At 74.3% G+C, this 56249-nt stretch carries 55 protein-coding genes and 1 riboswitch (1 of these 56 running past the window's edge); of the genes, 33 read left to right on the top strand and 22 right to left on the bottom strand.

The features are described 5' to 3' along the window. Positions 1 to 483 carry the 3' portion of a CDP-alcohol phosphatidyltransferase family protein gene (locus ACIO9K_RS30290; RefSeq protein ID WP_030059975.1) on the top strand. Its footprint begins 396 nt before the window's first position, so 483 of the gene's 879 nt are visible here — the last part of the coding sequence; its start codon lies beyond the left edge, outside the window; its stop codon occupies positions 481 to 483. A 102-nt stretch (positions 484 to 585) separates the two neighbouring features. Here the strand turns inward: ACIO9K_RS30290 and ACIO9K_RS30285 are convergent, their stop codons facing one another. Further along, complete coding sequence (locus ACIO9K_RS30285) at positions 586 to 2019, bottom strand: hypothetical protein (RefSeq protein ID WP_363580581.1); 1434 nt, start codon at positions 2017 to 2019, stop codon at positions 586 to 588. A gap of 347 nt (positions 2020 to 2366) precedes the next feature. Further along, a complete protein-coding gene (locus ACIO9K_RS30280; protein ID WP_400334726.1) occupies positions 2367 to 3479 on the bottom strand; it encodes an alpha/beta hydrolase family protein in 1113 nt (370 codons plus the stop codon). 263 nt (positions 3480 to 3742) lie between these two features. Next, positions 3743 to 3875, top strand: a riboswitch (cobalamin riboswitch). A 107-nt stretch (positions 3876 to 3982) separates the two neighbouring features. Here ACIO9K_RS30280 and ACIO9K_RS30275 point away from each other — a divergent pair. Genes ACIO9K_RS30275 through ACIO9K_RS30255 form a run of 5 tightly spaced genes read left to right on the top strand, consistent with a single transcriptional unit; the run spans position 3983 to position 10647 of the window. Next, complete coding sequence (locus tag ACIO9K_RS30275) at positions 3983 to 4951, top strand: cobalamin biosynthesis protein (protein ID WP_363618585.1); 969 nt, start codon at positions 3983 to 3985, stop codon at positions 4949 to 4951. Next, the gene (locus ACIO9K_RS30270) at positions 4948 to 6486 is read left to right on the top strand and encodes a cobyric acid synthase (RefSeq protein ID WP_400334724.1); all 1539 of its coding nucleotides are present in this window, start codon (positions 4948 to 4950) and stop codon (positions 6484 to 6486) included. Before ACIO9K_RS30275 ends, ACIO9K_RS30270 begins: the two co-directional genes overlap by 4 nt. After that, entirely contained in the window at positions 6483 to 8621 is a 2139-nt protein-coding gene (locus ACIO9K_RS30265; RefSeq protein WP_400334722.1) for a putative cobaltochelatase, read from the top strand. The genes ACIO9K_RS30270 and ACIO9K_RS30265 overlap by 4 nt, the downstream gene beginning before the upstream one ends. 6 nt (positions 8622 to 8627) lie before the next feature. After that, on the top strand, positions 8628 to 9233 hold the full coding sequence (gene cobO / locus ACIO9K_RS30260; protein WP_363580571.1) for a cob(I)yrinic acid a,c-diamide adenosyltransferase: 606 nt from the start codon (positions 8628 to 8630) through the stop codon (positions 9231 to 9233). A gap of 4 nt (positions 9234 to 9237) precedes the next feature. Continuing rightward, a complete protein-coding gene (locus tag ACIO9K_RS30255) occupies positions 9238 to 10647 on the top strand; it encodes a cobyrinate a,c-diamide synthase (protein WP_400334720.1) in 1410 nt (469 codons plus the stop codon). 22 nt (positions 10648 to 10669) lie between these two features. On the opposite strand, the gene ACIO9K_RS30250 is transcribed toward ACIO9K_RS30255, so the two are convergent. The 5 genes from ACIO9K_RS30250 to ACIO9K_RS30230 all read right to left on the bottom strand — a co-directional run bounded on the left by ACIO9K_RS30250 (position 10670) and on the right by ACIO9K_RS30230 (position 15527). Next, positions 10670 to 11143, bottom strand: a complete 474-nt coding sequence (locus ACIO9K_RS30250) for a hypothetical protein (RefSeq protein WP_363618593.1) — start codon at positions 11141 to 11143, stop codon at positions 10670 to 10672. Between the two features lie 204 nt (positions 11144 to 11347). Further along, positions 11348 to 12160: a hypothetical protein gene (locus ACIO9K_RS30245; protein WP_400334718.1), complete on the bottom strand. Its 813-nt coding sequence runs from the start codon at positions 12158 to 12160 to the stop codon at positions 11348 to 11350. A gap of 66 nt (positions 12161 to 12226) precedes the next feature. Next, the gene (locus tag ACIO9K_RS30240) at positions 12227 to 13261 is read right to left on the bottom strand and encodes a TolB family protein (RefSeq protein WP_400334716.1); all 1035 of its coding nucleotides are present in this window, start codon (positions 13259 to 13261) and stop codon (positions 12227 to 12229) included. Beyond that, positions 13258 to 14586, bottom strand: a complete 1329-nt coding sequence (locus ACIO9K_RS30235; protein ID WP_400334714.1) for an MFS transporter — start codon at positions 14584 to 14586, stop codon at positions 13258 to 13260. Before ACIO9K_RS30235 ends, ACIO9K_RS30240 begins: the two co-directional genes overlap by 4 nt. A gap of 5 nt (positions 14587 to 14591) precedes the next feature. Further along, complete coding sequence (locus ACIO9K_RS30230) at positions 14592 to 15527, bottom strand: alkaline phosphatase family protein (protein WP_400334712.1); 936 nt, start codon at positions 15525 to 15527, stop codon at positions 14592 to 14594. Positions 15528 to 15770: 243 nt separating this feature from the next. Here ACIO9K_RS30230 and ACIO9K_RS30225 point away from each other — a divergent pair, with 243 nt between their 5' ends. After that, positions 15771 to 17147 carry a cobalamin biosynthesis protein gene (locus ACIO9K_RS30225; protein ID WP_400334710.1) on the top strand — a complete coding sequence of 459 codons (1377 nt, stop codon included), beginning with the start codon at positions 15771 to 15773 and terminating at the stop codon, positions 17145 to 17147. Beyond that, positions 17144 to 18190: an Rv2231c family pyridoxal phosphate-dependent protein CobC gene (gene cobC / locus ACIO9K_RS30220; protein WP_400334708.1), complete on the top strand. Its 1047-nt coding sequence runs from the start codon at positions 17144 to 17146 to the stop codon at positions 18188 to 18190. Before ACIO9K_RS30225 ends, cobC begins: the two co-directional genes overlap by 4 nt. Positions 18191 to 18243: 53 nt before the next feature. Here cobC and ACIO9K_RS30215 read toward each other — a convergent pair whose 3' ends face one another. The 7 genes from ACIO9K_RS30215 to ACIO9K_RS30185 all read right to left on the bottom strand — a co-directional run bounded on the left by ACIO9K_RS30215 (position 18244) and on the right by ACIO9K_RS30185 (position 25265). Next, positions 18244 to 19035 (bottom strand): MOSC domain-containing protein, encoded by a 792-nt coding sequence (locus tag ACIO9K_RS30215; RefSeq protein WP_363618607.1) that lies wholly within the window; start codon positions 19033 to 19035, stop codon positions 18244 to 18246. Beyond that, positions 19032 to 19562 carry a hypothetical protein gene (locus ACIO9K_RS30210; RefSeq protein WP_363618609.1) on the bottom strand — a complete coding sequence of 177 codons (531 nt, stop codon included), beginning with the start codon at positions 19560 to 19562 and terminating at the stop codon, positions 19032 to 19034. The genes ACIO9K_RS30215 and ACIO9K_RS30210 overlap by 4 nt, the downstream gene beginning before the upstream one ends. 49 nt (positions 19563 to 19611) lie before the next feature. Further along, positions 19612 to 20709: an LLM class flavin-dependent oxidoreductase gene (locus ACIO9K_RS30205; protein ID WP_400334705.1), complete on the bottom strand. Its 1098-nt coding sequence runs from the start codon at positions 20707 to 20709 to the stop codon at positions 19612 to 19614. Positions 20710 to 20926: 217 nt separating this feature from the next. Beyond that, positions 20927 to 21949 (bottom strand): glutamine synthetase, encoded by a 1023-nt coding sequence (glnII, locus tag ACIO9K_RS30200; RefSeq protein WP_363618613.1) that lies wholly within the window; start codon positions 21947 to 21949, stop codon positions 20927 to 20929. A gap of 220 nt (positions 21950 to 22169) precedes the next feature. After that, positions 22170 to 23207: an SCO1860 family LAETG-anchored protein gene (locus ACIO9K_RS30195; protein WP_400334703.1), complete on the bottom strand. Its 1038-nt coding sequence runs from the start codon at positions 23205 to 23207 to the stop codon at positions 22170 to 22172. A gap of 184 nt (positions 23208 to 23391) precedes the next feature. Beyond that, positions 23392 to 24069 (bottom strand): uracil-DNA glycosylase, encoded by a 678-nt coding sequence (locus tag ACIO9K_RS30190; RefSeq protein WP_363580545.1) that lies wholly within the window; start codon positions 24067 to 24069, stop codon positions 23392 to 23394. A gap of 104 nt (positions 24070 to 24173) precedes the next feature. After that, the gene (locus ACIO9K_RS30185) at positions 24174 to 25265 is read right to left on the bottom strand and encodes an amidohydrolase family protein (RefSeq protein ID WP_063349565.1); all 1092 of its coding nucleotides are present in this window, start codon (positions 25263 to 25265) and stop codon (positions 24174 to 24176) included. A gap of 97 nt (positions 25266 to 25362) precedes the next feature. On the opposite strand from ACIO9K_RS30185, the gene ACIO9K_RS30180 reads away from it, so the two are divergent. Together ACIO9K_RS30180 and ACIO9K_RS30175 are read left to right on the top strand one after the other, a co-directional pair. Next, positions 25363 to 26448, top strand: coding sequence for a pyridoxal-phosphate-dependent aminotransferase family protein (locus ACIO9K_RS30180; protein WP_400334700.1), 1086 nt, complete (start codon positions 25363 to 25365; stop codon positions 26446 to 26448). Between the two features lie 253 nt (positions 26449 to 26701). Next, positions 26702 to 28282, top strand: coding sequence for a phosphonate degradation HD-domain oxygenase (locus tag ACIO9K_RS30175; RefSeq protein WP_400334698.1), 1581 nt, complete (start codon positions 26702 to 26704; stop codon positions 28280 to 28282). Between the two features lie 28 nt (positions 28283 to 28310). Here ACIO9K_RS30175 and ACIO9K_RS30170 read toward each other — a convergent pair whose 3' ends face one another. Further along, a complete protein-coding gene (locus ACIO9K_RS30170; protein WP_363580537.1) occupies positions 28311 to 29090 on the bottom strand; it encodes a GntR family transcriptional regulator in 780 nt (259 codons plus the stop codon). A gap of 369 nt (positions 29091 to 29459) precedes the next feature. Between ACIO9K_RS30170 and ACIO9K_RS30165 the strand changes: the two genes are divergently transcribed. The 15 genes from ACIO9K_RS30165 (at position 29460) to ACIO9K_RS30095 (ending at position 42205) form a co-directional block, all read left to right on the top strand. Next, on the top strand, positions 29460 to 30626 hold the full coding sequence (locus ACIO9K_RS30165) for an ABC transporter substrate-binding protein (protein WP_363618622.1): 1167 nt from the start codon (positions 29460 to 29462) through the stop codon (positions 30624 to 30626). A 7-nt stretch (positions 30627 to 30633) separates the two neighbouring features. Further along, on the top strand, positions 30634 to 31671 hold the full coding sequence (locus tag ACIO9K_RS30160) for an ABC transporter permease (RefSeq protein WP_400334696.1): 1038 nt from the start codon (positions 30634 to 30636) through the stop codon (positions 31669 to 31671). Next, positions 31671 to 32480 (top strand): ABC transporter permease, encoded by an 810-nt coding sequence (locus ACIO9K_RS30155; RefSeq protein WP_387818562.1) that lies wholly within the window; start codon positions 31671 to 31673, stop codon positions 32478 to 32480. The genes ACIO9K_RS30160 and ACIO9K_RS30155 overlap by 1 nt, the downstream gene beginning before the upstream one ends. Before the next feature lie 78 nt (positions 32481 to 32558). Beyond that, complete coding sequence (locus ACIO9K_RS30150; protein ID WP_363580531.1) at positions 32559 to 33644, top strand: ABC transporter ATP-binding protein; 1086 nt, start codon at positions 32559 to 32561, stop codon at positions 33642 to 33644. A 55-nt stretch (positions 33645 to 33699) separates the two neighbouring features. Next, complete coding sequence (locus ACIO9K_RS30145) at positions 33700 to 34434, top strand: HAD family hydrolase (protein ID WP_400334694.1); 735 nt, start codon at positions 33700 to 33702, stop codon at positions 34432 to 34434. Between the two features lie 5 nt (positions 34435 to 34439). Further along, a complete protein-coding gene (locus ACIO9K_RS30140; protein ID WP_363618628.1) occupies positions 34440 to 34760 on the top strand; it encodes a multidrug efflux SMR transporter in 321 nt (106 codons plus the stop codon). A gap of 100 nt (positions 34761 to 34860) precedes the next feature. Further along, positions 34861 to 35349, top strand: coding sequence for a hypothetical protein (locus ACIO9K_RS30135; RefSeq protein WP_363618630.1), 489 nt, complete (start codon positions 34861 to 34863; stop codon positions 35347 to 35349). Between the two features lie 134 nt (positions 35350 to 35483). Further along, a complete protein-coding gene (locus ACIO9K_RS30130; protein WP_363580523.1) occupies positions 35484 to 35780 on the top strand; it encodes a hypothetical protein in 297 nt (98 codons plus the stop codon). Beyond that, on the top strand, positions 35777 to 37090 hold the full coding sequence (locus tag ACIO9K_RS30125) for a putative T7SS-secreted protein (protein WP_400334691.1): 1314 nt from the start codon (positions 35777 to 35779) through the stop codon (positions 37088 to 37090). The genes ACIO9K_RS30130 and ACIO9K_RS30125 overlap by 4 nt, the downstream gene beginning before the upstream one ends. Beyond that, the gene (locus ACIO9K_RS30120; protein ID WP_363618634.1) at positions 37083 to 37754 is read left to right on the top strand and encodes a hypothetical protein; all 672 of its coding nucleotides are present in this window, start codon (positions 37083 to 37085) and stop codon (positions 37752 to 37754) included. Before ACIO9K_RS30125 ends, ACIO9K_RS30120 begins: the two co-directional genes overlap by 8 nt. Continuing rightward, positions 37751 to 38644, top strand: a complete 894-nt coding sequence (locus tag ACIO9K_RS30115; protein ID WP_363618636.1) for a hypothetical protein — start codon at positions 37751 to 37753, stop codon at positions 38642 to 38644. Before ACIO9K_RS30120 ends, ACIO9K_RS30115 begins: the two co-directional genes overlap by 4 nt. Positions 38645 to 38951: 307 nt before the next feature. Further along, positions 38952 to 39284: a WXG100 family type VII secretion target gene (locus ACIO9K_RS30110; protein WP_400334689.1), complete on the top strand. Its 333-nt coding sequence runs from the start codon at positions 38952 to 38954 to the stop codon at positions 39282 to 39284. 30 nt (positions 39285 to 39314) lie between these two features. Next, on the top strand, positions 39315 to 40853 hold the full coding sequence (locus ACIO9K_RS30105) for a hypothetical protein (protein WP_400334687.1): 1539 nt from the start codon (positions 39315 to 39317) through the stop codon (positions 40851 to 40853). 20 nt (positions 40854 to 40873) lie between these two features. Continuing rightward, positions 40874 to 41371 carry a hypothetical protein gene (locus tag ACIO9K_RS30100; protein WP_400334685.1) on the top strand — a complete coding sequence of 166 codons (498 nt, stop codon included), beginning with the start codon at positions 40874 to 40876 and terminating at the stop codon, positions 41369 to 41371. A gap of 219 nt (positions 41372 to 41590) precedes the next feature. After that, positions 41591 to 42205, top strand: coding sequence for a hypothetical protein (locus ACIO9K_RS30095; protein WP_363627934.1), 615 nt, complete (start codon positions 41591 to 41593; stop codon positions 42203 to 42205). 60 nt (positions 42206 to 42265) lie between these two features. On the opposite strand, the gene ACIO9K_RS30090 is transcribed toward ACIO9K_RS30095, so the two are convergent. The 5 genes from ACIO9K_RS30090 to ACIO9K_RS30070 all read right to left on the bottom strand — a co-directional run bounded on the left by ACIO9K_RS30090 (position 42266) and on the right by ACIO9K_RS30070 (position 46251). Further along, positions 42266 to 42940, bottom strand: coding sequence for a phosphonatase-like hydrolase (locus tag ACIO9K_RS30090; RefSeq protein WP_400334682.1), 675 nt, complete (start codon positions 42938 to 42940; stop codon positions 42266 to 42268). 11 nt (positions 42941 to 42951) lie between these two features. Continuing rightward, complete coding sequence (locus ACIO9K_RS30085; protein WP_400334680.1) at positions 42952 to 44073, bottom strand: TIGR03364 family FAD-dependent oxidoreductase; 1122 nt, start codon at positions 44071 to 44073, stop codon at positions 42952 to 42954. Positions 44074 to 44177: 104 nt separating this feature from the next. After that, positions 44178 to 44693: a pyridoxamine 5'-phosphate oxidase family protein gene (locus tag ACIO9K_RS30080; protein ID WP_350880400.1), complete on the bottom strand. Its 516-nt coding sequence runs from the start codon at positions 44691 to 44693 to the stop codon at positions 44178 to 44180. A 221-nt stretch (positions 44694 to 44914) separates the two neighbouring features. Further along, positions 44915 to 45586 (bottom strand): phosphatase PAP2 family protein, encoded by a 672-nt coding sequence (locus ACIO9K_RS30075; RefSeq protein WP_371519329.1) that lies wholly within the window; start codon positions 45584 to 45586, stop codon positions 44915 to 44917. After that, positions 45583 to 46251: a DedA family protein gene (locus ACIO9K_RS30070; RefSeq protein WP_363618652.1), complete on the bottom strand. Its 669-nt coding sequence runs from the start codon at positions 46249 to 46251 to the stop codon at positions 45583 to 45585. The genes ACIO9K_RS30075 and ACIO9K_RS30070 overlap by 4 nt, the downstream gene beginning before the upstream one ends. Before the next feature lie 115 nt (positions 46252 to 46366). On the opposite strand from ACIO9K_RS30070, the gene ACIO9K_RS30065 reads away from it, so the two are divergent. The 3 genes from ACIO9K_RS30065 (at position 46367) to ACIO9K_RS30055 (ending at position 49748) form a co-directional block, all read left to right on the top strand. After that, positions 46367 to 46822, top strand: coding sequence for a BlaI/MecI/CopY family transcriptional regulator (locus ACIO9K_RS30065; RefSeq protein WP_363580501.1), 456 nt, complete (start codon positions 46367 to 46369; stop codon positions 46820 to 46822). Then, positions 46822 to 47931: a M56 family metallopeptidase gene (locus tag ACIO9K_RS30060; protein ID WP_400334676.1), complete on the top strand. Its 1110-nt coding sequence runs from the start codon at positions 46822 to 46824 to the stop codon at positions 47929 to 47931. Before ACIO9K_RS30065 ends, ACIO9K_RS30060 begins: the two co-directional genes overlap by 1 nt. Before the next feature lie 293 nt (positions 47932 to 48224). Continuing rightward, positions 48225 to 49748: a GAF domain-containing protein gene (locus tag ACIO9K_RS30055; protein WP_363618656.1), complete on the top strand. Its 1524-nt coding sequence runs from the start codon at positions 48225 to 48227 to the stop codon at positions 49746 to 49748. On the opposite strand, the gene ACIO9K_RS30050 is transcribed toward ACIO9K_RS30055, so the two are convergent. Next, positions 49667 to 50167, bottom strand: a complete 501-nt coding sequence (locus ACIO9K_RS30050; RefSeq protein WP_363618658.1) for an SsgA family sporulation/cell division regulator — start codon at positions 50165 to 50167, stop codon at positions 49667 to 49669. The two genes, ACIO9K_RS30055 and ACIO9K_RS30050, sit on opposite strands and share 82 nt — an antisense overlap. A 466-nt stretch (positions 50168 to 50633) precedes the next feature. On the opposite strand from ACIO9K_RS30050, the gene ACIO9K_RS30045 reads away from it, so the two are divergent. The 4 genes from ACIO9K_RS30045 (at position 50634) to ACIO9K_RS30030 (ending at position 55132) form a co-directional block, all read left to right on the top strand. Continuing rightward, complete coding sequence (locus ACIO9K_RS30045; RefSeq protein WP_400334674.1) at positions 50634 to 51887, top strand: hypothetical protein; 1254 nt, start codon at positions 50634 to 50636, stop codon at positions 51885 to 51887. Positions 51888 to 52123: 236 nt separating this feature from the next. Beyond that, the gene (locus ACIO9K_RS30040) at positions 52124 to 53377 is read left to right on the top strand and encodes a TerD family protein (protein WP_363618839.1); all 1254 of its coding nucleotides are present in this window, start codon (positions 52124 to 52126) and stop codon (positions 53375 to 53377) included. A 175-nt stretch (positions 53378 to 53552) separates the two neighbouring features. Continuing rightward, positions 53553 to 54515: an SGNH/GDSL hydrolase family protein gene (locus ACIO9K_RS30035; RefSeq protein ID WP_400334672.1), complete on the top strand. Its 963-nt coding sequence runs from the start codon at positions 53553 to 53555 to the stop codon at positions 54513 to 54515. A 128-nt stretch (positions 54516 to 54643) separates the two neighbouring features. Further along, positions 54644 to 55132, top strand: coding sequence for a GNAT family N-acetyltransferase (locus ACIO9K_RS30030; RefSeq protein WP_363618664.1), 489 nt, complete (start codon positions 54644 to 54646; stop codon positions 55130 to 55132). 9 nt (positions 55133 to 55141) lie between these two features. On the opposite strand, the gene ACIO9K_RS30025 is transcribed toward ACIO9K_RS30030, so the two are convergent. Further along, the gene (locus ACIO9K_RS30025) at positions 55142 to 55834 is read right to left on the bottom strand and encodes an RraA family protein (protein ID WP_363618666.1); all 693 of its coding nucleotides are present in this window, start codon (positions 55832 to 55834) and stop codon (positions 55142 to 55144) included. 98 nt (positions 55835 to 55932) lie between these two features. Here ACIO9K_RS30025 and ACIO9K_RS30020 point away from each other — a divergent pair, with 98 nt between their 5' ends. Next, the gene (locus ACIO9K_RS30020) at positions 55933 to 56118 is read left to right on the top strand and encodes a hypothetical protein (RefSeq protein ID WP_400334670.1); all 186 of its coding nucleotides are present in this window, start codon (positions 55933 to 55935) and stop codon (positions 56116 to 56118) included. The last annotated feature ends 131 nt before the right edge of the window (positions 56119 to 56249 follow it).

Here is a 56249-nt window from a genome sequence, read left to right as displayed (position 1 = left end):
GTCTGGGGCATGGTCTCGCAGGGCTCCAACAGCAAGCTCTCGGCGCTCATCGCGATCACCGTCCTGCTCGCGGTCGTCCTGCGGCTCGCCCGCTTCTCCGCCGTCAAGATGCGGCCCGGGGTGTTCCAGGGCATGCCCTGCCCGATGGGCGCGATGACGGTCATCGCCATCGTGCTGCTCGACCCGCCGTTCCTGCCCGGTCTGCTCGCCATCTTCGGCGCCGCGTACCTCATGGTCAGCCGGATCGAGTACCCCAAGCCCCAGGGGCTGCTGGCCACCGCCACGCTGTGCTGGATCGTCGTCTCGATCGGCTGCCTCGCGGCCTGGGCGACCGGCCTGCCCGGCGGCGACGCCCTGATGCACGTCGGCGCCTTCGCCCAGATCACGCTCGCCGCGATGGCCCCGCTGCTGGTCATCCGGCGCAAGGTCGGACAGAAGGTCGGCGACGTCCGCGCCAGGCGGGCGGAGTCCCGCCTCGGCTGAGTCGTTCCCGTACGCGAGAGGGGCCCGGATCCAGTCGGATCCGGGCCCCTCTTCGTCGTGCCCGCTCTTCTCCTCGTCGCGCTCGTTCTTCGACGGGCGCTGCTACGCGCCGCCGGTGTGCACGCTGAACGCCGAGCGGCGGGCCGCCCGTGCCACGCCCGGATCCGGGTGCACGCCCGAGACCGCCGTCAGCACCGAGGCCGCCCGCGGGTGCCCCGACTGCCGGGCCCGGGCGAACAACCGCACCGGGTCGCCCGCCGCGGCGCCCTCGACGTGGCCCACCAGCAGCTCCGTCTCGCCGTGGTCCAGCACCGCCGCAGCCGTGTCCACCCACAGCCAGGCCGCGTCCTCCGCCCCCAGCACGTCCGCCGGCGAAACGCCCTCGTCCGAGCGTTCCGCCAGCCACAACAGCGCGTACGGGCGCAGCACCGGCTCGTCCACCGAGGCCCGCACCGCCTGCTCGGCCGGGCCGCCGGCCACCCGCAGCGCCTCGAAGGCCAGCCCGCGCACCAGCGCGTCGTCCCCCTGCGCCGCGTCCAGCAGCTCCGCCACCGCCCGATCGGCCGGACGGGCCGCCACCCAGGCGCGGAACTCGGCCCGCGCCGGGCCCGGCGAGTAGTCCGCGCAGGCGTTCAGCAGCTCGAAGGCGCTCTGCTCGATGTGCCCGGCCGCGGTCTGCGCGACCGTGCAGATCTCCTCCAGCTTCGCCCGCACCGCCCAGTGGCCCAGCGGCGACAGCTCGGCGGCCTCGTCCCTGCGGACCACGGCCCCGACGGCCGCCAGGCCGTCCAGCATCCAGTCCAGGACCGCGGCCACGTCCGCCGGCGACGGCGGGGTGTCGATCTGCGGCTCCCGGCACGTGCCGCGGACCGCCGAGACCGCCGAGGCGGCGTGCGGCACGGGCGACAGGCCCGAACCGTCCGTGCCACCCACCCGGCGCTCGTCCAGCCCCCGGCGCAGCAGCTCCAGCAGTTCGCCGTCCGACACCGGACCGGCCACCAGGTGCAGGAACGACAGCAGCTGCGGCGCCTGGTCCACCGCCTGGCCGGCCAGCACCGCGAACACGCCCCGCAGGGCGGCGGGCGGCACCGGGGCGAGCAGCGTCCAGGCGTCGAACAGCGCCGACCAGCCGCGGACGACCGCCTCGTCGTCGTGCTCCCAGGCGTGCAGGCGCCAACCCGGGACCGCACCGCCGTCCCTGGCCTCCACCAGGCCGACCAGCAGCGCCTGCCCCCACGCCTTGGCGGCGGCGCCGACCGTCATGGCCAGCGCCCGACCCGCCGCACGGGCGTCATCGGGCAGCAGCTCGCCCCGCTTGTCGACCTCTTCCAGGTCCCCCGCCCAGCGGGCGATCCGGACGGCGTCCACCAGCATCCGGCGGGCCAGCGGCGCCAGCTCGGCCGGCGCGGGGAAGCCCTCCGGTACGGGAACCCTCCCCCGACCGGGCGCCGCAGCGGGCCCTCGTCGGCGGGGTACCCCGGCCCCGCCCGGCTTGCCGGCGGCGGGCCGGTGGGCCGTACCGGGGAGACGGGTCACCGTCGCACCAGTACCGATCGTCGGAGGGAGCGGGGCATCACGGTCGCGCGGATTCCGAGACGTCACGTCGAGCAGTCTTCCCCTTGTACCGGCCTTCTGTCACATCCGGTTGGCTGTACGGACGGGCGGCCGTCGACGGCACCTCCCCAAGATCGGGCAACAATCGGGCAACAGACGCAAACCGCCTGGCCGGAAACAGATGGCGGGGTCATGCCATCACGGCTCGACCCTTGCGGCGGCGGTCGCGCTACCCGCCCGGCCGGTCACACTCCGTGGCCGACAGGTGAGGTCCGGGTTCCGTACGGAGGCCCCGCGGGTGTGACTTCTCGCGCGGGGGGGGGCTGGGTTCAGAGAAGGGGGGTGAGCCAGCGGCGGAGGAGTTCGGTGTAGTGGGTGGGGGCGGAGTTCCAGAGGGTGGCGTGGTCGGCGCCCGGGAAAGGGCGGAGGCTGACCACACCGGGGCGGGCGGCGGCGAGGCGCTCGGCGGCGCGGAAGGGGGCGACCTGGTCGTCGGGGCTGTGCAGGACGAGGGTGGGGACGCGCAGGTCGGCGCCCTCGGCGATGCGGCTGAAGTCGGCGAGGTCGACGCCGGTGCGGCCCTCGGCGGCGAGTGCGCCGAGCTCGGCGGCGGCGCCGGTGTAGCCGGCCCGGGCGGCGCCGCGGCGGGCGGTGGCGGGCAGGTCGAGGACCGGCGAGTCCAGGACGAGGCCGCTGATGGCATGGGCCCAGGCGGAGCGGGAGGCCGTCTGGAGGGCCATGGTGGCTCCGAGGGACCAGCCGTACAGGATGACCCGGCCGGCGCCGCTGTCGAGGGCGAGCCGTACCGCCGACTCGACGTCGCGCCACTCGGTCTCGCCGAAGTGGCCGAGCCCGTCCGGCGAGGCCGGGGCGCCCTGGTCACCGCGGTAGGTGACGGCGAGGGCGGGCAGGGCCAGGCGGTCGAGGACGGGGAGGACCGGGAGGGTCTGCTGCCGGTCGGCGCCGGGGCCGTGGACGAGGATCACCCAGGTGCCGCGTTTGCCGTCGAGGCGCCAGGCGGGGAGGGCGCCGAGTTCGCCGTCGGCGGCGGTGTCGGTGAAGGGGAGGCCGAGCGCCTCGGTGGGGTCGCCGAGGTGGACGCGGGGGGTGAAGCGGACCTCGGTGCCGGGGGTGAGGGTGCCCCGGTCCGCGCGGACGAGGCGGCGGGTGACGCCGTTCTCGTCGCTGTGCAGGACGTCCTCGACGACGGCGTGGCCGTGGTCGTCCCATTCCACGGCCCAGCGGCCGGGGCGCAGGCTCTCGGGGCGGCGGTTGAAGGTGATCCGGCCCGCGGCGAGGCTCCGCACCAGGACGGGGCCGGACTCCCGGGCGGCGCTCGCCGGGTGGACCAGCCGTTCGGAGGCCCGGCGGCCGATCACCAGGACGGCGGCCCCGGCGCCGACGACGGCGGCCGCCACGACGGCCGCGGTTCCCCAACGCATATCGCTCCCCGCTCTGCTGGTCTTGGACCGGACGGTGTCCGGGCGGTGTCCGGGCACCAGTTCACCGGGGGGCCGCGCGGGCGGCCACCGGGCTGGGCCGTCCGGGGCACGGCGGGGCCTCGGGCTGGGCGGGCGTCAGGCAGGGCGGGGCGGGCGGATCGGAGGTGGCGACGGGGCTCCGAGGTGTGACCAACCCCTCCGTGACCTCGGTTGACTCCCGGTTCGGCCGCGTGATGGGATCCTGGGGCCAAACGGAGGCATGCAGAGGAAGCCGGTGCGAGTCCGGCGCGGTCCCGCCACTGTCACCGGGGAGCACGCTCGGAACATTGCCACGGCGGACCGTCAGAAGCCGCTGGAAGGCCCGGGGGTGCGTCCGACCCGGAAGCCAGGAGACTCTCGCCCCCGGTACGTCGATCCAGGGCGCGGACCCTGAGTGAGGACACGCACGCGATGCAGGCTGCCCCGCCCCGCCGGACCCCACGCGGCCTTCCGCCGAACCCGCCGTGCGCCCGCTGACCCGCGCCGCCGCGTTCGCGCTCGGCGCCGCCGCGGGCTTCGCCGCGGACGCCCGCTTCGCCGACCCCCGGCGCGGCCACCCGGTGGCCGTCTTCGGCGGTGCGGCGACCCGGCTGGAGCGGCGGGTGTGGCAGGACGACCGGGTGGCCGGCGCCGGGTACACGGCGCTGTGCGTGGGCGCGGTCGCGGCCGGCGCGGTGGCCCTGGAGCGTACGGTGGGCCGGCGTCCGCTGGGCCGGGCCGCGCTGGCGGCCGCCGCGACCTGGACGGTGCTGGGCGGCACCTCGCTGACCCGGGAGGCGCGCACCATCGGCCGGTCGCTGGCCACGGGCGACCTGGCGGCCGCGCGGGAGCGGCTGCCGCACCTGTGCGGGCGGGACCCGAGCGCGCTGGACGGGCCTCAGATCGCCCGCGCGGTGGTCGAGTCGGTGGCCGAGAACACGGCGGACGCCGTGGTGAACGCGCTGGTCTGGGGCACGCTGGCGGGCACCCCGGGACTGCTGGCGTTCCGCGCGGTGAACACGCTGGACGCGATGGTCGGCCACCGCTCGCCGCGGTACGCCCGGTTCGGCTGGGCCTCGGCGCGGCTGGACGACGTGGCGGGCTGGCCGGGCGCCCGGCTGACGGCTCTGCTCACGGTGGCCGCCGCGCCGCAGCCGAAAACGGCCTGGCGGGTCTGGCGGCGGGACGGTTCGGCGCACCCGAGCCCGAACGCGGGCCAGGCGGAGGCGGCCTTCGCGGGCGCGGTGGGCGTCCGGCTGGGCGGGACCCTCCAGTACGGGGAGCGGGTGGAACACCGGCCGGTGCTGGGCGCGGAGTTGCGGCCGGTGACGGTGGACGACATCGAGCGGGCCTGCGTGCTCTCCCGGCGGGTGGGCGCGCTGGCCCTGGGTACGACGGTCGCGGGGCACGTCGCGCTGCGCTTGCTGACGACACGGTGGAGGGGAAGGGCATGAGCAACGCACTGCTGGTCGCCGGGACGACCTCGGACGCGGGCAAGAGCGTGGTGACCGCGGGCATCTGCCGCTGGCTGGCCCGGCAGGGGGTGCGGGTCGCGCCGTTCAAGGCGCAGAACATGTCGCTGAACTCCTTCGTCACCGCCGACGGCGCCGAGATCGGCCGGGCGCAGGCGATGCAGGCGCAGGCGGCCAGGGTGGAGCCGGAGGCGGCGATGAACCCGGTGCTGCTGAAGCCGGGGGCGGACGGCCGCAGCCAGGTGGTGCTGCTGGGCCGGCCGGTCGCCGAGGTGGGCGCGCTGGACTACCGCGAACGCAAGCCCGTCCTGCTGGAACGGTCGCTGGAGTGCCTGGCGGATCTGCGCCGCCGCTACGAGGTGGTGGTCTGCGAGGGCGCCGGTTCGCCCGCCGAGATCAACCTGCGGGACCGGGACATCGCCAACATGGGCCTGGCGACGGCCGCCGGGCTGCCGGTGGTGGTGGTCGGGGACATCGACCGCGGCGGCGTCTTCGCGGCGATGTACGGCACGCTGGCACTGCTGTCGGCGGAGGACCAGCGGCACGTGGCGGGCTGGTTCGTCAACAAGTTCCGCGGCGACGCGCGGCTGCTGGCGCCCGGCCTGGACATGCTGCACGGGCTGACCGGCCGTCCGGTGCTGGGCACCCTGCCGATGCTGCCGGGCCTGTGGCTGGACGCCGAGGACTCGCTGGACCTGTCCACGGTGGTGGACCGGGTGGACGGCCGCGGCCCGCTCGGGGCGGACGTGCTGCGGGTGGCCGTGGTGCGCTTCCCCCGGCTGTCGAACTTCACCGACCTGGACGCGCTGGCGCAGGAGCCCGGCGTGCTGGTGCGCTGGGTGACCCGGCCGGAGGAACTGGCCGACGCCGACCTGGTGGTGCTGCCCGGCACCCGGGCCACCGTGGCCGACCTGGCCTGGCTGCGCGAACGCGGCCTGGAGCCGGCGCTGAAGGCGCGGGCGGCGGCCGGGCTGCCGGTCCTCGGGGTGTGCGGCGGCTACCAGATGCTGGCGCGCGGGATCGAGGACGAGGTGGAGTCCGGGGCCGGCTCGGTCGAGGGCCTGGGCCTGCTGCCGGCGCACGTGCGGTTCGGCGCCGAGAAGGTGCTGGCGCGGCCGGTCGGCACGGCGTACGGGAAGCGGGTCGAGGGGTACGAGATCCACCACGGAGTGGTGGCCGTGGAGGGGGGCGAGCCGTTCTTCTCCGATGACGACGGGCACGGCCTGGACGGCTGCCGGGTCGGCCCGGTGTGGGGCACCACCTGGCACGGCGCGCTGGAGAACGACGGCTTCCGCCGTGAACTCCTGCGCGAGGTCGCCGCGCTGGCGGGCCGGGCGTTCGTGCCGGCGCCGGACACCTCGTTCGCCGAGGCGCGCGAGGCCCGGCTGGACCGGCTGGGCGACCTGATCGAGGAGCACGCGGACACCGACGCGCTGTGGAAGCTGATCGAGGGCGGGGTGCCGGCGGCCGGATCGCTGCCGTTCCTGGCGCCCGGGGCACCTGGGGAGTATGCATGAGTGACGTCCGCTATCCGTTCACCGCGATCGTCGGCATGCCCGACCTGCGGCTCGGACTACTGCTCAACGCGGTCTCGCCGGCCGTGGGCGGCGTGCTGGTGCGCGGCGAGAAGGGCACCGCGAAGTCGACCATGGTGCGCGCGCTGGCCGGCCTGCTGCCGACCCTCGCGGCCGTCGACGGCTGCCGGTTCGCCTGCGACCCGGCCGCTCCGGACCCGCAGTGCCCGGACGGGCCGCACGACCGCCCTTCGGCGTCCGAACGCCCCGCCCAGCTGGTCGAGTTGCCGGTCGGCGTGGCCGAGGACCGGATCGTCGGCTCGCTCGACCTGGAACGGGCGCTCGCCGAGGGCGTCAAGGCGTACGAGCCGGGGCTGCTCGCCAAGGCGCACCGCGGCGTGCTCTACATCGACGAGGTGAACCTGCTCCAGGACCACGTCGTGGACCTGCTGCTGGACGCCGCCGCGATGGGCCGCTCGTACGTCGAGCGCGAGGGCGTGTCGGTGCGGCACGCCGCCCGCTTCCTGCTGGTCGGCACGATGAACCCGGAGGAGGGCGAGCTCCGGCCGCAGCTGCTCGACCGGTTCGGCCTGACCGTCGAGATCGCCGCCACCCGGGACCCGGCCGAGCGCGCCGAGGTGGTCCGCCGCCGGCTCGGCTACGACGCCGACCCGGCCGGCTTCGCCGCGCGGTTCGCCGCGGACGAGCAGGCGCTCGCCGAACGCATCACCGCCGCGCGGGAGTTGCTGCCCAAGGTGGAGCTGACGGATGTGGCACTGCGTCAGATCACCGCCGTGTGCGCCGCGTTCGAGGTGGACGGGCTGCGCGCCGACATCGTGATGGCCCGCACCGCCGTCGCGCTCGCCGCCTGGGACGGGCGGACCGAGGTGCTGGAGGAGGACGTCCGCAAGGCCGCCCAGCTGGCGCTGCCGCACCGGCGCCGCCGCAACCCCTTCGACGCGCCGGGGCTGGACGAGGAACAGCTCGACCGGACGCTGGAGGAGCACGCGCAGCCGCAGGAGACCTCGGAGTCGTCGGAGCCATCGGAGCCCGAGGAGCCCGGGGGCTCGGGAGAGGCTGAGGGCGACGGCGAGGGCGACGGCCCCGAGGACGACGGTCCGGGCCCGGACGGCGGCCCCGGCGGCGGCCCGGACGGCGGCGGGGCCCCCGAGCCCGCCTCTGGTCCGGAGGCATCGGCCGCCGAGCCGGACGAGCCGCTCCAGCAGCCCGTACCGGCCCAACACCCCGCCCCCGCACGGGAGTCGGCGCCGGCCGCAGCCGGCGACCCGTACCGGACCAAGCTGTTCACCGTGCAGGGCACCGGCCACGGCGCCCAGGGCCGCCGCTCCCCCGCCGAGACCACCGGCGGGCACACCGTGCGCGCCCGGCGCCCCCGGGGTGCGCTCAGCCGGCTGCACCTGACCGCCACCTTGCAGGCCGCCGCACCGCACCAGGCGGCACGCGGGCGGACCGGCCGGGCGCTGGTGCTGCGCAAGGACGACTTCCGCGAACAGGTCCGCCAGGGGCGGGAGTCCAACCTGGTGCTGTTCGTCGTCGACGCCTCCGGCTCGATGGCCGCCCGGCAGCGGATGACCGCCGTCAAGGGCGCCGTGCTGTCCCTGCTGATGGACGCCTACCAGCGGCGCGACAAGATCGGCATGATCACCTTCCGAGGCGCGGACGCCGAACTGGCGCTGCCGCCGACGTCGTCCGTGGAGGTCGGCGCGGCCCGGCTGGAGTCGCTGCCCACCGGCGGTCGCACCCCGCTGGCCGCCGGCCTGCTGCGCGCGCACGAGGTGCTGCGGGTGGAGCGGCTGCGCGACCCGAGCCGCCGCCCGCTGCTGGTCGTGGTGACCGACGGCCGGGCCACCGGCGGGCGGGACGCGCTCGCCCGGTCGCAGCGCGCGGCCGCGCTGTTCGCCGCGCAGGGCACCGCCAGCGTGGTGCTGGACTGCGAGTCCGGCCCCGTCCGACTCGGCCTCGCCCGCACCCTGGCCGGGCTGCTCGGCGGCACCGCCGTCAGCCTGGACGAGCTGCGCCCCGAGGGCGTCGCCTCGCTCGTCCGCGAGAACCGGCAGGACAGCCGGCGCGAGAACCGTCGCGAGAACCGTGCCACCACCATGCGAAAGGCGGCCTGAGCCGACATGCCCAAGGGTGTCCCCGAGAGCGTCCCCGACGACGGCCTGACGACCCGTCAGCGTCGCACGCAGCCGATCACCGCCGTGCACACCGGCCCCGGCAAGGGCAAGTCCACGGCCGCGTTCGGCATGGCGCTGCGGGCCTGGAACCAGGGCTGGCCCGTCGGGGTGTTCCAGTTCGTGAAGTCCGCCAAGTGGAAGGTCGGCGAGGAGAACGCGCTGCGCGTGCTAGGCGCCTCCGGCGAGGGCGGGACGGTCGACTGGCACAAGATGGGCTCCGGCTGGTCGTGGATCCAGCGCTCCAGCGAGATGGAGATGGACAGCGAGGCCGCCGCCAAGGAGGGCTGGGAACAGGTCAAGCGCGACCTGGCGGCCGAGACCTACCGCTTCTACGTGCTGGACGAGTTCACCTACCCGATGCACTGGGGCTGGGTCGACCCGGAGGAGGTCGTGTCGGTGCTCAAGGACCGCCCCGGCAGCCAGCACGTCGTCGTCACCGGCCGGTACGCGCCCGAGCCGCTGACCGAATTCGCCGACCTGGTCACCGAGATGACCAAGGTCAAGCACCCCATGGACGCCGGCCGCAAGGGCCAGCGCGGTATCGAGTGGTAGACCGTTGAGCACTGCCGGCAGGCCGTTGGCCGCCATCCCCCGCCTCGTCATCGCCGCGCCCTCCTCGGGCGCCGGCAAGACCACCGTCGCCACCGGCCTGATCGCGGCGCTCACCGCGCGCGGGCTGGCGGTGTCCCCGCACAAGGTCGGCCCCGACTACATCGACCCGGGCTACCACGCGCTCGCCGCCGGGCGCCCGGGCCGCAACCTGGACGCCTTCCTGTGCGGCCCGGAGCGGATCGCCCCGCTCTTCCTGCACGGCGCGACGGGGGCGGACGTCGCGGTGGTCGAGGGGGTCATGGGCCTGTTCGACGGGGCCTCCGGGCGGGGGGAGCTGGCCTCCACCGCGCACGTCGCCAAGCTGCTGCGGGCGCCCGTGGTCCTGGTGGTGGACGGCTCCTCGCAGTCCCGGTCGGTGGCCGCGCTGGTGCACGGCTTCGCCTCCTGGGACCCGGAGGTGCGCCTCGCCGGGGTGATCCTCAACCGGGTCGCCTCCGACCGGCACGAGCACCTCCTGCGCGAGGCCCTGGAGGAGGGCTCGGGCGTGCCCGTGCTGGGCGCGCTGCGCCGCTCCACGGCGGTCGCCACGCCGTCCCGCCACCTCGGGCTGATCCCGGCCGTGGAGCGCTCGGCGGAGGCCCTGCGCGCCGTCGCCGACATGGGTGAACTCGTCGCCGCCTCGGTCGGCTTGGACGCCCTGCTCGAACTCGCCCGGACAGCCCCGGAGTTGACCGCCGAACCGTGGAACCCGTCGGCCGAGGTCGACCCGGTGGCCGGCACACCGCGGATCGCGGTGGCGGGCGGCGCCGCGTTCTCCTTCTCGTACGCCGAGAACGCCGAACTCCTCACCGCCGCGGGCGCCGAGGTCGTCCCCTTCGACCCGCTGCACGCCTCGGCGCTGCCCGACGGCACGGCCGGCCTGGTGATCGGCGGCGGCTTCCCCGAACTGTACGTCCGGGAGCTGAGCGGCAACACGGCGCTGCGCGGGGCCATCGCGGCGTTCGCCGCCGGCGGCGGCCCGATCGCCGCCGAATGCGCCGGACTCCTCTACCTGGGGCGCGAGTTGGACGGCCTGCCGATGTGCGGCGTGCTGGACACCGGCGCCCGGATGACCGAACGGCTCACCCTCGGCTACCGGGAGGCCGTCGCCCTGCACGACTCCCCGCTCGCCCGGACCGGCACCCGGGTGCGCGGCCACGAGTTCCACCGGACGGTCTGCGAACCGGGCGCGGGCGAACACCCCGCCTGGGGCTGGCGCCTGCCCACCGGCCCCCGCACCGAGGGCTTCGCGGGCAGCCACGTCCACGCCTCCTACCTGCACCTGCACTGGGCCGGAGCCCCGTCCCTGGCCACCTCCCTCACCTCCGCCGCAGCCACCTACCAGGCGACCCCGGGGAACCCCGCGTCACCGTGACCCCCCTCGGGCCCTGCCCGTCTCAGGACGGGCCGTTGCCGAAGGTGCCGGTCAGGGGGTCGGGGCGGTCGGGGCGGTCGGCGCGGTGGCAGGTGGCGCAGCGGAGGCGGGTGTAGATCGCCACCGGGCCCATGAAGACGTCCTCGCGGCCGTCCGCCGGGGAGGCGGAGGCGGCCGGCCCGCCGCAGTCCAGGCAGGCGCGGCGGGGGCGGGCGGCGATGGAGCAGGCGCGGCAGACCAGGTGGGTCGGGTGCTCGGCGTGGACGACCACGGGCTGGGGGCCGCCGTTGAGCAGGTGGACGCACCACGTGCAGGACTCGTCCGCCTGCGCCGCCAGCATCCGGGCCCTGGTCTCCTGCTGCCACCTGGCGGCCTTCTGCACCGGGACCGTCACCGGCGGCCCCCACCCGGCGGCACTGAGCCACTGGGCGCCCTCCGCCCCTGCCGCCCGCAGCTGGTCGTCGACGGCGATGTCCCTGGGGGTCTTGTCCTTCATGGGCTCCTCCTCCGGTGCGGTTCCCGCCGGGTTAACGCCACCGGGGAGGCCACGGACACGCGAACTGCCCGACCACTACGGCCGTCTGCCGCTGCCGCCCGCGCACGTCCGTACCGACCGTCACCGCGGGGCCGCCCCGGCCCCCCAACGTACGCCGAAGCGCCGGACCGCGCGGCGGTTCAGGCGCAGACGCCGGGCGCGCGCTCAGCCGGTGGCGCGGATGTAGATGTCGGCGGCGCCGGGGGCGGCGCCGGGGATGGTGGCGACGTAGATGCGGCGGGTGGTCTGGGGGTGGCCGGGGGGCGGGGTGGGGGTGAGGGAGGGGGTCGGGGTCGGGGTCGGGGGGAGGGTGACGGAGGGGGTCGGGGTCGGGGTCGGGGGGAGGGTGACGGAGGGGGTGGGCTCGGGGGTTTCGTCGTCGAGGTCCGGGGTGGGGTCGGCGTCGGCGTCCGGTTCGGCGTCGGGGTCGGCGGCCTGGAGGCCAGGGGGTGCCGCGGGTGCCGGGGGCGCCGGGTCCGCGGTGGTGGCGTCGGGGGTGGGTGACGGGGTGGAGGTGGGCTCAGGGTCCGGGAGGAGTTCGGGGGCCTCGGCCGGGCCGTCGCCGCCGAGGGCGGCGGTGAGGTCGGCCGGGAGGGGTGCGGTGGGGCCGGGGGCCGGGAGGTCGTAGGCGCGGAGGAAGTCGCCGAGGCCGACGTCCTTGCCCGCGACGCGGTAGTGCAGGTAGGCGATGGGGGCGCCGTCGGGGGTGTGGGTGTAGACGGCGCCGACGGGGACGTAGGAGCGGCCGACGCCGGGGTGCTGGGAGGGGTGGAGGCCGGCGAGGAGTTCGGCGCGGTCGCGGTCGGTCTCGCGGCCGACGCGGCCGGCGGTGAGCGAGTTGACGCCGCGCACCACGAGGGCGGCCGCGACGGACACGCAGAGGACCAGTCCGACGGCGACGGTGCGCCGCAGGACGGGTCGGCCGTGCAGGGCCGGCCAGGAGTCGGTGACCGCGCGCTCGGGCGGGATGCCGTCCACGATTGTCGTTCCCCCGTTCGATCAGGACGTCATTGTGCTCGACGAGGGACCGTAGCCGAGAGTTCCTCAGCCCAGGTAGGCGGGGGCGACCGCGGCCTGGGTGACCCGCCGGGGGGCGCCGCCGCCGTCGGCGGGGACGGTCCACAGGTCGGCGCCGTAGTCGCCGGGCAGAGCGTAGAGGAGGGTACCGCTGTCCGACCAGACGGCCTGGTCGTCGATGTTGCGCTGTTCGGCGGTGGCCGTCTCGGTCATGGTGGCGAGGTCGAGGACGTACAGGCGCCAGGGGGCGTCGGGGGACAGGCCCGGGACGCGCTTCTTGTACGCGATGCGGGTGCCGTCCGGGGAGAGCGAGGGGCACTCGACGTTCTCGTGCAGGGTGGTGAGGGTGTGGGCGGCGAGGTCGCCGCGGACGAGGTGGGTGTGGCCGCCGGTGGCGAGGGTCGCGTAGAAGGTGTTGTCGTCGGCGAAGGTCACGCCCCAGATGTTGATGTCGTGGGCCTGGTAGGGGTGGCCGTCCTTGATCACGTCGAAGGTCTCCAGGTTGTCCCGGAGGTTCCAGTCGCGGACGTCGACGATGGAGGTGCGGGTGGAGAAGTCGGTGCCCGCGTAGGAGTCGCCGCTGACGAAGACCGTCCAGGCGGCGAGGTGCCCGGACGGGGAGACCCGGGAGCGGGTGGGGATGCCGGCCGCCGGGTAGGAGCGCCGTTCGCGCAGGTGGTCGTCGAGGACGACGGCGCGGTAGGTGTCCTCCAGGGCGCCGTGCTGGGCCTGGAGGCAGATGCCGGTGCCGGCGGCGGCGTAGAAGCGCAGGCACTGGACGCCGGAGGCGGTGCGCGGACCGTCCGGGCGGTCGGCGGGGACGGCGGTGAGTTCGTCGCGGTGCGGGCCCCAGGCCATGTTGCGGAAGACCAGTTTCCGCCCCTCGGAGGGCTTCTGCAGGGTGACGGCGCCCTCGGTGACGGCGGGGCCGCCGGGCTGGGCCTGGTCGCGCCGGGCGGTGCGGTCGGCGGCGTGGAGGACGGCCCCGGTGCCGACGGCGCCGAGCAGCAGGACGGCGACCAGGAGGATGATCACCCTGGTCCGGTTCTGGAGTCGGTTCACGGGCTCTCCTCGACGGTGGTGGTGGCGGGTTCACGCAGGACGGCGGCCGCGCCGAGCACGCAGAGCGCGAGCGCCCCCGCCGACCAGCCCAGCGCGCCGGTGCCGCCGACCGCGCTCCACAGCGCGCCGAACAGCAGCGAGCAGGCGAACCGGGCGAGCGCCTGCCCGGTGCCGACCAGGGCCAGCCCGGCGCCGCGCTGCCCGGCCGGGACGGCGTCGGCCGCGGCGGCGGCGAGCACGCCGTCGGTGGCCGCGTAGAAGGCGCCGTGCAGCACGAGGACGCAGACGGCCACCGCCGGGCCGCCGGCCGGCGAGAGCAGCAGCCCGTACGCGAGCAGCAGCAGCACGTGCCCGCCGAGGAAGAGCCGGCGGCGGCCGATCCGGTCGGCGAGGGCGCCGAGCGGGACGGCGAGCAGCAGGAAGGCGGCGGCGGTGCCCAGCGGCAGCAGCGGGAACAGGTCGACGGAGAGGCCGAGCCGGCGCTGGACGAGGAGGTAGAGGAAGGAGTCGCTGACGGTGGTGAGTCCGAGCAGGACGGCGCAGAGCGTGAGCCGTCGCAGCCCGGGCAGCCGCAGCAGGGTGAGGCTTTCGCGCAGCGTGGGAGCAGTAGTTGACGGTTCGTCAGTCGACGGCCGGTTCGGCACGAACAGCAGCAGGACCAGCACGCCGAGGGCGGCGACGCACGCGCTGACCGTGAACACCGCGTTGTAGCCGTGCCGTTCTCCCCCGTCGGCGAGCATCGGCCCGCCCGCCAGGCGCAGCACGAGGAAGGCGGTGAGCGGGCCGAGCAGGGCCCCGGCGGTGTCCATCGCCCGGTGCACGCCGAACGCCCGTCCGCGGTGGGCGGGTTCGGTGGAGAGCGAGATCATCGCGTCCCGGGGCGCGGTGCGCAGGCCCTTGCCGGTGCGGTCGACGGCGATCACGGCGCCGATCAGCGGCACGGTGTGGACGAGCAGCAGCAGCGGTTTGCAGAGCGCGGACAGGCCGTAGCCGACGGCCGCGACGGCCTTGTGGCGGGCGGCGCCGTCACGGCCGCGGCGGTCGGCGAGGTGGCCCCCGGCGAGGCGCACGAGCGCGCTGAACCCGTTCTGGATGCCGTCCAGCAGTCCGAACCCGAGCGGGGAGAGGCCGAGGCCGGTGAGCAGGTAGAGCGGCAGGACGGCGGTGACCATCTCGGAGGAGATGTCGGTGACCAGGCTGACGGCGCCGAGGGCGAGCACCGTCCCGGGTACGGCGCGCAGGGCGGCGCCCCGCCGCCCCGGCGGCTCCGTTGCGGAGGCCGGGGCGGCGGGGGCCTTGGAGCTGCGGGAGTCCGCGACGTACACGGGCGTCAGTTCCAGATGCCGGTGATGTCGGTGGCGTTGGCGGCGTTGCCCGCGTGGGTGGTCAGCCCGGCGAGGTCCTCCAGGGTGCGCAGCACGTTGTAGTGGTTGTAGGTGGTGCCGGTGCTGCTGCCGGGGGTGACGTGGGCGCCGTAGACGACGGTCGGGATGCGGTTGCCGGCGAGGCGGTTGTCCTCGTCGAAGGTGACCACGAGCAGGCTGTTGTGGCTCTTGGCCCAGTCCGCGTAGGCGGCGAGGTTGGTCTGCAGCCAGGTGTCACCGGTGCCGACGGAACAGTCGTGCATGTCGTTGCACAGGTCCGGGATGACGAAGGAGACCTTGGGCAGGGTGGTGTAGTCGGTCGGGAAGGCGTCCATGCCGTAGGCGCTGGAGGCGGGCACGTTGCCGAAGCCGAACCACGGGTTGTGCTTCTGCGCGTAGTTGTCGACGCGGCAGTCGGTGGCGCCCTGGGCGGGCAGGCCCTCGTTGTAGCTGGCCCAGGTCCGGCCGGCGGCGAGCAGTTCGGAGCCCAGGTTGGGCTGCTGGAGGGCGCCGACGTCGACGCAGCTGTCGTCGGTGACGCCCTGCGCGCTGCCGGAGAACAGCATGTAGTAGTTGGGCTGGCTGGGGTGGGTGAGCGCGAAGGACTGGGTGAGCACGGCACCGCCGGCGACCAGCGTGTTGTTGATGTACGGCGCGCTGGAGCTGCTGCCGATGACCTGCGAGTAGGCGTGGTTCTCCATCATCACGACGATCACGTGGTCGGGCGAGGGCAGCCCGCCCGTGGTGTCGGCGGCCGCGCTGCCGCCGGCGGCCCACAGGCCGAGCGAGCCGCCGACGAGGCCGAGCCCGGCGGCGAGGGTGGTGAGGGGTCGGCGGAGCGGGCGGCGGGAGGGGCGGCGGGGGGACGTGGTTCCGGGGGTGCGGAGTCGTGCGAAGGCCATCGGGTCCTCCGTGCGTCGGGGCTGCCTGGTTGGAGCGCCGAGAACAGTAGGATCGCGCCGTGTCGTGTACCGCACAAGACAAGTGAAGAACAGACGAACAGCTGCCACCCGTCGGCGGTCCACGTCACAGCCGCCCCGATTGACCCGTTCCGACCGGGCGTGGTGGGATCACGGGGGCCCTTGTGGCGGGATCGCGGATGCTCGTGCGCGGGGATCGCGGGGCTTTGGGTGAAGGAGCGGGACGTGATCGGACTGGTCGCCCTCAACGGGACGGGCCGCCTGCTGGCCGACGAGATCCACGCCGCCTGGCCCGAGACCACCCGCGTCCACACCGCGGTGGTCAGTGCCTGCTTCGGTCCGGCCGAGGCCCTGGACTACGCCCTCGGCTGGGACGACCTGGTGGTCTGCCTCGCGCCGGTCGCGGCCACCGTGCGGCTGTTGATCGACGGCTCGCACCTGCGCCCCGGCGGGCCCGGCCTGGTCAGCCTGGACCTGAACCTGCGCTACGCCGTCCCGCTGACCGGGCGCGACAGCGGCGCCGACGAGCTGGCCGAGGAACTCGCCGCCCTGCTCGGTGTCCGGGCCGTCCTGTCCAGCGGCCCTCCCCCGGCCACCGCCCCGCCCTTCGCGCACCTGGCCGGGCACGCGTCGACGTCCACCCGCGGGCCGCGCGGCTCGGCGGCCGCGCAGGCGCTCGCCGAGGGCCGACCGGTCCGGCTGGAGAGCGACCTGGCGTACCCGCTGCCCGCCCTGCCGTCCTCCGCCCGTCCCGACGCGCCCGCCGACGCCCCCGTCCTGAGGGTCACCGACCGCACCCACCCCGAGGAGGACGTGCTCCTCGTGCACCCGCGAACCCTGGTCGTCGGGGTCGGCGCGGGCGGCGGCGCCACGGACTCCGAGCTGATGCGGCTGATCACGGACACCCTGGCCGAACACGGCCTGGCCCGGGCCTCGATCGCCCGGCTGGCGACGGTGGCCGGCAAGGCGGACCACCCGGAGGTGCGCTGGGCCGCGTTCTGCCTCGGCGGGGTGCCGGTGGACGAGCACCCGGCGGCGGCCCTGGCCGCGGTGGCGGTGCCGAACCCGTCGGACCTGGTCGGCGCCGCCGTCGGCACCGCGAGCGTCGCCGAGGCGGCCGCCCTGGCGAGCGCCCCGGGCGGCGAACTCGTCGCCACCAAACGGAAGTCCGCCGCGGCGACGGTCGCGATCGCCCGGGCGGCGGTCCGCGGACGCCTCACCGTCGTCGGGCTCGGGCCCGGCGCGCACGACCTGCTGGTACCGCGCGCGCTGGCGGAACTGCGGCGCGCGTCGGCGGTCGTGGGCGCGCCGGGCGCGGTCGAGGCGGTCGCCGAGCTGCTGCGGCCCGGGACCAGGCGGATCGCGACGGACGACGGCGCCGGGGCGGCCGTTGACCCGGCTGTTGACCTGGCCGCCGACGCGGCCGTTGACCTGGCCGCCGACCTGGCCGCGCACGGGCACGCCGTCGCACTGGTCGCCCTCGGCGACGGCGCGGCGCTGAGCGTGCCGCCGGGCCCGTACGACATCCACCGCGTCCCGGGGCTGCCCCTGCATCCGCTCGCCCCCGATGTGCCCGCCCACCCGCAAGGAGACCCCGCGTGACCGCCCCCGAACCCGACCTGCGCCACCACGGCGACGCCGAGGTGCGCGCCGACGGGTCCGGCCTGGTCGACCTCGCCGTCAACGTCCGCACCGGCACACCCCCGGCCTGGCTGCGCGACCGGCTCGCGGCCACCCTCGGTGACCTCGCCGCCTACCCCGACCAGGGCGCCGCCCGCGCCGCGGTGGCCGCCCGGCACCGGCGGCCGGCCGACGAGGTGCTGCTCACCTCGGGGGCGGCGGAGGCCTTCGTCCTGCTGGCCCGTGTCCTGACGGCACGTCACATCGTCGTCGTGCACCCACAGTTCACCGAACCGGAGGCGGCCCTGCGGGACGCCGGACACCAGGTGCACCGGGTGCTGCTGTCCCCCGAGGACGGGTTCCGGCTGGGGGCCGTCCCGGAGGAGGCCGACCTGGTCGTCCTCGGCAACCCCACCAACCCGACCTCCGTCCTGCACCCCGCCGACGCCGTCGCCGCACTCGCCCGCCCCGGACGCACCCTGGTGGTCGACGAGGCGTTCATGGACACCGTGCCCGGCGAACGCGAGTCCCTCGCCCCGGTCCGGGACCTGCCCGGCCAGGTCGTCGTCCTGCGCAGCCTCACCAAGACCTGGGGCCTGGCCGGGCTGCGGATCGGCTACGTCCTCGGGCCCGCGCCACTGATCGCCGCACTCGGCGCCGCCCAGCCGCTCTGGCCGGTCTCCACCCCCGCGCTGGCCGCCGCCGAGGCGTGCAGCGGCCCGGCCGCGCTGGCCGAGGCGGAGGCAGCCGCCGCCGAACTGGCCTTGTGGCGGACGTACTTGCTGAAGGGCCTGGCCGCCTTCCCGACTCTTCGGGTGTACGGCGAGCCGGCCGCGTCCTTCGTCCTGGTACGGCTGCCGGAGGCGGCGGCCGTCCGGGAGCGGCTGCGCGGGCGCGGCTTCGCCGTCCGGCGCGGGGACACCTTCCCGGGGCTGGGCGAGGAGTGGCTGCGGATCGCCGTCCGGGACGAGGCCACCACCGACCGCTTCCTGGACGCCCTCGCCGCCGTCCTCGGCCCAGCCTGACCCCCGCCACCGTCCCCGCCCCGACCCCGCCTGACCGCCGCCCCGACCCCGCCTCAGTCCAGCCTGATCGCATCCCCCACCGCGACCCGGCCGGGCACCAGCACCTGCGCGTACACCCCCGCGCAGGGCAGCGCGGGCATGCCCTCCAACGGGACCAGGCGGTTCCGCTCGGCCGGGACGCGCAGGGCGGACGTGCTCCGGGGCAGCGGGCCGTGCCGCAGGGTCGGGACGGCGCAGCGCGGCGTGGGCACCACGACGCGCAGCCGCAGCACCGGCCCGATCGCCAACTCCCGCCCCACCCAGGCGTTCTCGACGTATCCCTCGCCCTCGGTGCGGATCACCAGGTTCGGCCGGTAGCGCTCCGCCTCGGCGCCGGTCGCGGCCAGCGTCGAGGTGGTGACCAGGTGCAGCGGGGCGAAGTCGAAGAAGCCGCCGTCCGGCGCGGCCCGGCCCAACTCGTTGACGGTGACGTCGACTTCGGCCTCGATTCCGTGCGCCAGCACCTCCTCCGGCACGGCCCGCTCGATCGTCGCCCCGGGCGGGCGCTCGGCGATCAGGGCGACCTTGCGGCCGAGCGCCGCCGACAGCTCCTCCTCGTCCACGCACCGCCCGTCCGGTCCGGTGATCACCACGCCGCCCGCCGTGGTCGCCGCCGTGTAACCGAGCAGGCCCGCCCACAGCCGCGGGTTCTTGGCGCTGGCGACCTTCCCGGTGTCGAGGTCGAGCAGCGCGCGGCCGCGGTCCCGCTCCAGGCCGCGCCCGTCCACCCCGACCGCCGCCAGCTCCTCCCCCAGCAGCGACTTCACCGGGTAGCGCCGCAGCCGTTCGACCGTCCCGATCCTCATGCCGCGACCGCCCATTCGCGCAGGGCCGCGAAGTCGGCGGCCAGCAGGCCGATTCGGGGGTTGACGTGGAACGTGAGTGCCGGGGCGGGGTGGTGGGCGGCTATCCAGGCGGTGTCCTGCGGGCCCAGTTCGTCGTCCACCCAGGCGAACGGGCGGCCGTCCGCCCAGGCGACCACGTCCCGGGTCTTCCAGTGCAGGCCGTCCGGGTCCTCCCCGAACAGGTCCGTCCACTGGATGTAGGGGAGTTCGGGCAGTCCGAGGTTCGGGCCGATGTGGGTGTTCGCCTCGCCCATCCAGCCGGTGGCCCACACCAGTTCGTACGGCAGGCCGAGCAGTTCCGGCCCGTGCGCCGGGTTCAGCCACACCCGCAGCGGCTTCGCCCGCGCGTGGGAGTAGTGCGCCTGCCGGTCCGCCCACCAGGTCGGGAGCAGGCGGTGGGTGTCGTACCCCTCCGGCCGCCGGGTCGTCGGCGCGGCGTAGGGGTTGAGCGGTCCGTCCACGTCGAGGAGGAGCAGGGGCAGCGTCATGCCGTGAATTCTCCGGCCGCCCCGGCGGATTGACCAGCGGTTTGCGGGTTCACGGCCGGTGCCACAGGTTGCGGGCGGCCAGCAGCGGCAGCACGCCCTCGCCGAACCAGTACGCCTCCTCCAGGTGCGGCATGCCCGACAGCACGAACTCGTCGATCCCCAGCTCGTGGTACTCGGTGATCAGGTCCGCGACCTCCCGGTGGCTGCCCACCAGGGCCGTCCCGGCGCCGCCGCGCAGCAGGCCGATCCCGGCCCACAGCCCCGGGTACACCTCCAGCCGCTCGGCCGATCCGCCGTGCAGCGCGAGCATCCGCCGCTGGCCCTCCGACTCGCTCTCGGCGAGCGCCCGCTGGGTCCGGCGCACGTGCCCCGGATCCATTCCGGCGAGCAGCCGCTCGGTCTCCGCCCAGGCCTGCGCGGCGGTGTCCCGGGTGATCACGTGCAGCCGGATCCCGAACCGCACCACCCGCCCGCGGGCGGCGGCGAGTTCGCGGATCCAGCGGACCTTCTCCCGCACCTGGGCGGGCGGTTCGCCCCAGGTCAGGTAGACGTCCGCGGACTGCGCCGCGACCTCGCCGGCCGCCGGGGACGAGCCGCCGAAGTACACCGTCGGCACCGGCTCCGGCAGCCGGTTCAGCCGGGCCCGCTCGACCCGCAGATGGGGCCCGTGGTGGTCGACCGTCCCGCCCGCCCACAGCCGCCGGACGATGTCCAGGAACTCCCCGGTCCGCGCGTACCGGGCCTCCTTGTCCAGGAAGTCCCCGTAGGCGCGCTGCTCGGCGGACTCCCCGCCGGTCACCACGTTCAGCAGCAGCCTTCCGCCGGACTGCCGTTGGTACGTCGCGGCCATCTGCGCGGCCAGCGTCGGGCTGATCTGCCCGGGCCGGAACGCCACCAGGTACTTCAGCCGCTCCGTCACCTGCGTCAGCATCGCCGTCGTCAGCCAGGCGTCCTCGCACCACGCCCCGGTCGGCGTCAGCACCCCCTCGAACCCCAACTGCTCCGCGCTGCGGGCGACCTGCCCCAGGTACCCCAGGCTCGGCGGCCGGTCCGCCCCCGCCACCCCCGGCGTGGACCCGTGACCACCCCCGACGATCTGCCGGCTGTCACCGTTGGTGGGAAGGAACCAGTGGAACACGAGCGACATGAACGGACACACTCCTACGCCGGGTTGCCTGCGGGATGAGGACGGAGACACTCACCGGCAACACGCGGCCGCGCACACCCGCACCAGGTCCACGTGCAGACGTCGCACGAGGACACGGCGGGCGGAAGCGGTCATGCGAGCGATTATGCCCGACGACGACGGCCGCCGGCCCTCCCTCGTACGGGAGGACCGGCGGCCGGTGCGGAGCGGGGGCGGATCAGACCTGGCCGGCCTTCTCCAGGGCCTCGCAGCAGGTGTTGATCATGAGGCGGGTGACGACGTACGGGTCGATGTTGGCGTTCGGGCGACGGTCCTCGATGTAGCCCTTCTGCTCCACCTCGACCTGCCACGGGATGCGGACCGAGGCGCCGCGGTTGGAGACGCCGTAGCTGTAGACGTTCCACGGGGCGGTCTCGTGCTTGCCGGTCAGGCGGGACTGGATGTCGTCGCCGTACTGGCTGACGTGCTCCAGCACCTTGTCCTGGGAGGCGCCGAGGGACTCGCAGGCGGTGATGATGGCGTCGTAGCCCTCGCGCATCGCCTTGGTGGAGAAGTTGGTGTGCGCGCCCGCGCCGTTCCAGTCGCCCCTGACCGGCTTGGCGTCCAGGGTGGCGTCGATGCCGAACTCCTCGGCGGTGCGGTACAGCAGGTAGCGGGCGATCCACAGGTCGTCCGAGACGGTCAGCGAGGAGACCGGGCCGATCTGGAACTCCCACTGGCCGGGCATGACCTCGGCGTTGATGCCGCAGATCGCCAGGCCGGCGTCGATGCAGCGGTCCAGGTGCAGCTCGACGATCTCGCGGCCGAAGACCTCCTCGGCGCCGATGCCGCAGTAGTAGCCGCCCTGCGGGGCCGGGAAGCCGCCCTCCGGGAAGCCGAGCGGGCGGGAGCCCTTGAAGAAGGTGTACTCCTGCTCGATGCCGAAGATCGACTCCTGGGCCGCGTACTTCTCGTCGACCTCGCGCAGCAGGGCGCGGGTGTTGGACTTGTGCGGGGTGCCGTCGGTCTCCAGCACCTCGCACAGGACGAGGATGTTGTCACCGCCGCGGATCGGGTCCGGCACGACCTTCACCGGGTCCAGCACGCGGTCCGAGGCGTGGCCCTCCGCCTGGTTGGTCGAGGAGCCGTCGAAACCCCAGGTCGGGATCTTGTCCGCGTTGGGCAGGACCCGAGTCTTGGAACGGAGCTTCGCGGTCGGCTTGGTGCCGTCGATCCAGATGTACTCGGCCTTGATTGCCACGGCGGTGTACCTCGCATTGCTGGGTGGTGGGTGCCCGCGTAGCGTCGCAAGCCGCCGTTTCCCGGTTGTTCCTCTCGTGTAACGCGGATGTGAACCAACCCTCCGTGATGGCACGGTGACGGTGCGGGAGTGCCAGGGCGACACCCGGAGTGGCGGGGTGGCACCCGGGGTGCCGAGGTGGCACCCCGGGTGGCGCTCCCGCACCGCGAGGGGCCGGGGCTCAGTGCCGGCGGGCGTGCGCGGCCCGGCGGCGCCGGGTGGCCCACAGGGCGCCGGCCCCGCCGGCGACGAGGGCGGCGGCCCCGGCGGCCAGCGGGCCGGTGGCGCTGCTGCCGCCGGTCGCGGCGAGGCCGGCGGCCGGCTTCTCCGACGGGCCGGGCTTCTCGGTGGCGGCCTGCGGGACGACGGCGCGGGTGGTGGTGTCCGCGACCGGCTGGGCGGTGGCGGCGGTGCCGGTCGGCGCGGGCGACGTCGGGGCCTGGGTCGGGGTCGCGACGGCAGCCGGCGCGGAGGGCTTCTCGCAGCTCACCGAGGCCACGGTGATCTTGCCGGTGACCTTGGCGACGTTCAGGTTCAGCGGGTTCACCTCCACCTGGACCTCCAGGGCGGAGGCGGCGGCGGTGGTCGAGGTGGTGCTCTTCTTGGAGAGCTCCACCGACACGCTGCCGATCAGCGGCACGTCCACCTTGGTCGGCCCGTACAGGCCGATGGTGACGGGCTTGCCGAGCACCGTCAGCCTGGCGGGCGCGACGACGTCGGCGGTCGGCTGCCCGTCGACGGGGCAGGTCGCCTCGGCGCTCATCGCCTCCAGGCCGATCAGCGTGGTGGCGGGCAGGCCTGGGGCGTGCACGTCGGCGTTGACCAGCTTGACGGAGGCGGCGGTGCCCTTGGCGTCGATGCGGGTCACGGCCGTGCCGATGTCGGCCTTGACCAGGGTGACCGGGCCCTGCTGGTCGACGCCGTCGACCTTGGCGGTGAGGAGCGAGCCCTCGCGCTGGGCCGGCGTCTCCACCTTGTTGAGCGCGAGGTCGACCGGGACGTCGACCGCCTTGTTCAACAGGCTGACGTCCAGGGCGAGTTCGGCGGTGACGGCGCGCGCCTTGCCGGGCGAGGCGGCGGACGACGGAGAGGGCGACGCGGTGGCCGCCGGGGCGGCGTACGCGGGCGGGACGGTGAGCAGCGTGCAGGCCGCGACCACGGCGGCGGCGGAAGCGGTTCGGCGGACGGAACGGGCGGAGCCGGTGGAACGAGAAGACATGGCGGTACCCCCACAGGTGCTGTTGATCCGGAGCGCGCCCAGACGTCACCCGCGACAGGCGGGGAGGGGCCGGCGTTCCGAACGGTGAGCCGCCAGTCTTCTCGAACAGTCCGTCACAGGAGTCACACAGAACGTCATTTCACTCGTTGGAGTGAGATTGACGTCTGCTACTGACTCCGGTCTGCTACGGCAGCCGCCAGTCCACCGGCTGCGCCCCCTGCCGCGCCAGCAGCTCGTTCGCCCGGCTGAACGGCCGCGAGCCGAAGAAGCCGCCGCTCGCCGAGTACGGGCTCGGGTGCGCCGACTCGATCGCCGGGACGTCCCCGAGCAGCGGCCGCAGGTTGCGGGCGTCGCGCCCCCACAGGATCGCCACCAGCGGGCCGCCGCGCGCCACCAGCGCCCGGATCGCCTGCTCGGTGACCTCCTCCCAGCCCTTGCCCCGGTGCGCGGCGGGCTTGCGCGGCGCGGTGGTCAGCGCGCGGTTGAGCAGCAGGACGCCCTGCCGCGTCCACGGGGTGAGGTCGCCGTTGGACGGCTGGGGCAGGCCGAGGTCGCTGCCGTACTCCTGGAAGATGTTGATCAGGCTGGCCGGGATCGGCCGGGTCTCCGGCGCCACCGAGAAGCTGAGCCCGACGGCGTGGCCAGGCGTCGGGTACGGGTCCTGGCCGACGATCAGCACCCGCACGTCGGCGAAGGGCTGCTGGAAGGCCCGCAGCACGTTCGGCCCGGACGGCAGGTAGGTACGGCCGGCGGCCAGTTCGGCGCGCAGGAAGTCGCCCATGGCGGCGACCCGCCCGCCGACGGGCTCCAGGGCGGTGGCCCAACCGGGCTCGACGATCTCGTTCAGTGGACGCGGTGCCATGGTGGCCACCCTATCGGCCTACACCGACAGCGCGTTCAGCGGATGATCATGCACACGAGCCCGGAGCCGTCCGGCCCGGCGGCCGACCACGACGGGTCACCCGCTCACCCCACCGGCCGGCCGCGCAGCACCACCAGCCGCGGGTCGGCGAGCACCCGGACGTCCGCCCGCGGGTCCTCCCCGTACACCACGAAGTCGGCCGACTCCCCCTCCTCCAGCCCCGGCCGCCCCAGCCACTCCCGCGCACCCCAACTGGCCGCCGACAGCGCCTGCGCCGGGCTCAGCCCCGCCTTCACCAGCTCCGCCACCTCCTCCGCGACCAGCCCGTGCGCCAGCGAGCCGCCCGCGTCCGTGCCGACGAACACCGGGATGCCGGCGTCGTGCGCGGCGCCGACGGTGGCGTAGCGGCGCTCGTGCAGCCGCCGCATGTGGGCCGCCCAGGCCGGGAACCTGCCCTCGCCGCCGGCCGCCAGGCCCGGGAAGGTGGCGATGTTGACCAGCGTCGGGACGATCGCCACGCCGCGCTCGGCGAAGGCCGGGATCAGTTCCTCGGTCAGTCCGGTGGCGTGCTCGATGCAGTCGATGCCGGCCGCCAGCAGGTCCGGCAGCGACTCGGCGGCGAAGCAGTGCGCGGTGACCCGCGCGCCTTCCTCGTGCGCCGCCGCGATCGCCTCGGCCAGCGCGTCGCCGGGCCAGCAGGCGGCGAGGTCGCCGCGCTCACGGTCGATCCAGTCGCCGACCAGCTTCACCCAGCCGTCGCCGCGCCGGGCCTCCGCGCGGACGTACGCGGCGAGGTCGCCGGGCTCGATCTCGTGCGCGTAGTTGCGGATGTAGCGGCGGGTGCGGGCGATGTGCCGCCCGGCGCGGATGATCCGGGGCAGGTCCTCGCGCTCGTCGATCCACCGGGTGTCGGCGGCCGAGCCGGCGTCGCGGATCAGCAGGGTGCCGGCGTCACGGTCGGTGAGCGCCTGCTTCTCGCTGGTCTCCGCGTCGACGGCGCCGTGCGCGTCCAGGCCGACGTGGCAGTGCGCGTCCACCAGGCCGGGCAGCACCCAGCCGGTCACCGTCCGTACGTCCTCGGCGCCGGGCGGGCGGGTGAAGCTCACCCGGCCGTCCACGACCCAGAGTTCGTCCCGGACGTCCTCCGGACCGACCAGCACCCGACCCCGGACGTGCAGCACCGCGCCATCGCTCATGGCCCGCACTCTACCGACGGGGGTGTTCCCTGTAAGCAGCAAAGATGCGGCAGACTCGTTCCGGCACCCACCACCCCACGCCCGAAAGGCCGCTACCGTGAGTCCCTTCCTCGACCTCCCCCCGCTCAGCGCCGCCGAGTTCGCGGCGATCGAGGACCAGGTGGCCGCACTGCTGCACACCACCGCGGACGTCATCGTCACCCAGGGTGAGGCGCTGCTGCCGCTGGAGGCCGCGATCCGCGGCGCCGCGCACCCCGGCTCCACCGCGCTCAACGTCGTCACCGGCCCGTACGGGCAGACCTTCGGCAACTGGCTGCGCTCCTGCGGGGTCGAGGTCGTGGACCTGGCCGTCCCCTTCGACAGCGCGGTCAGCGCGCAGCAGGTCGCCGACGCCCTCGCCGCCCGTCCGGCCGTCGACTTCGTCTCCCTCGTCCACGCCGAGGCCGCCACCGGCAACACCAACCCCGTCGCCGGGATCGCCGCCGCCGTCCGCGAGCACGGCGCCCTGCTGATGCTCGACGCGGTCGCCTCCGTCGCCGCCGAGCCGCTGCTCACCGACGAGTGGGGCGTCGACCTGTGCGTCATCGGGGGCCAGAAGGCCATGGGCGGCCCTGCCGGGGTCTCCGCCGTCTCCGTCTCCCAGCGCGCCTGGGAACGGATCGCCGCCAACCCGGCCGCCCCGCGCCGCTCCTACCTGTCCCTGCTCGACTGGAAGGAGCGCTGGACGGACGCCGGGCGCACCGTGCTCCCGCACGCCCCCGCCCAGTTGGAGATGCTGGCCCTCGGCGCCTGCCTCGACCGGATCGCCGCCGACGGCCTGCCCGCCGTCATCGCCCGCCACCGCGCCGCCTCCGCCGCCACCCGCGCGGGCGCCCGCGCGCTCGGCACCCTCGCCCCGTTCGTCACCGAGGACGCCCACGCCGCCCCGGTCGCCACCACCCTGCGCACCCCGGCCGGCGTGCACGCGGCCGAGCTCGCCGCCCGCCTCGACCCCGCCCTCCCCGTCCAGCCCGGCGGCGGCCCCCTCGCCGCCTCGATGCTCCGCGTCAACCACTACGGCCCCGCCGCCGCCCTGCCCACCGTCCACGCCTGCCTCACCGCCCTCGCCACCGCGACGGACGCGGACCCGGCCCCGGCCCTGGCCGCCGCCGAAGCCGCCTGGACGGCCACTGTCCAGGGCTGACACCACGGCGCCGTCAAGGCCCGAGCACGCGGAGCGGCCCCCGGGACACTCGGTCCCGGGGGCCGCTCCGTCCCTCCCCCGGACAGGGCCTGGCCGCACACGGCACGGCGGGTTTCGGCCACGGGCTCCCGGCACAGTTCCCGCAGCGTTCATCTGCGCGGCACGCCGATCTCACCGGGGACCGGCAGGCTCCGGCCAGGGGTGAAGTTGGCTATACAACTTCACCCGAGACGCCGCCGAGGAGGAGACCACCGTGACCGAGCTGCCGCCGTACTGGCTGCGCGACAACTGCCCGTGCGCCGAGTGCCGGGACCCCCGGAACGGGCAGAAACTGTTCCAGATCGACGACCTGCCGCAGGACCTGGCGGTCGCCGCGAGCACCGAGACCGACGGGGGCCTGGAGGTGCTCTGGTCGGACGGGCACCGCTCGCGGTACCCGCTGGAGTGGCTGGGCGCCGAGCGGGACGGCGACGGGCGGACGGAGGAGGGCAAGCGGCTCTGGGTGGCGGCGGACTTCGCGCGCGGGATCCCCGAGGCGCGGTGGGAGGCGTACCTGTCCGACCCCGCCGAGCAGGCCGCCGTCCTCACCGCCGTGCGCAGCAGCGGCTTCGCGGTGCTGCGCGGGGTGCCGGCGGTGGAGCGGCAGGTCCTCGCGGTGGCCGAGAGCTTCGGCTACGTCCGGGTCACCAACTACGGGGAGCTGTTCGACGTCCGGGTCGAGCCGGATCCGAACAACCTGGCGTTCACCAGCGTCGCGATCGCGCCGCACACCGACAACCCGTACCGGGACCCGGTGCCGACGCTCCAGCTCCTGCACTGCCTGGAGAACTCCGCGACCGGCGGCGACTCCGGCCTGGTGGACGGGTTCCGGGCGGCGGCGGTCCTCCGGGAGGAGGCGCCGGCGGACTTCGAGACGCTCACCCGCACACCCGTCCCGTTCGTCTTCCGCGACCGCCGCACCGAACTGCGCGCCGACCGCCCGCTGATCGAGGTGGACGCCCTGGGCCGGATCCGCGAGGTGCGGTTCAACAACCGCTCGATCGGCACCCTGCGCGGGAGTTCCGCCGAACTGACGGCCTTCTACGCCGCGTACCGCCGCTTCGCCGCGATCACCCTGCGCCCCGAGCTCCAGCTCACCTTCCGCCTCGACCGCGGCGACTGCCTGATCTTCGACAACACCCGGCTGCTGCACGCCCGTACGGCCTTCCAGCAGGACGGCCACCGCCACCTCCAGGGCTGCTACGCCGACCTGGACACGCTGGGCAGCACCCTCGCCGTGCTGCACCGGCGCGCCACCGCGCTGGACGCGGTCGCCGGGCTGTTCGCGGGCGAGGGCGCCGGGGAGTACCTGGGCGAGGAGGTCACCATGGCCGAGCACATGCTCCAGGCCGCCGCTGCCGCCGAGGCGGCCGGGGCGCCGGACCACCTCGTCGCCGCCGCGCTGCTGCACGACGTCGGCCACCTCCAGGGAGCGCTGCACGGAAGGGACTTGATGGAGGGTCAGGACAATCGGCACAGCGACACCGGCGCCGACTGGCTGGCACGGTGGTTCGGCCCGGAGGTGACCGAGCCGGTCCGGCTGCACGTGGCCGCCAAGCGCTACCTGTGCGCGGTGGAGCCGGACTACCGGCAGCGGCTGTCCGAGGCCTCGGAGTACACCCTCACCGTCCAGGGCGGCCCGATGGACGAGCGGCAGGCCGCCGCGTTCGCCGAACTCCCTGGCGCCGCCGACGCGGTGGCCGTCCGCCGCTGGGACGAGCAGGCGAAGACGGCCGGGGCGCCGACACCCGGCTTCGAGCACTACCGCCCGCTGCTCGCCGCACTGATGAAGTGACCGGCGGCGCCCGGGAGGCGGAACGGGCTCAGTCCCCCTCCCGGGCGTGCCGCGAAAGCGCCGACGCGGCCAGCGAGTTGTGGATGCTGAACGCCACCGTCCCGGGCAGGTAGCGGTCCTGGGACCACTCCACCGGAGTGCCGGTCGGGTCCGTCGTGCGCCGCCGTTCGCGCAGCAGCGGGCCGCCGCGGCGGCAGCCGAGGAGCCGGGCGTCCTCGGCGTTGGCGGCCACGATGTCGATGGTGTGGTCGGCGTCGGTGAACAGGATGCCGTGCTCGCGCAGGACTTCGGTGTGCGAGACGACGTCCGCCGGCAGCTCGGCGACGATCTCGCCGACCCGCGGCGGGTAGACGGTCCGCTCGACCATCACGGGCGCGCCGGAGAGGGTGCGCAGCCGGACGGTCACGTACACCTCGGCGCCCGGCTCCAGGCGCAGTTGCTCGCGTTCGGCGGTGTCGGCGGGGCGGCGGACCAGCGAGTCCAGGATGCCGCCGGGCTCCTCGCCCATCGAGTACGCCCAGTGCGTGAAGCTGAGCAGTTCGGAGAAGCTCTGCACCCGGGCGCCCCCGAGCACGACGCGCCGGGTGCCGCGGCGGGAGGTGACCAGCCCGTCGGAGCGGAGGACGGCGAGCGCCTGGCGGACGGTGCCCCGGGAGACGCCGTACTGCTCGGCGAGCGCGCCCTCGGCGGGCAGCCGGCCGGCCTCGCCGTACGCGCCGGTGGTGATGGCCTCGCGCAGGTCGGCGGCGACCTTCCGGTACAGGGCGCCGGGAGCGCGCTCGGCGGGGCGCCCGGGCTCAAGTGCCACGTCAGTCAATGTCCCTCCTGGGGCGGTGTCCTGCGCAGCCGTACCGGCACGGACAGCCCGACCTTATCCCGCTGCGCCTTTGAAGCATCGCACCGAACGGATCACGCTCCGATGGCCGGATTCGACCGTTCCCGCAGCCGACCCCGGTTCTGGGCCGTCCGTTCACCTTCCCGTCATCGGACTCCGGCGTACTTACCTCCGTCAGCGAAGTTGGCTAGTCAACTCGGACGGCCTCGAACGGCTCCGGGCGGCTCCGAACGGCACCGGGCACCTCAGAACGGCTCCGAACGGCCACTCGCACGATCCCCCGATCAGACAACCCCACCGCAGCTCACCCCCTTGCAGTACACCCGATCAGGAGACTGACCCGTGTCCGTGCACCGCGCCCGTTCCGCCGCCTTCGCAGCGGTCCTGACCGCCGCCGCGCTGTCCCTCACCGCCTGCGGCTCCGCCGGCTCCTCCACCGCGAAGTCCGGCGACGCCGCGGGCGGCAAGAGCGCCAAGACCGCCACCTCGGTCGCCGACTTCGGCGGGATGGACGGCCTGATCGCCGCCGCCAAGAAGGAGGGGAAGCTGCACGTCATCACGCTGCCTCGCGACTGGGCGAACTACGGCAAGCTGATGGACGACTTCAAGGCGAAGTACGGCATCGAGATCGAGGACGAGAACCCCGACGGCGCCAGCCAGGACGAGATCAACGCGATCACCTCCCGCAAGGGCCAGGACCGCGCCCCCGACGTCGTCGACCTCGGCTCGGCCTTCGCGCTCAGCGCCGCCAAGCAGGGCCTGCTGGCCCCGTACAAGGTCACCGACTTCGACAAGATCCCGGCCACCATGAAGAACGCCGACGGCCTGCACTACAACGACTACGGCGGCTACATGTCGATCGCGTGCGACGCCAAGAAGGTGTCCGCCTGCCCGAAGACCTTCGCCGACCTGCTGAAGCCCGAGTACAAGGGCATGGTCGCCCTGAACGGCAACCCGACCAAGGCCGGTGCCGCGTTCGGCGCCGTCTACGCGGCGGCGCTCGCCAACGGCGGCTCGCTGGACAACATCCAGCCCGGCATCGACTTCTTCGCCAAGGTCAAGCAGGCCGGCAACTTCAACCCGGTCGAGGTCACCCCGGCGACCATCGAGAAGGGCGAGACCCCGATCAGCATCGACTGGTCGTACCTGAACGCCGGCTACGCCGACAAGTTCAGGAGCAAGGGCATCGACTGGCAGGTGGCCATCCCCTCGGACGGCTCCTACGCGCAGTACTACAACCAGGCGATCAACAAGGACGCGCCGCACCCGGCCGCCGCCCGCCTGTGGGAGGAGTACCTGTACAGCGCCGAGGGCCAGAACGGCTTCCTGGGCGGCTACGCCACCCCGGCCCTGTTCGACGCCATGAAGACGGCCGGCACCCTGGACGCCGCGGGCGCCGCGAAGCTCCCCCCGGTCGAGAAGCCCTTCACCACCTTCCCGACCCAGGAGCAGACGGACACGGCCAAGAAGACCGTGACCGAGAACTGGGCCAAGGCGATCGCGGGCTGACCTGACGATGACCACGGCTCCCACCCCGGTGCCGGCCCCCGCCTCCGCCGCCCAGAGCGGCGGGGGCGCCCCCGGCCCCGCAGCAACCACCCCCGCCACCGCCGACGCCACCACGGCCGAGGCCACCGACACCGCGGCCGAGACCGCCGCGGCCAAGAGCACCGAGACCGCCAGGGCCCCCCGCCCCGGCAAGCCCCGGGCCGGCCGCGGTCGCGCCTGGATGGCCGCCCTCCCCCTGCTCCTGTTCTTCCTGGTCGGCTTCGGCCTGCCCGCCGTCGCGATCGCCATCGGCGCGTTCACCACCTCGCCCGACGCCCCCGACGGCGGCGGCACCTTCACCACCGACAACCTCACCGGCTCGCTGCAGGGCGCCTACTGGACCGCCCTGTGGGGCAGCGTCAAGCTCTCCCTGCTGACCGCGCTGATCGCCGCCGTGGTCGGCCTGCCGCTGGCCCAGGCCGTGGCCACCTCCCGGTTCCGGGTGTTCCGCGAGGCGGTGCTCTCCGCCTCCGGCGTGCTCGCCAACTTCGGCGGCGTGCCGCTCGCCTTCATGTTCGTCGCCACCCTCGGCAACGCCGGCGAGGTCACCAAGAAGTTCGGCCTCACCAGCCACGGCTGGAACCTCTACACCTTCACCGGCCTCTCCGTGGTCTACCTGTACTTCCTGGTGCCGCTGATGGTCATCACCATCACCCCGGCCCTGGAGGGCCTGCGCACCCAGTGGCGCGAGGCCGCGTACAACAACGGCGCCACCGTCGTGCAGTACTGGCGGCACGTGGCCCTGCCGGTCCTGGTGCCCTCGCTGCTCGGCGGCTTCGTGCTGCTGTTCGGCGCCTCCTTCGCCGCGTACGCCACCGCCGAGGCCATGGTGGGCAGTTCGGTGCCGCTCATCTCGATGCAGATCGGCGACGCGCTGTCCGGCAACGTCCTGGTCGGCCAGGGCAACCTCGCCCTCGCCCTCGGCCTCGACATGATCGTGGTCGCCTGCCTGGTGATGGCCGTGTACCTGCCCCTTCAGCGCCGGAGTGCCAAGTGGCTCGCCTGATCAATCGCATCCGTTTCGGCCGCGGCCTCGTCCTGCTGCTCTGCGGCGTCTACTTCGCCGTACCGCTGGCCTCCTCGGTGATCTTCAGCGTCGACGACAACAAGGGCGGCACCACCTTCCGGGCCTACACCGAGTTGCTGAACGCGCCCGGCTTCCTGGACAGCCTGGTGCTGAGCCTGGAGCTGGCCGGCGTCACGGTGGCGGTGCTGCTGCTCCTGCTGGTCCCGGCGATGCTCGCCGCCCGGCTCGGTGCGCCGAAGCTACGCCCGGTGATCGAGGTGATGTGCTCGATGCCGCTGGTCGTCCCCGTGGTCGCGCTCACCACCGGCATCATCGGCGTGCTGCGCTGGGGCCCGGACTACCTCCAGGACACCCCGCTGTTCCAGACCATCGTGGCCATCCAGGACCCGAAGTTCCCGATCGTCCTGGTCATCGCCTACGTGCTGATGGCGCTGCCGTTCGCCTACCGGGCGCTGGACGCCGGGCTGCGCGGCGTGGACGTCGCCACCCTGGTCGAGGCCGCCCGCAACTGCGGGGCCGGCTGGCTGCGCGCGGTGTTCACCGTCGTCCTGCCGAACCTGCGCAGCGCGCTGCTGAACGCGGCCGTCCTCACCGTCGCCCTGGTGCTCGGCGAGTTCACCACCGCCTCCATCCTCGGCTTCGCCCCCTTCTCGGTGTGGATCAACTCCAACGGCAAGAGCGACGGCCAGATGTCCGTCGCCGTCTCGATGCTCAGCCTGCTGATCGTCTGGCTCGTCCTGCTGCTGATGTCCGCCGCCGGCCGCGGCCGCAAGGGCGCGCGGGCCTGAGGCGCCCCGCCGCACGGCCATCCCGCGCTCCGGCCGCACGGTCCTGAACCACCCCACGCTTTCCAGGAGTTACCAGCCATGACCACGGTTTCCGCCCCCGTCACCGGTGTCGCGCTCGCCCCCGGCGGCGCCACCGTCGAGTTCCGCTCGCTGCGCCGCTCGTTCGGCGCCACCACCGCCCTCGACGGCCTGGACCTGACCGTCCACCCGGGCGAACTGCTCGCCCTGCTCGGCCCGTCCGGCTGCGGCAAGACCACCGCGCTGCGCATCCTGGCCGGCTTCGAGCAGCACGACTCCGGCGAGGTCCTGGTCGACGGGCAGGACATCACCGCGATCCCCGCCCACAAGCGCGACGCGGGCATGGTGTTCCAGTCGTACAGCCTCTTCCCGCACCTGACCGCGCTGGACAACGTCGCCTTCGGGCTGCGGATGCGCGGCGCCGGCAAGGCCGAGCGCCGCAAGCGCGCCCAGGAACTGCTGGAGCTGGTCGGCCTGCCGCACCGCGCCGAGCACTACCCGCACCAGATGTCCGGCGGCCAGCAGCAGCGCATCGCGCTCGCCCGGGCGCTCGCCCTGCAGCCGCGCGTGCTGCTGCTCGACGAGCCGCTGTCCGCGCTGGACGCCAAGGTCCGCCTCCAACTGCGCGAGGAGATCCGCCGGCTCCAGCAGGAACTGGGGATCACCACCCTGTTCGTCACCCACGACCAGGAGGAGGCGCTGTCGATGGCCGACCGGGTCGCGGTGCTGCGCGCGGGCCGGCTGGAGCAGTGCGCCACCCCGTCCGAGCTGTACGGCCGCCCGGCCACCGCGTTCGTCGCCGAGTTCGTCGGCACCATGAGCCGCATCCCGTGCACCCGCACGTCCGACGGCGTCGAGGTGCTCGGCCGCCGGCACGCGGTGGACGGCGACCTGCCCGCCGACGGCGAGCTCCAGGTGCTGGTCCGCCCGGAGAACGTCACCCTGACCCCGTCCGAGGCCGGCCCGGCCCTGGTGATCACCGCGTCCTTCCTGGGCGCCGTCACCCGGCTCACCGTCCGCCTCGACGACGGCACCGAGGTCAAGGCCGACCTGCCGACCGAGGCCGCCGCCGCGCTGCCGGCCGGCTCGCGCGCCGAACTCCTGCTGCCGGAGCGTCCGGTGCTGGTGGACCGCCGCACCGTCTGAGAGCCTCGAACCCCATCTGCGTAGCACCATCTGATGAACCACCGAAGGTACCGCCATGCCTGAAGCCCCGACGCCCTCCTCCCCCACGCCCGGCGCCCCGACGCCCGGCCCCTCGACGACCGAGGCCCCCCGCCCCGCCGCCGTCCTGTTCGACATGGACGGCACCCTGGTCGACACCGAGCAGCTCTGGTGGCAGGCCGCCGCCGAACTCGCCGACGAACTCCACCACGCGCTCACCGACCAGGACGCCCCCGAAGTGCTCGGCCAGGCCGTCGAGCACACCGCCGCCCACCTGCACAGGGTCAGCGGCACCACCCTCACCGAGGCCGAACTCGCCGCCCGGCTCGGCGAGTCCTTCGCCGCCAAGGTCGCCGCCGAGACCGTCCCGCGCCCCGGCGCGCTCGCCCTGCTGGCCTCCCTGCGGGACGCGCGGGTGCCCACCGCGCTGGTCTCCGCCTCCCCGCGCCAGGTCGTCGACCTGGTCCTCGCCGCCATCGGCCGGGACTGGTTCGCCGTCACCCTGGCCGCCGAGGACACCCCGCGCACCAAGCCCGCACCGGACCCTTACCTCGCCGCCGCCGAACGGCTCGGCCTGGACCCGGCCACCTGCGTCGCCGTCGAGGACACCCCGACCGGAGTCGCCTCCGCCGCCGCGGCCGGCTGCGCCGTGCTCGCCGTGCCGTCCACCGCGACGCCGATGCCCGACGGCGGCCGGATCACCCTGCTCGCCAGCCTGGAACAGGCCGACCTCGCCCTGCTGGGGAAGCTCGGCGCCGCCCGGGCCGTTTGACCGGCATGCCCTATCTCCTGCTCTCCCTCGCCATCCTGAGCGAGGTCTGCGCGACCAGCTGCCTCAAGCTCACCGAGGGGTTCACCCGTCTCTGGCCGAGCGTGGGGGTGGCGGTCGGCTACGTGCTGTCCTTCGTGCTGCTCGGGCGCGCGCTCAAGCACATCCCGGTCTCGGTCGCCTACGCCGTCTGGTCCGGGGCCGGGACGGCGGCGGTCGCCGGAATAGGCGTGGTCGCCTTCGGCGAATCGCTGGGACGCCTCCAGTGGCTGGGGATCGCCCTGGTGATCGTCGGAGTGGTCGTGCTCAACCTCAAGAACAGTCACTGACGGGCCGCCCCCGGCCTGCGGTGCTGGTCAACTACCCTTTCGGAGCGGGAAGTCGGATGTGCCGACCGCCCGCTCCGAGTGGTTCGCTACCGTGGGCCCCATGAGCGACCCACGACCCCACCACTACCGCTTCGTCCACCGCGAGCTCGCCCGCCAGGTCCTCGAATTCGGCCCGCGGCTGACCGTCCCGGACGCCGGCGGCAGCCTCCTGCCCGTCCTCACCGGCATCTGGGACAACCTCGGCCAGACCCTCCCGCCCGAGGACCGGCTGCCCAGCCACGGTCTGGACTGCCAGCACCTGCGGGCCGACGGCCACCCCCTGCTGCTCGTCACCCTCCCCACCCCGACCAGCGCCACCGAGGCCCACTTCGTCGCCGCCGTCCACCCCCAGGGCACCAAGACCGTCCGCTACGTGACCCTGGAGCACGCGCTCAACCCCTTCGACGGCAGCCCCGGCACCGTCCTCGGCGAGTGGTCGTCCGAAGGCCACCTCAACCACGGCGAGGGCCCCTCCCCCGTCGCCGAGCTGTTCGTCGCCGCGGTGGCGAAGCTCGTCACCCCGAAGAAGCGCGGTTTCTGGCGCCGCTGACCCCGACGCGGCCGCGCGCCGACGCATCGTCAAGGTCCCGTCATCGCACCGCGAAGCACCCGTCACAACGGATCGCCCGCGCACCGACTGCGGCTATGCTCGGCCGGTCACGCCATCGACACATCGGGGGAGCAGTGGCCGACTTCACGGTCAGCACCGAGTTCCTCGCCAAGCTGGCCAAGGACCTCAAAGGCTGCGGCGACGAACTCGACCAGGGACTCAAGGCGCTCAAGGAAGCGAGTCGCAGCGGACTGGGCTACGACTTCCTCGACGAGGCCTGCGGACACTTCCAGGGCACGTGGGAGTACGGGCTGAAGAAGGTCCGGGAATGCGTCAAGATCCTTGACGACGGCCTGGAGAAGGTGCAGCAGGGCTACGACAGCACCGAACAGGACACCACCAAGGCCCTCACCCCCCAGGGGCGCTCATGACCGACCCCACGCCCGACTGGTCCGGCCTCGGCTTCAACCCGACCCCCGGCGACACCGCCGCCGTCACCGGCCTCAGCGGAAGCCTGCGCCGGGTGGGCCAGCACCTGACCGACGTCCACACCACGCTCTCGCAGCTCTCCGCCGACCAGGGCCAGTGGACCGGCGAGGCCGCCAAGGCCTTCGCCGGCCAGTTCGGCAAGCTCCCCGCGTACCTCCAGGACGCCGCCGACTCGATCACCGCCGCCTACCAGGCCCTCGACGTCTGGTACCAGGCGCTGACCGAACACCAGCCCAAGGCCGCCGAGTTGGCCCGCTCCGCGGTCGCCGCCAAGCAGCAGAAGGAGCAGGCCGAACAGGCGCACACCGCCGCGGCCGCCGCCCCCGACCTCAAGCTCGCCGGCCAGACCTTCCCCGACGACGCCGGCCTCGCCGCCGCCGAACAGCGCTACACCAAGGCGAAGGACCACCTGGACGCGGCCGCCGCGCTCGTCAGCAGCGCCGCCAACGACCTCACCCAGCTCCAGAAGCAGGCCCACGAACTCGCCGGGGGCCACAAGTCCGACGCCCACAAGACCGCGGCCGCCATCCGCAAGGCCGCCGACAGCAAGGCCCCGCCGGAACCCGGCTGGCTCAGCAAGGTCGGCAACTGGCTCAAGAACCACGGCGCCGACATGCTCACCGTCGCCGCCGGCATCTGCGGCGTCGCGGCGATCTTCTTCCCCGCCTTCGCGCTGCCGGCCCTCCTGCTGAGCGCCGCCGCGGCAGGCGCTCACGTGAAGCAGTACGGCATCAAGGGACTGATGCCGACCAGCATGGCGAACCTCGGCAACGACCTCACCCTGGCCGGTGATCTCCTCGGGGCGCTCCCCGGAGGAGCCCTCCTCAAAGGCGGAATCACCGCGTTCAGGGGTGCCCGCGCGACCGGCACCGGGGTCAAGGCCGTGAGCGCCGGCACCACCGAGATCCGCACCGCCGCCAGGGCGATGGACCCGGCCAGCCCGATCTTCACGACGGCGATCGAGAAGCCCGCCGTCAAACTCGGGCTATCCAAGGCCGCTGCGATGAACGTCTCCGACGGCGTGCAGGCAGCCAGTGGCGTCGCGCTGACGGCCCCTACCGCCTGGGGCCTCACCCAGGACAACCCGAGCCCGGGGCTGAGCGCCGCGGTGAACTACACCACCGGAGGCGGGACGGCGCTCAACGGTGCCGGATCCGCCATCGGCGGCAGCGGCAAGAGCCGGATCGTAGCCGGACTGCTCGGTGGCGGCAGTGCGATCGTCACCGGTGTGTGGGGAGTCGGCCATGGCTGACACGACCGCCCCGTCGTTCTGGCTCTCCCTGCCCGAAGGGTTCACGAGCATCGACCTGTCCGAGGATCCGGGCGACCGCATGAGTCGGATCGTGGACGGACTCGACGCGCTCACCGATGCCGGTCCGGAACAGAAGCTCGGTATCACTGTCTCCGCCGAGCTCGCCCTCCAGGCGCAGCTGCGCGAGGGTGCGGTCCACGTCTCCAACTGCCTGGTACAGACCGAGGAAGGCACGATCGTCCAGGGCATGTTCAGCCTGTTCCTCCGCGAGCAGGAGCAAGGCGCCCCGGGCACCTACCCCCAGCGCGTCGCCGAGGAGCTCGCGGCCGCCTGGCCGGACGCCGACGTCGACGTCCTCGACTTCCGGCTCGGCCGTGCCACCGTGACCGTCCGCGACCTGGCCGTACCCGTGTCCGGGGCGGTCTACGGCCTGCCGGGATCGGGCGTCGTCACCGTCCGCCAGCTGGAAGCCCTGTTCCCTCATCCGTGGAGCCCTCACGTGCTCGCCGTCGTCTTCACCACCCAGCACCTGGACTACTGGGACGGGTGGTCGGTCCTGGTGGGCGCCGCCATCAGTGGGATCTCCTTCCACCCTCCGCTCGACGAAGCACAGAACGCCCTGTCGCCGGAGCGGCGGGACACCATCCGAAAGGCCTTCGGGTGACACTCGCCCAGTCCGCCCCAGAGACGGGAAGCAAGGCGCGCTGGCTCCGCCGTGGCGCCGTCCTGGTCGCCGTCCTGACCTGCCTGTCCGTCGGCACCGTCCTCGCGTTCGTGTACGTCGGCACCCTCCTGGCTTTCGGCCTGGGTGCGCTCTACATGGTCGCGACGGGCGTCGGACTGGCGAAGCTCGGAGGACCGGGGAACGACCCCGATGGCAAGGACGTCAGCGCCGGGCTGGTCCTCGTCTTCTTCGCCGTACTCATCGCCACCGGTGCGGGCGCCGACGCCTGGCACAACCAGCTGCTGGGTTCGGGGCGGGACGTCAAGGCGGTGGTCATCGCCGAGCACGTCGACAAGTCGATCCACGGCACGAAGCGGACGTACGACCTCTCCACGCAGGGCGAGAAGGTCCCCGGCGGACCCCTGGAGCCGGACAGTCGGCGCTTCAACCCCGGCGACCACGTCACCGTCCGGATGGACCCGGCCGGCCGGGTCGCCCCCAAGCTGCCCGGGGAGGCCGATTCCCCGGCATCCCTGTGGAGCGCGATCGGAATCAACGCGGTCATCGCCCTGTTCCTGCTGTGGTTCGCCTACGACAGCAGCAAGCCGCCCCGGGACCCGCGCCCGGCCGGACCGTGGCGCGAGCGCATGCGCCGACTCGACGGGCTGCCGCTCACCGCGGCGGCGACGGCGGTCTCGGTGCCCTGGCTCCTGTGCTTCCTGCTCGTCCAGAACCGTCTCGGCTTGGCCCTGATGGTCGCGATCCCCTATCCCCTCGCCGGGTTGGCGGCCTTCGGCTCGCTCGTTCGCGACGAGGACCGGAAGCAACCCCAGGGCCTGGTCCTCCTCGCGGTCGGTCTCGTCTTCACCGCGCTCGCCCTGTTCCTCTGACCGACGACCCGGCACGCGCCGGCGGAAGGAGTCGGGACGGTACGGAAGGCATTCGGACGATGACCGCCCGGTTCGGCCGGGGCACACAGGGCCGAGTTGGCCGACGAGGTCCCCGGCAGGGGCCGGGAACAGAGTTCCGCCCGGCTCAAGCCCGGCGACGTGATCACCGTCCGGTGACGCGCGGCCGAGCCGACCAGCCCGCCACGGCGTGACGCCCGTCACACGAAGTATCGGCAACCCTGTCGCTCCGAACGGGCATCTCACTCCTCGCTGCTCATGACACACGGACAGTACGGGGGATGACGCCATGGCGGATGACGGGGCGAAAGCCGGCGGCCCGGAGTTCAAGATCCGGCCGGGGGACCTGAAGGCGGCCGCGCCGACCTTCCAGGCTCAGAGCAAGGCACTCAAGGACGCCCTCGACACGCTCAGGCACAGCCTCGCCGGCGCCGGCGGCCCGTGGGGCGACGACAAGCAGGGCAAGGAGTTCGCCCAGGCCTACAACGGCCCGCACGACCACGTGCTCTCCGCGCTGGACACCCTGGTTAAAGGCCTCACCAGCATTCACGACGGGCTGAACGCCCACGCCGACAACCACACCGACGCCGACAACCACGTCCGCAAGGACCTGACGCCGTGATCGGCCGCCCACCGCGGAGGGAGCCGGCGCGTGGGTGAGTCCGCGGCCGAGAAGATCGTCCGCAAGGTCACCGGCCTGTGGTGGCCCGACGCCGACCCGGACCAGCTCCGCACGGTCGCCGCCGCCTGGGACACGATGGCCACCGCCATCGACAACGTCACCGCGCCCACCCACCAGGCCGCCGCCGCCATCGTCGCCAACAACCACGGCCCCGCCATCGACGCCTTCGGCAAGTTCTGGGGCCAGTACTACGGAGGCAAGGGCAAGGGCTGGCTCCCCGATGTCGCCGCCGCCTGCCGCAACCTCGCCAAGGCCCTGCGCGCCTTCGCCGACGAGGTCGACAAGGCGCTCAAGAAGCTGAAGGAGGAGGCCGCGATCGTCGGCGCGACCCTGGTCGCCGGCACCGCCCTCGCCATCTTCACCGCCGGCATCTCCGAAGCCGCCGCCGGCACCGCCGCCGCGGGCATCATCGCCACCGCCGCGAGCCTCGGCGTCGCCGTCTCCGAAGCCATCGCCACCATCGCCGCCACCATCCTCACCGGCGTCGTCTTCGGCGCCGTCGAGGCCATCGCCGTCGACCTCGCCGTCGCCCAGCCGATCCGCGTCGAGTTCTTCGACGACGGCGGCTACAGCCTCCAGGAGGCCGTCGACTCCGCCGAGACCGGCGGCGTGATGGGCGGCGCCGGAGGCGGCCTCGGCGCCGGCGGCCGCGTCGTCGCCGGCGGCCGCGTCGTCGCCGGCGGCCGCGTCGTCGCCAACACCGCCGAGGGCGCCGAGAACGCCTCCGTCGCCCTCGCCGGCCTCGCCAAGGCCGCGGGCGCCGCCGACACCCTCCCCGGCCGCATGCTCACCGGCGCCGGCCTCACCTACGGCTACGACGCCACCTTCAAAACCGGCCCGGTCATGCCCCTCGACCTCATCCTCGGCGCCATCGGCAGCGCGGCGGCTTCCGGGGGGTCGAAGAACCCCCACTACGAGGCCGAGGGCTGGAGCGGCGCGGGTTGGGTCTTGAAACCCTCGGAGTTCGCAGGCAAGGCATACGAGCAGATCCGCGCGACCGACAACAAGGTCGACCTGCCGAAGATCGCCAAGACCACCGGCGTGGACGAGAGCGTGCTGCGCCAGGTCAAGGCCCACCTCTTCCGCTCGCAGCACGAAGTCACGACCGGTCCGAGCGAAACGAAGAAAGGTCTCTTCACGCCCCGCGACGACATCGCCCAGAACTGGCTGGACGCCCAGGCGGGCACGATCAAGCCCAAGAACCTGGAGAAATTCAAGGCGTTGCTGGCCCACGAATACATCGAGAGCGAACTCATGAAGGGCGGCCTGCCCTACGTCTCGAAGGATCCGGACCTCTGGGACGCGACGGGCTGGAAGAAGTTCCCCAAAACACTCGACAAGGCCGGTGCCCACGACTTGGCCCCGCACTCCGACGAGGGTCACTTCAAGCACTGGAAGACGCTCGGTCTGGAGCCGCCCTCCGGCCTCGCGAGCGACCTTTCGAACATTGATAGCGTGGTCTCCGAGATCAAGCAGCAGCTACGCAGGAACGGGGTGAAGGTCAAGTGACAGAGGATCCGTCACGTGTCGTGCTTGAGCGCCTGCGGGACGTCCCGTGGGGCGACTGGGACCTCGCGTACGGTCATGCCGGGTCCCGGGTCCAGCTGATGCGCGAGTACCTGCGCCGCTCCGCCTGCTGGGCTGACGCCTTCGGTGCCGAGAAGCTCTGGCCGTTCTTCGACATCGGTCGGCACATCGACCCGGAGGTCCGTGCCGCCCCCGAAGTCACCGCCGCCCTCGATGATTTCGTCGACAACACCATCGGCCGGCGCACCCTGGAGGAAACCTGCCGGGGCGCCGTGCACTGGCCCGCCTTCCGTCAAGGGACGAGCTTCGCTCTCCCTGACCTGCCCGACCCCTACGAGCCGCTGCTGCTGATGTTCGAGCGCGGCGGCGGCTTCTACGTCGAAGAAATGATCGACCTCGACGGCGCCGCCGTCCCGCAGGGGCAGCTGTCCGACCACCTCTCACCGATCCCCGTCGTCACCCTCGACTCGGCTGCCCTGGACGCTCTCGACGACGCCTGAGCCCAGCCGCCCATGGGCTCCACCTCGTGGGAATCCTCACCGTCTGCCTCAATGTCGAGACCGCCGACGGCATGTAGGCCTGCCTGACGAAGGCCCACGCGTGCCGCCTCCTCCTCGGTGCCGAGGAAGTTCCCCCTCCCGCCCGACCAGCCCCCGTGTCCGGGGGCGAGGGGACGCGTCGTACTCTTCCAGCCCGATCGGACGCACGCGGGGAGAGTCATGGGTACGACCAGGGACCGCAGCCGGGCCACCGCGCTGAGCACTGTCCTGATCCTGGGCGTCCCCGTGGGGACGTTCGGGCTGGTGCTCGCGGGCACCTACCTCGGTGGGGCTGCCGCGTCGCTGCTCGGGCTGGTGCTGGTGGTGGCCTGGGTGGTGGGTTTGGTGCGGCTGCTGGGGCGGTGGGTGGGCTGTTGGGTGGCGCTGTTCGCCGTCGTCCTCGCGGGCGTGGCGACGGGGGCCGTGGCCATGGCGCGGGACGACGTGATCCTGCGGCTGTCCGGCGAGACGGTGACGGCCCGGGTCACCGGGGAGACGGACCGCCTCGCCGGGAAGCACCCGTCCTCGATGTACGACCTCGCGGCCGAGGACGGCACCGCGTTGCCCGGCGGCGAGTTGTCGACGGGGCTGCGCGCGCTCGCGGTCGGTGACCGGGTGACGGTCCGTTTCGATCCGGCCGGCCGCGCCGACCCGCAGCGCCCGGGGGACATCAGCCTTCCCCGGGATCTCGGGCTCGCCGTCGGGCTGACGGCCGCCCTGATGCTCGCCGTCACCTGGCTGTGCCGCGAGTCGGCCCGGCGGCGAGGCGGCGGAGCGGCCGGGCCGGTGTCCTGATCCGACCCCGGGGAGCAGGAAGTCGGCCGGGCCGACTTCCTGCTCCGGGAAAAGGATCGATCAGCCCAGCAGAGCGGGCAGTTCCGCGACCGAGCCCAGCACGTGCGTCGCTCCGTCGGCGCGCAGCCGGGCCTCGTCGTGGGCACCGGTGAGCACGCCGGCGACGACGGACGCTCCGGCCCGTACGCCGGTCAGCATGTCGTAGCCGGTGTCGCCGGCGACGGCGATCTGCCGAACCGACTCGACTCCGGTCCGCAGCAGCGCGGTGAGCGCGAGGTCCGGGTAGGGGCGGCCGCGGCCGGCCTCGGCGGGGCTGAGGGTGAGGTCGGCGACGGACTGCCAGCCGAGGGCGGTGAGGATGCGGTCCTGGGTGGCCCGGGAGAAGCCGGTGGTGAGGGCGACCTTCCGGCCCTGGCCGCGCAGTTCGGCGATGGCTTCGGCGGCGCCGGGCAGGGCGGCGCAGTGCCCGGCGTCGACGAGGTCGTGGTAGGCGGCCTCGAAGGCGGTGTTGGCCCGCCGGGCCTCGTCCTCGTCCCCGAAGAGGTGCCGGAAGACGGAGATCTTGGATTCGCCCATGGTGGCGCGGACGTGTTCCAGCATGGGGCCGAAGCCCGGGCTGCCGGCCTCGACACCGAGCGTCCGGGCGGCGGCGGTGAAGGCCTGTTCGACGAGGCCGTCGTCGGCCACGGTGGTGCCGGCCATGTCGAGGACGACCAGGCGGATATCAAAGGACATGTCAACTACCCTTACAGGTTTGCGAGTTCGGCGGTGGTTTCGGCGATGGCCGGGGAGCAGGTCATGCCGCGGCCGCCGGGGCCGGTGACGAGCCAGACGCCGTCGCGGAGTCGTTCGCGGTGGACGACCCGGGTGGTGTCGACGCACTGCGCGTACACCCCGGCCCAGCGGCGGCGGACGCGCGGCAGGGGGCGGCCGAGCAGGTCCTCGGCCACGGCGACCAGGTGGTCGTACGGGTCCTCGACGACGTCGAAGCCGAACGGCTGGTCGTACTCGTGGGTGTCGCCGATGGTGAGGCCGCCGTCGCGCCGCTGGACCATGAGCAGCTGCATCTTGTGTTCGGCGGCGACGTCGGGCTGCGGCTGGGTGTCGCGGAGGCGGTCCAGGGCGGTGCCGGCGAAGGCCGGGTAGTAGCGGAAGCTGTCGCCGTCGGCGACGGAGGTGGTGAGGGTCTCACCGAGCGGGTCGGTCTGCATCATCTGCAGCCGGACCCTGCGTACGGGCAGCGAGGGGGCGAGTTCGCGGACGAGGCCGCCGAGCCAGGCGCCGGTGCAGAGAATGACGAGGTCACCGGTGTGGATGTCGCCGTGGTCGTCGCGGACGGCGTTCTCGCCGATCACGTCGCGGACCTCGCGGCCGGGCAGGAAGGTGTAGCGGCCGGTGGCCTGGAGGGCGGCGCGCAGCGCGGGCTGGGCGGTGCGGGGTTCGACGGCGGCGTCGCGCTCGCACCACAGGGCGCCGAGGAGTTCGCCGCGCAGGGCGGGGTTGGCGGCCCTGGTCTGGTCGGCGTCGAGCAGCCGGTAGCCGCGGGCGGTGGCGTCGGGCAGGGTGAGTGCCTGTTCGGCGACGGCGAGTTCGGCCTGGGTACGGATCGCGGTGAGCGATCCGTTGGCGCGGAAGCCGAGGTCGGGGACCCGGGCGCCGATGCCTTCCCACAGTTCGCGGGCGCGCAGCGCGGTGTCCAGTTCCTCGCCCTGCGCGCGGCCGCTGACCCAGACCAGGCCGAAGTTGCGCACCGAGGCGCCGCGCGCCTCGGTCTCGCGCTCCAGGTGGACGACCTCGTGGCCGCGTTCGACGGCATGCCAGGCGTGCATGGTGCCGAGCACGCCTGCTCCTACGACGATGACTCTCATGCGGCCAGGCTGGTGCGCCCAGGTGTCCTGGGGGCGTCCCGGCAGCGTCCCGCAGATGAATCACCCGAAAAGTTGTACAGACAACCCTGGGGGCCGGACAGGGCCTACGGCCGCAGCACCCGCGCCCGCAGGTAGTTGCGCCGCCCGAAGTTCGGCTCGTCCACCGCCGTCAGCTCCTCCACCTGGAACCGGTACAGCGCCGCCGCCCCGCCCCCGGTGAGGAACTGCCGCCGCACCTGCTCGTCCTGCGCGAAGGACGGGTACCGCCCCTGGTAGGCGGCCAGCGCCGCCTCGGCCTGCCGCCCCCAGGCCTCGCTCGCGCCGCCGGCCAGCTGCAGGCCGCGCAGCTGCTCGCCGAAGACCGGCGGCGGCAGGAAGACGGTGGCGGCGGCCCGGGCCTCCTCGGCGAGGTGGTGGCTGTGCCGGGTGGAGCGCTCGCTGACGAAGTACAGGACGAGGTCGTCGTCGTACGCGAAGAAGGCCAGGTTGGCGTGCGGGCCGTGCTCGTGGCCGGCGGTGGCGAGGGTGAGCACCATGGCCTCGGCGAGCAGGCCCTCGACGCCCTTGTGCGGCGACTCGCCCGGCCAGTCCCCCTGCGTGATGTCGAGTCGGTACGGCATTGGCACTCCCTCCGCTGGCACGCCCGGCGCTCCCGCGCCCCGGCACGACTGAGCCGGGCGGGTTCCCCGCGAAGGGGCCCCACGCCCGGCTCACATGCTCTACCCGCCACCCCGGCCAGACAAGGGTCGGACGGGCTACGGGGAGGCTACGGAATCAGCGCTGTCGGGTCTCGTCGTCAGTGCCGTCGGCACCCGCCGACAGTGCCCCCGGCACCCGCCGTTCAGTGCTGCCGAGTCCCGTACGCGGCGTGGCGGCCGGCCGTCACCGGCACCGCGCCCGGGCCGAGCAGCGGGCGCAGCGCACCCGTCCGCATCCGGTCCACCAGCGGCCCGCAGCGGCCGGCGAGCGGCGCCAGCACCACCGCGACCAGGAGGCCGACCAGCGCGCCGACGGCCACGTCGTGCGGGTAGTGCACGCCGACCCAGACCCGGGAGGCGCCCATCAGCACCGCGAAGATCCCGGCGATCCAGCCGAGCCGCCGGTCGGCGAACCAGAGTGCGGTGGCGGCGGCGAAGGCGATCACGGTGTGGTTGCTGGGGAAGGACCAGTCACCGGCGCCGGGGCAGGTCTCCAGCGAGACGCTGCCGGGGATCTGGGCGCACGGCCGGACTTCTTCGACCATGCCCTTGAGCACCGAGTTGACGCCGTACGCGACGACGACGATCACCGGCGAGGCGAGCACCTTGGCCATCACGGCCGAGTCGGCGCCGCGCGCCCGCCACCAGGCGTAGAGCATGAAGACCGCGAACAGGCCGAGGCCGAGCGCCGACCAGACCTTGATCAGCTCGTCGAGCCAGTGCGGGGCGGCTTGCGCCCACCCGTTCACCCGGGTGTAGAGGCTGCCGTCGATGCCGCTGCCGTCGTAGACGGCGAGAGCCCGGGAAGACGTCACTTGTCACCTCCGTGACGGTGCGCCTTACGGGCGCGGAACAGTTCGAGAACAATGGGGAGCACGGAGACAACTACTACCAGACCGATGATCGGGAGCAGATATCTGTCGATGCTGGGGATCGACGATCCGAGCCCGTACCCGGCGAGCACGACGCCGACGGTCCAGACTGCGCCGCCGGTCACCTGCCAGAACGTGAACGAGCGGGCCGGCACTTCGAGCACGCCGCAGAGCGGGTTCAGCACCGTTCGGACCACCGGGATGAAGCGGGCGAGCACGATCGCCTTGCCGTGGCCGTACTTGCCCAGCAGTTCCTCGGCCCGCTCGACGCCCTCCAGCAGGCTCTTGCGCTCGGTGCGGCGCAGCAGCGCGCGGCCGCCGCGCTTGCCGATCAGGTAGCCGACCTGGGCGCCTGCCAGCGCGCCGACCAGGGCGGCGGGCAGCACCTGGTAGAGCTCCAGCTGCGGGCCCTTGGTGGCGCCGGGCACGCACAGCAGGCCCGCGGTGAACAGCAGCGAGTCTCCGGGCAGGAAGAAGCCCACCAGCAGGCCGGTCTCGGCGAAGAGCACGACGGCGATGCCGAGTGCGCCGAAGGCGGCGAGCAGCGAGGACGCGTCCAACGGGTTCACCGCGAGGTGAGCGGCCGGATCGGCGAGGAACTGAAGCAAGGCTGGCGGACCTCCCGTACGTTGGGGGGCGGTTCACAGCGGAACCCGCCCCGACCGTCTACAGTGACGTAGACGGTCTACATGACTGTAGACGAAACCTGGAGGAAGCGCCGCCATGTCCGACGTACCGTCCGCCCGCCGGCCCGCCGGGGAGCTGGAGGCCGAGGTGCTGGCCGCGCTCTGGTCGGCCCGGCAGCCGATGACCCCGCAGGACGTCCAGTCGGCACTCGGCGGGGACCTCGCCCGCACCACCATCGCCACGATCCTCGCCCGCCTCCACGACAAGGGCACCGTGGAGCGCACCCGGGCCGGCCGCGCCTACGCCTACACCCCGACCGTCCAGGACACCGCGGGCCTCGCCGCCCGCCGGATGCACACCGAGCTCGGCCGCGAGGCCGACCGCTCCACCGTGCTCGCCCGCTTCGTCTCCGACCTCTCCGCCGAGGACGAGCAGCTGCTGCGCGACCTGCTCGGCGACGGCGCCCCGGGTCTCGACTCCACCCCGGGGATCGCCCCCGCCCCCGGCCACCGAACCTCCGGCCACGGCACCCCCGGGGCGGCCGGGTCGTGATGATCGCCGTCTGGGCCCCGCTGCTGCTGCCGTTCCTGGCCGCCCCGCTGGCCCGCCGCCTCGCCGACGCGCTGCCGCCCCGGGCCGCCGCCTGGATGCTCGCCGGGACGTCCGCCGTGCTGGCCGGCGGCACCCTCTGCTCGCTCGGCCTGCTCGCCGCCGCCGGGCTGCTCCAGCTACCGCCGGTCGCCGCGATCGGCCACCTGTCGCTCCCCTGGCTCACCGCCGCCGCACCCGACGCGCCGGTGGCGGCCGCCGCGGCCGGTCTGGTGCTCGCCGCGCTGACCGCCCGGGCCGTCCGCACCGCCCGCCGCCACCGGCTGGAACTGCGCGAGGCCCGGGCCACCCTCCCGGCCTGCCCCGCGCCGACCGGCCCCACGCCGGACTGCCCCACGCCGACCGAGGGCCGGCATCCGGACGCACGCCCCGGGCACGTCACCACGCGCCGGGCACGCACCCCGCAGGCCGTCCTGGCCGGCGCCCGCGCCCTGCTCCAGCCGAGCGAGCACCCGCTCGCCGTCCTCGACGACGAGCGCGCCGACGCCTTCGCCCTGCCGGGGCGCCTGCCCCTCCCCGGCCGGCCCGGCGAGCCCGGCCGGATCGTGGTCACCTCCGGCATGCTGCGCATCCTCACCGGGCCCGAGCGGGCCGCCCTGCTCGCCCACGAGCGCGCCCACCTGACTGCCCGCCACCACGTCTTCCTCGCCCTCGCCGAGCACGCCGCCGACCTCCACCCGGCGCTGCGTCCGCTGCGCGCGCCCCTCGGGTACCACCTGGAGCGCTGGGCCGACGAGGTGGCGGCCGCCCGGGTCGGCGACCGCGCCGTGACCGCCCGCGCGGTCGGCCGGGCCGCCCTGGCCGCCAGCCGCTCCCCCTGGCCGGCCCGGCCCCGGCTCGTCCCCGCCGCCCACTCCGGGCCGGTCCCGCGCCGGGTCGCCGCCCTGCTCCAGCCCCGCCCGGCGGCCACCGCCACCGGCACCCGCCTGCGCGCGGTGGCGATCGCGCTGGCCGCCTGCCTGGCGCTGAGCACCGCCGCCTCCCTGGAGGCCACCGCCGACCTGCACCACACCGTCGAGGCGGCCCAGCGCGGCACCGGCGCGGAACGCTGACCGCTGACCGCTGACCGCTGACCGCTGACCGCGGCACGATCCACCGAGCCCGCACCAGGCCCACGCAAGGCCCTCATCAGGTCCCGCACCAGGCCTCGCACCAGGCCCGCGTCGGGCTCACAGCAGGCCCACCCCAGGACCCCCGCTAGTCATCACACCCCGGCATGTCCACGGTCATACCGTCCGGTATGCCGAGTTGGCAGACCCCGTCCCCAGACACTCACCGCCCCCGTACGCTTTCGTCAGCGCGTCGACCCCGGCGCGGCCTCGAACGGCGGCGAGGAGCAACGCGAGTGCGGCAGACCGGACGGCAGTCCCGACGACCAGAACGCCGCACCGCGCCGAGCACGGCCGAGCTGGCCAGGGTCCACGACCGCACCCTCGCCGAAGCCGCCGCCCGCGAACTCGCCCAGCCCCCCTACCCCGACCCCGGCTCCCCCGGCCTGCTCGAACCCCGCCCCGAGATCGGCGACTCCTGGGCCCGGCTGCGCCGCCTCGGGCTCGACCCCGACGCCGGTGCCGCCGCCGTCCACCTCGGCCCCGCCGAGATCGAGCAGCGCCGCCGCACCAGCGGCCTGGACGCGGTCCTGCCGGTGCTGCGCGACACCCTGCTCCAGCCGGTCGGCCAGAGTCCGCTGATCCTCGCCATCGCCGACGCCGACGGCCACGTGCTCTGGCAGGAGGGCGAGCGCGCCCTGCGCCGCAGCGCCGACCGGATCGGCTTCCTCACCGGCGCCCGCTGGATCGAGGAGAGCGTCGGCACCAACGGCATCGCCGTCGCACTGCGCGCCCAGCGCCCGATGCACGTCCACTCCGCCGAGCACTACCTGCGCAGCCACCACTCCTGGACCTGCGTGGCCGCTCCCGTGCACGACCCGGGCACCGGGCGGCTGGTCGGCGCGATCAACCTCAGCGGCCCGGCCCGCAACGTCCGCCCGTACCTGCTGCAGCTCACCGCCACCGCCGCCCGGCTCGCCGAGACCGAGCTGCGCGCCCACCGGCTGGAGGCGCTGCACCAACTGCGCACCCTGGCCGCGCCGATGCTCGCCCGGGTGGCCGGCCCGGCCCTGGTGGTGGACTCCGCCGGGTGGACCGCCGCCGCGGCCGGGCTGCCGCCGCCCGGCCGGCTGCGGGTGCCGGTCGGCGGCTGGGGGACCGCCGCCGTGCACTGGGTGCCGGGCCTCGGCGAGTGCGCCCTGGAACCGCTCGCGGACGGCTGGCTGGTGCGACCGGTCCGGCCACCCGAGGCGGACGGCTCCGGCACGGTGACGGCCGAACAGGCCGAGCAGGCCGAGGGCGCCCGGCTCCGGCTCGACCTGCGCCGCCAGGACCGCCCGGAGCTGACCGTCCGGGGCGCGGCCGGCAGCTGGTCGCACCCGCTCAGCCCGCGCCACGCCGAACTGCTGCTCCTGCTCGCCACCGGACGCGAGGGCAGCACGGCCGCGCAGCTCGCGGAGGCGCTGTTCGGCGACCCGGGCCGGACGGTGACGGTCCGCGCCGAGCTGTCCCGGCTGCGCCGCTACCTGGGCGGCCTGCTGGCCCACCGGCCGTACCGCATCGCCGAGTCGGTGCTGGTCACGGTGGACGGGCCGGACGACCCGTACGACCTGCTGCCGGCCTCCTCGGCCCCGGCCGTCCGGCGGCTGCGGGCCGGGCTGGCCACGGGGACGGTCCGGCTGCCAGGTACGGTGCCCGTCCCGCCGCCGCGCGGGCCCACCGGTGCCCCGGCCGGGCCTCAGCCGCCGGCGAGCAGCGCGGCCAGCTGGGCGTCGGTCGGGCCGCAGGCGCGCTCCGCCTCGGCGGAGACCAGCGCGTAGGTACGGTCCAGCCACGCCTGCACCCGGGGCTTGGAGGCCTCCAGCAGGGCGCTGCCGTGCGGTGATTCGAGCGCCAGGTGCAGCGTCGAGCCGTGGCACGGGCAGTACGCCGGCCACAGCTTGACGTCGCCCTGGCCGCTCAGCGCCTGGAGACCGTCGCGCAGCAGCTCGCGCGAGAACACCCAGTCGGCCTCGTCCGGCCGCCCCAGATGGAAGGTCAGCAGCACCTCGTACGGGCGCGCGGCCTCGAACCGGAACCGGGTGCGCACCTCGCCGACCACCTCCTCGCCCAGCGAGATCCGCAGCATCAGCACCTCCTCCACCGCCGCCGGAGCGGCGGTGGAGCCGTCCCCATCGCCGCCCGTGGGGGTGGCGGCGAGGGGTGCACTGGAGGCTGCGGACAGCGGGTCGGGCGGCATGACGGTCTCTCCGGGACGGCGTGGGATGACCTCAGCCTGAGCCACTTCCGGCCGGCCGGGCAAGGGTTGCAAGGAGGTTGCATCGATCCCCGTCCGGGCGGGCCCGGCCGTCCTCACCGACTTATCAGACGGATCATCAACTTCCTTCTGTCGAACGGGTGTCCACGAAACGGATCAAAACCGTCCAGGCCGCGACGAGCCGCTGGTACGCTCTCCCCCTCCCGGCGCGGGCCCCACCCGGACCCCGGCCGACCGACCCCGGGCGGCCGATGCCGGCCCGGTGGCAGCGCATGGGAGAATACCGCGACCGCGACGGCGACTTCGGGGAGGGAGGGGTCCGGTGGCTGCGCGCGAGGACACTGCGCGGGACGTTCGGCACGAACCCGAACGGCACGGCCGGCACGGGCGGCCACGCCCGTTCGGCGGCCGGTTCCGGTTGCCCACCCTGCGCTTCTCCGGTGCCGCGATGGCGATGTCCACGGTCGTCGGCATCAGCATCGCCACCACCCTCCTGCTCAACGAGCAGCAGGGTGTGGGCCGGCGGGCCGGGGTCGCGCGCGTCGGCACCACCCCGCCGCCCACCCCCGCCGCGGGCGACCAGGCCGAGGCCGCCGCCGACCGGGCCCCGACCGCGCCGAACCCCACCGCGCCGAACCCCACCGACCTCCCGGCCACCGGCCGACCGCCCGCACCGAGCCCCTCGGCGCACCGCCCGGGGGCGGCGGAGGGCACGGCCGCCGGAGCTGCCTCGCCCAGCGCCTCGCCCAGCGTGCCCGGCACCCGGTCGGCACCCCCGGAACCCGCCGGCGGACAGGCCGCGGCCGAACCCATGACCGACCACGGCCCCGGCACCCGGCCGGCCGGCACCGGCGAGCCCGCCACGCCGGCCGACGCCGCCGCGCCCTCGCCGTCGGCCCAGCCCGTCGCGCCCGCCGCCGAGCAGCCGGCCGACCCCTCTTCGCCCTCCCCCTCGCCGACCACGCCGCACGCGCCCGGACCCCGCCCGGCCGCCCCGGCGCAGCCCGCACCGCCGCCGCCCGGCGCGGTTGCCCCGGGCGCCGGCACCCCTGACCCGGACACCGACACCCCTGACCCGGGCACCGACCAGGCCCTGACCGGCGTCGCCACGGTCACACCGCTCGGCCGGGACGGCCTCCGGCACCAGCTCGACCTCACCGCCACCGAGCCGCTCACCGCATTTCAGGCCGAATTCCGCCTCACCCCGGGCGAGTTGGCCCCCGGAAGCGGCGCCGCCTGGACCGACCTGCCCGGCGCGGTCGTCACCGCCCAACAGGAGCGCGGCACCCTCGTCTACCGCTTCACCACCCCGGCCGGCATCGACGTCCCGCCCGGCCACTACGCCTTCGGCGTGCGCGGCACCCGCCCCGCCGCCGAACCCTCGGGACCCACCGGCCCGTCCGGCCCCTCGCTCCCGACCGGCCCATCCCTCCCGTCCGGCCCATCCCTCCCGTCCGGTTGGCCCGCTTCATCCGGTTGGCCCGCTTCGTCCGGCCCGGTCCGCAAGGCCGCCGCGGCGGAGAGCTGGAGCGCCGCCGCCTTCGGCATCGACCGGCCCCGGGCGGTCGCCGCGCTCGGCGCCTTCGGCCCGGTCGCACCAGAGCCGGCCGCGCCCCAGCCGGTCACGCCGCGGCCCGCCGCGCCCGAGGCACCCGGGCTCCCGCCGCGCCCCGGCACGCCGACGGCCTTCACGCCCCGCTGACCTCTCCGGCCGCGCCGTCCCGCAGGCTCGCCACCTCGCAGCCTCGCCACCTCGCCGGGATCTGCCGCCCGACCCCGTCGTCCGGCCGTACCGTCCGACGATCCGACAGGTCACCGCCCCGGACGGGCTCATCCCGACGCGCCCGTTCGTTACTGTGGGCAGCACCCGGCCCGGCGGTCCCAGCGGCCCCGGCCGGCCGCCGTTCCGCATCCGAGGAGGAGTCCGTGTCCACCGTCCTGACCCAAGGCGGCAACGCCCCGCTGACCGCCGCGCGGGTGACTGTCGAGGTCACCGCGCCCAAGGCGCTGGACGTCTCCGGCCTGCTGCTGACCGACGCCGGAAAGGTGCGCTCGGACGACGACTTCGTCTTCTTCAACGCCCCGCACGGCCCCGGCGTCAGCCACCGCCCGGCCGCCGCCGGAGCGCCGGACGCGATCACCGTCGACACCCTGGCCGTCCCGGCCGGCATCACCAAGATCGTGGTGACCGCCAGCCCCGCCGACCAGTCCTCCACCTTCGCCGGGATGGAGCCGACCGCCACCGTCCGCGACGCCGACACCGGGCAGGCCCTGGTCACCTTCACCCCGCCGCAGCTGGGCCAGGAGACCGCGCTCATCGTGGTCGAGGTCTACCAGCGCGGCGGCGCCTGGAAGGTGCGCGCGGTCGGCCAGGGCTACGCCAACGGCCTGGCGGGCATCGCCACCGACTTCGGCGTCTCCGTCGACGACTCTCCGGCCGCGGCCCCGGCCGCCCAGGCCCCGGCCCCCGCCACTCCCCCCGCGGCCCCGCCCACCCCTCCGGCCGCGCCCCCGGCTCCCCCTGCTCCCCCCGTCGACCCGCGGATCGCCCTCGCCGCCACCCCGCCCGCGCCCCCCGTGCCCCCGGTCGCCCCGCCGGCCCCGGCCGCCCCCGCCAAGGTCACCCTGGACAAGGGCCGGGTCAACCTGGTCAAGGGCAGTTCGGTCTCCCTGGTGAAGAACGGCCGCCCGTTCCTCTCCTCGGTCCGGATGGCGCTCGGCTGGGAGCCCGCCGGCCGCGGCCGCAGCGTCGACCTGGACGCCTCCTGCCTCGCCTTCGACGCCCGGCGCAAGAAGCTGGAGACGGCCTGGTTCATGAAGCTGACCGTCTTCAAGGGCGCGATCGCCCACTCCGGCGACAACCTCACCGGCGGCGGAGCCGGCGACGACGAGTCGATCACCGTCCATCTGGACGGCCTGCCGGCCGAGGTCACCGGCCTGGTCTTCGTCGTCAACTCCTTCTCCGGCCAGCGGTTCACCGAGGTCAAGAACGCCTACTGCCGCCTGCTGGACGCCCGGACGGAGGAGGAGCTGGTCCGCTTCGACCTCACCCACTCCGAGCCGCACACGGGCGTGGTGATGTGCAAGCTGGTCCGGCAATCGTCCGGCGAGTGGGTGATGACCGCGCTCGGCGAGTACGTCGACGCCAAGACCGCCCGGGCGATGGTCGATCCGTCCGCCGCCCTGCTCTGAACCGCTCCGCCCCACCCCTCACCGACCCGCCCTGACGCCCAGGGCCGATCGGCCCAATGTCATGGCCTCACACGCGAATTCACCCTCCTGAGGGATCAAGTCGTCCACCCGCCGACTCGATTTACCTCTAGGGGGGTGAATCGCGCTCTCCCGCGCACTCGTTGAGGGAGAGACCGTGCCACGCTTCCTGTCCCGCCTCGCCGTCGCCGGCACCGCCGTCGCGCTCACCGCCGGCCTGATCACCCCGTCCGCCGCCCAGGCCGCCGCCGAGCCGTCCGGCCGCGTCCGGACGCTCGCCTGGGCCGCGCTCGGCGACTCCTACACGGCCGGCTTCGTCGAGGCCGCCGGCGACGAGACCGAACCCCGCGACGGCTGCGCCCGCACCACCGGCTCCTACCCCGAGCTGATCCGCCGCGGCCTCGGCCCCCTGGTCGAACTGCGCAACGCCAGCTGTTCCGGCGCCACCGTCAAGGACGTCTACCAGACCAAGGAGGCCCCGCCCGGCCGCCCGCTCCCGCCGCTCGGGACCAACCCCGGCGCCCCCTTCCCACCGGTCCCGTCGCAGATCGACGCCGTCTCCCCGAGCGCCGACGTGATCACCGTCGAGATCGGCGGCAACACCCTCGGCTTCGCCGAGATCCTCAAGGGCTGCATCGAACTCGGCGCCGCGGTCCTCGGCCAGGGCACGCCCTGCAAGGACAAGTTCGACGCGAGCCTGCCCGACCGCTTCGACCAACTGCGCGGCGACTTCGACCAGATGCTCGGCGCCCTGCACGCCAAGGCCCCGTCCGCGCGACTGCTGGCCGTCGGCTACCCCCACCTCGTCCCCGAGGACGCCACCCGCTGCACCTACGGCAACCTGGAGCAGTTCGCCACCTTCACCACCGGCGACCTCGCCTGGGCGCGGACGGCCGTCCTGGAGCCGCTCAACGCGATCATCGCCCAGCGGACCGCCGCCCGCGGCGACACCTTCGTCGACCTCTACCCCTCCACCACCGGCCACAGCGTGTGCGACCAGGACCACTGGCTGGACGGCGTGCTGACCAGCATCATCCCGCTGCGTTACGCCCTGGTGCACCCGAACGCCAAGGGCCAGGCCCACGCGGCCGCCCTGGTCGAGGACGCCGTCCTGAACTGACCGGCCGCACCGGAGCGGCCGTACCCGGAAGCGGCCGAACCGGAAACAGCCGCGCCGGAAACGCCCGCGCATCGAGAACCGATCGAAAACCAGTGGCAGGCCCTCCCGTCGCGGATCATGCTGAGCGGATGCTCATCCGCGAAGCCGCCCCCGAGGACTGGCCTGCCGTCTGGCCCTTCTTCCACACCGTCATCGCCGCCGGTGAGACGTTCCCCTACCCCCTCGACCTCTCCTCCGACCTCGGCCGGGAGTGGTGGATGCTCGCCGCACCCCATCGCACGGTGGTCGCGGTGGACGAGGCCGGCACGGTCGTCGGCACCGCCAACATGACCCGTAACCGCCCCGGCAACGGCGCGCACGTGGCCAGCGCCAGCTACCTGGTCGACCCGGCGCACCACGGCCGCGGCATCGGGCGGGCCCTGGTCGAGTACACCCTCGACTGGGCTCGCGCCAACGGCTACCGCGCCATGCAGTTCAACGCCGTGGTCGCCAACAACCACCACGCCGTGAAGCTCTACCGGTCCCTCGGCTTCGACATCGTCGGCACCGTCCCCGAGGCCTTCCACCACCCCGTCGACGGCTACGTCGGCCTGCACGTCATGCACCGGGCACTGTAAGGGAGTTCGCTACTCCTCGATCGCCCCGCCGACCCGCCGCAGGTGCTGCCGGAAGCTGTACGACGGGTCGGCGGCGCGGCGCTCCAGGTACTCGTCGAAGGCGGTCTGCCGGCGCAGCGTGTCGCCGGAGGCGATCCGCCCGGCCTGCGCGCGCTCGGTCCCGGCGATCCCGGCGGCCGTATCCAGCACCTCCCCGGCCCGGTCGGCCGGCACGAACAGCACCCCGTCCGCGTCGCCGAACACCACGTCCCCGGCGCTCACCAGGTGCAGCCCGACCCGCGCCGTCACCAGCGCCTCCGGCTCCCGCCCGTCCAGCCGCACCGGCCCCAGCGGCAGCGCGCCGTAGCTGAACACCGGCAGCCCGATCTCCACCAGTTCGGGAGTGTCCCGGTGCAGCCCCCACACCACGATCCCGGCGATCCCGGCGGCCCGCGCCTCCAGCACCGCGAGGTCCCCGATGCAGGCCTCGTCCGTGCGCCCACCGTTGTCGATCACCAGCACGTCACCGTCCCGGGCCGCCCCGTACGCCTCCAGGAACACGTCCACGCTCCCGTAGTGCCGCACCGGAAGCACCCGCCCCGCGACCCTCCCCCCGGCCGCCACCGCCGCCACCCCCACCGGCGCCGCCCTGAGCCCCACCCCCAACCGCACACACGCATCCGCCACCAACGGCGTCGACAACCCTGCGAACTCCTTCAGCATCCCCAACTCCTCCCGCCAAAAGCTCAGTTCACGCTGCCTCGATCCTAATCCGGGGTTCCGCCTCACCCCATTGAGCGATCGTCGTCCATCCACCCGACGTGCCACTCCGAGCTCACCTATTCTGTTGGCGCGTCCAACCAATCGACCGCGAGCGGGCCCAGGTCAGCCTCTTCAGCGATCCCCACCGCGACGAGTACACCGAGGTGCACCTGGCAGCCTTCGGCGAACCGCTCGCCCTCCCCGCCCCGTTCGAGTTCGAGTCGGACACCAAGGACTTCCTCTAGAAGTCCCAAGAACGCGACAAACGGCCCGGACCGTTCCTTAGGTTCTAACGGTCCTCGCAACACCCGCGATCTGTGGGAGTTGCGAGGACCGTGGGCGTTAGGCGTAGTGATCTTGCTGGGTTGCGGGAGCG

Source organism: Kitasatospora sp. NPDC087271 (assembly GCF_044744605.1).
Taxonomy (GTDB): Bacteria; Actinomycetota; Actinomycetes; order Streptomycetales; family Streptomycetaceae; genus Kitasatospora.
The sequence above is the reverse complement of the archived record's forward strand: the minus strand, read 5'-3'. Positions and strand labels throughout refer to the sequence as shown.

Bases quoted from the DNA above. Each gene is read 5' to 3' on its own strand.
- ACIO9K_RS30160 (WP_400334696.1), top strand. From the start codon at position 30,634: ATGACCACGGCTCCCACCCCGGTGCCGGCCCCCGCCTCCGCCGCCCAG.
- ACIO9K_RS30230 (WP_400334712.1), bottom strand. From the start codon at position 15,527: ATGGCCTTCGCACGACTCCGCACCCCCGGAACCACGTCCCCCCGCCGC.
- ACIO9K_RS30110 (WP_400334689.1), top strand. From the start codon at position 38,952: ATGGCGGATGACGGGGCGAAAGCCGGCGGCCCGGAGTTCAAGATCCGG.
- ACIO9K_RS30120 (WP_363618634.1), top strand. From the start codon at position 37,083: ATGGCTGACACGACCGCCCCGTCGTTCTGGCTCTCCCTGCCCGAAGGG.
- ACIO9K_RS30135 (WP_363618630.1), top strand. From the start codon at position 34,861: ATGAGCGACCCACGACCCCACCACTACCGCTTCGTCCACCGCGAGCTC.
- cobO (WP_363580571.1), top strand. From the start codon at position 8,628: ATGCCCAAGGGTGTCCCCGAGAGCGTCCCCGACGACGGCCTGACGACC.
- ACIO9K_RS30210 (WP_363618609.1), bottom strand. From the start codon at position 19,562: ATGACGCTGCCCCTGCTCCTCCTCGACGTGGACGGACCGCTCAACCCC.
- ACIO9K_RS30250 (WP_363618593.1), bottom strand. From the start codon at position 11,143: ATGAAGGACAAGACCCCCAGGGACATCGCCGTCGACGACCAGCTGCGG.
- ACIO9K_RS30150 (WP_363580531.1), top strand. From the start codon at position 32,559: ATGACCACGGTTTCCGCCCCCGTCACCGGTGTCGCGCTCGCCCCCGGC.
- ACIO9K_RS30265 (WP_400334722.1), top strand. From the start codon at position 6,483: ATGAGTGACGTCCGCTATCCGTTCACCGCGATCGTCGGCATGCCCGAC.
- ACIO9K_RS30045 (WP_400334674.1), top strand. From the start codon at position 50,634: ATGGCGATGTCCACGGTCGTCGGCATCAGCATCGCCACCACCCTCCTG.
- ACIO9K_RS30090 (WP_400334682.1), bottom strand. From the start codon at position 42,940: ATGTCCTTTGATATCCGCCTGGTCGTCCTCGACATGGCCGGCACCACC.
- ACIO9K_RS30280 (WP_400334726.1), bottom strand. From the start codon at position 3,479: ATGCGTTGGGGAACCGCGGCCGTCGTGGCGGCCGCCGTCGTCGGCGCC.
- ACIO9K_RS30140 (WP_363618628.1), top strand. From the start codon at position 34,440: ATGCCCTATCTCCTGCTCTCCCTCGCCATCCTGAGCGAGGTCTGCGCG.
- ACIO9K_RS30080 (WP_350880400.1), bottom strand. From the start codon at position 44,693: ATGCCGTACCGACTCGACATCACGCAGGGGGACTGGCCGGGCGAGTCG.
- ACIO9K_RS30125 (WP_400334691.1), top strand. From the start codon at position 35,777: ATGACCGACCCCACGCCCGACTGGTCCGGCCTCGGCTTCAACCCGACC.
- ACIO9K_RS30085 (WP_400334680.1), bottom strand. From the start codon at position 44,073: ATGAGAGTCATCGTCGTAGGAGCAGGCGTGCTCGGCACCATGCACGCC.
- ACIO9K_RS30270 (WP_400334724.1), top strand. From the start codon at position 4,948: ATGAGCAACGCACTGCTGGTCGCCGGGACGACCTCGGACGCGGGCAAG.
- ACIO9K_RS30195 (WP_400334703.1), bottom strand. From the start codon at position 23,207: ATGTCTTCTCGTTCCACCGGCTCCGCCCGTTCCGTCCGCCGAACCGCT.
- ACIO9K_RS30185 (WP_063349565.1), bottom strand. From the start codon at position 25,265: ATGAGCGATGGCGCGGTGCTGCACGTCCGGGGTCGGGTGCTGGTCGGT.
- ACIO9K_RS30050 (WP_363618658.1), bottom strand. From the start codon at position 50,167: ATGCCGCCCGACCCGCTGTCCGCAGCCTCCAGTGCACCCCTCGCCGCC.
- ACIO9K_RS30095 (WP_363627934.1), top strand. From the start codon at position 41,591: ATGGGTACGACCAGGGACCGCAGCCGGGCCACCGCGCTGAGCACTGTC.
- ACIO9K_RS30205 (WP_400334705.1), bottom strand. From the start codon at position 20,709: ATGTCGCTCGTGTTCCACTGGTTCCTTCCCACCAACGGTGACAGCCGG.
- ACIO9K_RS30145 (WP_400334694.1), top strand. From the start codon at position 33,700: ATGCCTGAAGCCCCGACGCCCTCCTCCCCCACGCCCGGCGCCCCGACG.
- ACIO9K_RS30190 (WP_363580545.1), bottom strand. From the start codon at position 24,069: ATGGCACCGCGTCCACTGAACGAGATCGTCGAGCCCGGTTGGGCCACC.
- ACIO9K_RS30030 (WP_363618664.1), top strand. From the start codon at position 54,644: ATGCTCATCCGCGAAGCCGCCCCCGAGGACTGGCCTGCCGTCTGGCCC.
- ACIO9K_RS30065 (WP_363580501.1), top strand. From the start codon at position 46,367: ATGTCCGACGTACCGTCCGCCCGCCGGCCCGCCGGGGAGCTGGAGGCC.
- ACIO9K_RS30060 (WP_400334676.1), top strand. From the start codon at position 46,822: ATGATCGCCGTCTGGGCCCCGCTGCTGCTGCCGTTCCTGGCCGCCCCG.
- ACIO9K_RS30215 (WP_363618607.1), bottom strand. From the start codon at position 19,035: ATGAGGATCGGGACGGTCGAACGGCTGCGGCGCTACCCGGTGAAGTCG.
- ACIO9K_RS30025 (WP_363618666.1), bottom strand. From the start codon at position 55,834: ATGCTGAAGGAGTTCGCAGGGTTGTCGACGCCGTTGGTGGCGGATGCG.